38 protein-coding genes and 1 tRNA gene (1 of these 39 only partly in view) are annotated in these 41,619 nt (G+C 68.3%); 24 read left to right on the forward strand and 15 right to left on the reverse strand.

The window, feature by feature from the left end:
• On the forward strand, positions 1–1,975 hold the 3' portion of the coding sequence (locus ABZ909_RS37135) for an AAA family ATPase (RefSeq protein WP_357009664.1). It extends 737 nt beyond the left edge of the window; the window shows 1,975 of its 2,712 coding nt (coding positions 738–2,712); its start codon lies beyond the left edge, outside the window; its stop codon occupies positions 1,973–1,975.
• Between the two features lie 25 nt (positions 1,976–2,000).
• Here ABZ909_RS37135 and ABZ909_RS37140 read toward each other — a convergent pair whose 3' ends face one another.
• The 3 genes from ABZ909_RS37140 to ABZ909_RS37150 all read right to left on the reverse strand — a co-directional run bounded on the left by ABZ909_RS37140 (position 2,001) and on the right by ABZ909_RS37150 (position 5,612).
• Entirely contained in the window at positions 2,001–4,739 is a 2,739-nt protein-coding gene (locus ABZ909_RS37140; RefSeq protein WP_357009666.1) for a LuxR family transcriptional regulator, read from the reverse strand.
• Between the two features lie 232 nt (positions 4,740–4,971).
• On the reverse strand, positions 4,972–5,364 hold the full coding sequence (locus tag ABZ909_RS37145; RefSeq protein WP_357009668.1) for a PIN domain-containing protein: 393 nt from the start codon (positions 5,362–5,364) through the stop codon (positions 4,972–4,974).
• Positions 5,361–5,612 (reverse strand): AbrB/MazE/SpoVT family DNA-binding domain-containing protein, encoded by a 252-nt coding sequence (locus tag ABZ909_RS37150; RefSeq protein WP_357009671.1) that lies wholly within the window; start codon positions 5,610–5,612, stop codon positions 5,361–5,363. Before ABZ909_RS37150 ends, ABZ909_RS37145 begins: the two co-directional genes overlap by 4 nt.
• 481 nt (positions 5,613–6,093) lie before the next feature.
• Here ABZ909_RS37150 and ABZ909_RS37155 point away from each other — a divergent pair, with 481 nt between their 5' ends.
• The 3 genes from ABZ909_RS37155 to ABZ909_RS37165 are packed head-to-tail and all read left to right on the forward strand — an operon-like array spanning position 6,094 to position 9,757.
• Positions 6,094–7,101 (forward strand): SGNH/GDSL hydrolase family protein, encoded by a 1,008-nt coding sequence (locus ABZ909_RS37155; RefSeq protein WP_357009674.1) that lies wholly within the window; start codon positions 6,094–6,096, stop codon positions 7,099–7,101.
• Between the two features lie 57 nt (positions 7,102–7,158).
• Positions 7,159–8,715, forward strand: a complete 1,557-nt coding sequence (locus ABZ909_RS37160) for a glycosyltransferase family 39 protein (RefSeq protein ID WP_357009677.1) — start codon at positions 7,159–7,161, stop codon at positions 8,713–8,715.
• A gap of 31 nt (positions 8,716–8,746) precedes the next feature.
• Entirely contained in the window at positions 8,747–9,757 is a 1,011-nt protein-coding gene (locus tag ABZ909_RS37165; RefSeq protein ID WP_357009679.1) for an SGNH/GDSL hydrolase family protein, read from the forward strand.
• A gap of 13 nt (positions 9,758–9,770) precedes the next feature.
• Here the strand turns inward: ABZ909_RS37165 and ABZ909_RS37170 are convergent, their stop codons facing one another.
• From ABZ909_RS37170 to ABZ909_RS37180, 3 genes are read right to left on the reverse strand one after another with little or no spacing between them, the layout of a single operon-like run.
• Positions 9,771–10,739: an SDR family NAD(P)-dependent oxidoreductase gene (locus ABZ909_RS37170; RefSeq protein WP_357009681.1), complete on the reverse strand. Its 969-nt coding sequence runs from the start codon at positions 10,737–10,739 to the stop codon at positions 9,771–9,773.
• A 34-nt stretch (positions 10,740–10,773) separates the two neighbouring features.
• Positions 10,774–12,189 (reverse strand): glycoside hydrolase family 27 protein, encoded by a 1,416-nt coding sequence (locus ABZ909_RS37175; protein ID WP_357009684.1) that lies wholly within the window; start codon positions 12,187–12,189, stop codon positions 10,774–10,776.
• 29 nt (positions 12,190–12,218) lie between these two features.
• A complete protein-coding gene (locus ABZ909_RS37180; protein ID WP_357009686.1) occupies positions 12,219–12,797 on the reverse strand; it encodes an LppP/LprE family lipoprotein in 579 nt (192 codons plus the stop codon).
• Positions 12,798–12,861: 64 nt separating this feature from the next.
• Between ABZ909_RS37180 and ABZ909_RS37185 the strand changes: the two genes are divergently transcribed.
• Entirely contained in the window at positions 12,862–13,077 is a 216-nt protein-coding gene (locus ABZ909_RS37185) for a hypothetical protein (RefSeq protein ID WP_357009689.1), read from the forward strand.
• 26 nt (positions 13,078–13,103) lie between these two features.
• On the opposite strand, the gene ABZ909_RS37190 is transcribed toward ABZ909_RS37185, so the two are convergent.
• Positions 13,104–14,135 carry a LacI family DNA-binding transcriptional regulator gene (locus ABZ909_RS37190; protein ID WP_357009692.1) on the reverse strand — a complete coding sequence of 344 codons (1,032 nt, stop codon included), beginning with the start codon at positions 14,133–14,135 and terminating at the stop codon, positions 13,104–13,106.
• Between the two features lie 73 nt (positions 14,136–14,208).
• Between ABZ909_RS37190 and ABZ909_RS37195 the strand changes: the two genes are divergently transcribed.
• The 10 genes from ABZ909_RS37195 (at position 14,209) to ABZ909_RS37240 (ending at position 27,533) form a co-directional block, all read left to right on the forward strand.
• Positions 14,209–15,654: an MFS transporter gene (locus ABZ909_RS37195; protein ID WP_357009694.1), complete on the forward strand. Its 1,446-nt coding sequence runs from the start codon at positions 14,209–14,211 to the stop codon at positions 15,652–15,654.
• Positions 15,655–15,658: 4 nt separating this feature from the next.
• Positions 15,659–17,338: a hypothetical protein gene (locus tag ABZ909_RS37200; protein ID WP_357009697.1), complete on the forward strand. Its 1,680-nt coding sequence runs from the start codon at positions 15,659–15,661 to the stop codon at positions 17,336–17,338.
• A gap of 71 nt (positions 17,339–17,409) precedes the next feature.
• Positions 17,410–17,892 (forward strand): Lrp/AsnC family transcriptional regulator, encoded by a 483-nt coding sequence (locus ABZ909_RS37205; protein ID WP_357009700.1) that lies wholly within the window; start codon positions 17,410–17,412, stop codon positions 17,890–17,892.
• Between the two features lie 222 nt (positions 17,893–18,114).
• Positions 18,115–21,633 (forward strand): indolepyruvate ferredoxin oxidoreductase family protein, encoded by a 3,519-nt coding sequence (locus ABZ909_RS37210; RefSeq protein WP_357009703.1) that lies wholly within the window; start codon positions 18,115–18,117, stop codon positions 21,631–21,633.
• 174 nt (positions 21,634–21,807) lie between these two features.
• Positions 21,808–22,878 carry a Glu/Leu/Phe/Val dehydrogenase dimerization domain-containing protein gene (locus ABZ909_RS37215; protein ID WP_357009755.1) on the forward strand — a complete coding sequence of 357 codons (1,071 nt, stop codon included), beginning with the start codon at positions 21,808–21,810 and terminating at the stop codon, positions 22,876–22,878.
• A gap of 34 nt (positions 22,879–22,912) precedes the next feature.
• Entirely contained in the window at positions 22,913–24,433 is a 1,521-nt protein-coding gene (locus ABZ909_RS37220) for an amino acid permease (protein WP_357009706.1), read from the forward strand.
• Between the two features lie 109 nt (positions 24,434–24,542).
• On the forward strand, positions 24,543–25,025 hold the full coding sequence (locus tag ABZ909_RS37225; protein ID WP_357009709.1) for an adenosine-specific kinase: 483 nt from the start codon (positions 24,543–24,545) through the stop codon (positions 25,023–25,025).
• An 80-nt stretch (positions 25,026–25,105) separates the two neighbouring features.
• Complete coding sequence (locus ABZ909_RS37230) at positions 25,106–25,606, forward strand: hypothetical protein (RefSeq protein WP_357009712.1); 501 nt, start codon at positions 25,106–25,108, stop codon at positions 25,604–25,606.
• Between the two features lie 88 nt (positions 25,607–25,694).
• Positions 25,695–26,546, forward strand: coding sequence for a thioesterase family protein (locus ABZ909_RS37235; RefSeq protein WP_357009758.1), 852 nt, complete (start codon positions 25,695–25,697; stop codon positions 26,544–26,546).
• A 33-nt stretch (positions 26,547–26,579) separates the two neighbouring features.
• The gene (locus ABZ909_RS37240; protein ID WP_357009714.1) at positions 26,580–27,533 is read left to right on the forward strand and encodes a LysR substrate-binding domain-containing protein; all 954 of its coding nucleotides are present in this window, start codon (positions 26,580–26,582) and stop codon (positions 27,531–27,533) included.
• Here the strand turns inward: ABZ909_RS37240 and ABZ909_RS37245 are convergent.
• A complete protein-coding gene (locus ABZ909_RS37245) occupies positions 27,482–28,387 on the reverse strand; it encodes a serine hydrolase (protein ID WP_357009717.1) in 906 nt (301 codons plus the stop codon). The genes ABZ909_RS37240 and ABZ909_RS37245 overlap by 52 nt on opposite strands.
• 154 nt (positions 28,388–28,541) lie before the next feature.
• Here ABZ909_RS37245 and ABZ909_RS37250 point away from each other — a divergent pair, with 154 nt between their 5' ends.
• Positions 28,542–30,320 (forward strand): penicillin-binding transpeptidase domain-containing protein, encoded by a 1,779-nt coding sequence (locus ABZ909_RS37250; protein ID WP_357009720.1) that lies wholly within the window; start codon positions 28,542–28,544, stop codon positions 30,318–30,320.
• A 79-nt stretch (positions 30,321–30,399) separates the two neighbouring features.
• Entirely contained in the window at positions 30,400–31,308 is a 909-nt protein-coding gene (gene bla / locus ABZ909_RS37255) for a class A beta-lactamase (protein ID WP_357009722.1), read from the forward strand.
• Positions 31,309–31,335: 27 nt separating this feature from the next.
• Here bla (ABZ909_RS37255) and ABZ909_RS37260 read toward each other — a convergent pair whose 3' ends face one another.
• Positions 31,336–31,527 carry a hypothetical protein gene (locus ABZ909_RS37260; protein ID WP_357009725.1) on the reverse strand — a complete coding sequence of 64 codons (192 nt, stop codon included), beginning with the start codon at positions 31,525–31,527 and terminating at the stop codon, positions 31,336–31,338.
• Between the two features lie 33 nt (positions 31,528–31,560).
• On the opposite strand from ABZ909_RS37260, the gene bla (ABZ909_RS37265) reads away from it, so the two are divergent.
• Positions 31,561–32,466: a class A beta-lactamase gene (bla, locus tag ABZ909_RS37265; RefSeq protein ID WP_357009727.1), complete on the forward strand. Its 906-nt coding sequence runs from the start codon at positions 31,561–31,563 to the stop codon at positions 32,464–32,466.
• Between the two features lie 27 nt (positions 32,467–32,493).
• On the opposite strand, the gene ABZ909_RS37270 is transcribed toward bla (ABZ909_RS37265), so the two are convergent.
• The 3 genes from ABZ909_RS37270 to ABZ909_RS37280 form a co-directional block, all read right to left on the reverse strand.
• Positions 32,494–33,324: a hypothetical protein gene (locus ABZ909_RS37270; protein WP_357009729.1), complete on the reverse strand. Its 831-nt coding sequence runs from the start codon at positions 33,322–33,324 to the stop codon at positions 32,494–32,496.
• A gap of 74 nt (positions 33,325–33,398) precedes the next feature.
• Positions 33,399–34,265, reverse strand: coding sequence for an RNA polymerase sigma factor SigI (gene sigI, locus ABZ909_RS37275; RefSeq protein ID WP_357009732.1), 867 nt, complete (start codon positions 34,263–34,265; stop codon positions 33,399–33,401).
• Positions 34,266–34,398: 133 nt separating this feature from the next.
• A complete protein-coding gene (locus tag ABZ909_RS37280; RefSeq protein WP_357009734.1) occupies positions 34,399–34,821 on the reverse strand; it encodes a helix-turn-helix domain-containing protein in 423 nt (140 codons plus the stop codon).
• Positions 34,822–34,907: 86 nt separating this feature from the next.
• Here ABZ909_RS37280 and ABZ909_RS37285 point away from each other — a divergent pair, with 86 nt between their 5' ends.
• Positions 34,908–35,741, forward strand: coding sequence for a class I SAM-dependent methyltransferase (locus ABZ909_RS37285; protein ID WP_357009736.1), 834 nt, complete (start codon positions 34,908–34,910; stop codon positions 35,739–35,741).
• 60 nt (positions 35,742–35,801) lie between these two features.
• On the opposite strand, the gene ABZ909_RS37290 is transcribed toward ABZ909_RS37285, so the two are convergent.
• Positions 35,802–36,509 (reverse strand): hypothetical protein, encoded by a 708-nt coding sequence (locus ABZ909_RS37290; RefSeq protein WP_357009738.1) that lies wholly within the window; start codon positions 36,507–36,509, stop codon positions 35,802–35,804.
• A gap of 106 nt (positions 36,510–36,615) precedes the next feature.
• On the opposite strand from ABZ909_RS37290, the gene ABZ909_RS37295 reads away from it, so the two are divergent.
• Together ABZ909_RS37295 and ABZ909_RS37300 are read left to right on the forward strand one after the other, a co-directional pair.
• Positions 36,616–37,263: a cyclase family protein gene (locus tag ABZ909_RS37295; RefSeq protein ID WP_357009740.1), complete on the forward strand. Its 648-nt coding sequence runs from the start codon at positions 36,616–36,618 to the stop codon at positions 37,261–37,263.
• Positions 37,264–37,424: 161 nt separating this feature from the next.
• Positions 37,425–37,793, forward strand: a complete 369-nt coding sequence (locus ABZ909_RS37300) for a hypothetical protein (protein WP_357009742.1) — start codon at positions 37,425–37,427, stop codon at positions 37,791–37,793.
• Positions 37,794–37,889: 96 nt separating this feature from the next.
• Here ABZ909_RS37300 and ABZ909_RS37305 read toward each other — a convergent pair whose 3' ends face one another.
• Complete coding sequence (locus ABZ909_RS37305; protein ID WP_357009759.1) at positions 37,890–39,038, reverse strand: Ig-like domain-containing protein; 1,149 nt, start codon at positions 39,036–39,038, stop codon at positions 37,890–37,892.
• A gap of 361 nt (positions 39,039–39,399) precedes the next feature.
• Between ABZ909_RS37305 and ABZ909_RS37310 the strand changes: the two genes are divergently transcribed.
• Positions 39,400–39,472 (forward strand) — tRNA-Lys (locus ABZ909_RS37310).
• A gap of 82 nt (positions 39,473–39,554) precedes the next feature.
• Here ABZ909_RS37310 and ABZ909_RS37315 read toward each other — a convergent pair.
• Positions 39,555–40,754, reverse strand: a complete 1,200-nt coding sequence (locus tag ABZ909_RS37315) for a helix-turn-helix transcriptional regulator (RefSeq protein WP_357009761.1) — start codon at positions 40,752–40,754, stop codon at positions 39,555–39,557.
• A gap of 195 nt (positions 40,755–40,949) precedes the next feature.
• Here ABZ909_RS37315 and ABZ909_RS37320 point away from each other — a divergent pair, with 195 nt between their 5' ends.
• On the forward strand, positions 40,950–41,198 hold the full coding sequence (locus ABZ909_RS37320) for a hypothetical protein (RefSeq protein WP_357009744.1): 249 nt from the start codon (positions 40,950–40,952) through the stop codon (positions 41,196–41,198).
• Between the two features lies 1 nt (position 41,199).
• Entirely contained in the window at positions 41,200–41,406 is a 207-nt protein-coding gene (locus ABZ909_RS37325; RefSeq protein WP_357009747.1) for a hypothetical protein, read from the forward strand.
• Positions 41,407–41,619: the final 213 nt, after the last annotated feature.

Genomic DNA, 41,619 nt, shown 5'->3' on the forward strand with positions numbered 1-41,619 from the left:
CTTCCTGAGACGGATCGCCGAGCTGCCCGCCGACTCTCAGGAACTGCTCTTGCTCGCGGCCGCCGACTCGACGGGCGATCCGGTGCTGATCTGGCGGGCCGCGGCAGTCCTCGGACTGGGCCCAGGAGCCGCGGACGCCGCTGAGGAAGCTGCGTTGCTCACTGTGGGAGTCCGGATCGCATTTCGCCATCCGTTGATACGTTCTGCCGTCTACCACGCCGCCACGCCGGATGCCAGGCGCCGGATCCACCGGGCCCTTGCCGAGGCGACGTCAGGGGATGCCGATCCGGACCGCCGTGCGTGGCATCTCGCCCACGCCACCGAGAACCCCGACGAGACGGTGGCCGCAGAGTTGGCGGCCTCGGCGGACCGAGCCCAGGCCCGCGGCGGATTGGCCGCCGCTGCGGCGTTCCGTGAACGCGCGGCGGCATTGACGGCAGACCCGGCACTCCGTGCCGACCGCGAATTCGCCGCAGCCAGGGACAAATACCATTCGGGCGCTCTGGACGGGGCTCGAATCCTGCTCGACAAGGCGGAGTCCGGCCCGTACGACGAGCTGCGATCAGCCCATATCGGGCAATTGCGGGGGTATCTGGCCTTCGCGACCGGCGACTCCGCCCGTGCCCCTGTGCTGTTATTGGAAACGGCACAACGGTTCGAACGGCTCGACCCGGTTCTATCCCGCGAGACCTACCTGGACGCCATCACCTACGCATTGCTGGCAGGCCGCTATGCCGACAAGGCGACGGTGCCGCACGTGGCCACCGCGGCGGCCACCGCACCTCGGCCGGACGGGACGCCGCGGCCGCAGGACCTTCTGCTCGACGCGTATGCCGTGCTGTTCACCGAAGGCCATGCCAAGGGGACCCCGCTGGTCCGGCATGCGCTGGATGCCTTTCGCCGCGACGACCTTTCGGGCGAAGAAGCGACGCGCTGGCTCATCATCGCAGCGCACGGGACGTACGAGGTCTGGGATGACGCGGCGTGGGAAGCGATCACCGAGCTGAACGTCCGTCATACCCGGGAGATAGGCGCGCTGACCATGTTGCCGGTCGTGATGACCCAGCGGATCGCCGCGCATCTGCACGCCGGCGAGTTTCAGGCGGCGGCCGATCTGCTCGCGGAATCCAAGATCGTCGCCGAAGCAACCGGGATAGCCCGCCCCGCCTATGACGCGGCGGCGGTGGCCGCCTGGCGCGGCCGGACCGACGCTCGCGATCTGATCCGGGCCGCCCGAGCTACCGCGGCCGAGAGAGGCGAGGGCCTCGGATTCACCCTGGTCAATTACACGAACGCCGTCCTGCTCAACGGTTTCGGCCGTTTCACCGAGGCGAGGGATGCTGCCGCACTCGCCGCCGCAAACCCCGGGGAGACCGCGTTCGCGTCCTGGGCCTCGAGCGAGCTGGTCGAGGCGGCGGTCCGTTGCGGTGACCGAGCCGTCGCCGAGCAGGCCCTGGATCGACTCGTCAGAACCACCGCTCCCAGCGCGACCGACTGGGGATTGGGTATCGAGGCCCGCTCGCGTGCCTTGCTCAACGTAGGTTCCGCGGCCGAGGAGCTTTACCGTGAGGCGATAGATCGGCTCCGCCGCAGCCGTGGCGTGGTCGCGCTGGCACGCGCGCATCTGCTCTACGGCGAATGGCTGAGCGGACAGGACCGGTTGGTGGACGCCTCCGAACAGTTGAGCACGGCGCACTCGATATTCGTTCGGATCGGTGCCGAAGCTTTCGCTGAACGTGCGCACCTCGGACTCGCCGCGTGCGGCGTTTCGGTGCCGAAAACGTCCGCGCCGTCGACTGGTGAGTTGACCGAGCAGGAACGCCGGATTGCCGAGCGTGCACGGGATGGGCGTTCGAACGCGGAGATCGGGGCAGAGCTGTTCCTCAGTGCCAGGACGATCGAGTGGCACCTACGCAAGGTGTTCGCCAAGCTCGGCATCGGCTCGCGCCGAGAGCTGCGTGCAGTCCTTTCATAGTCCATTTCCGAGGATCCCCTCGAGGTCATCGATCGGAGAGGGCGCCGTCGAGCTCGCGACGAGAGGACACGCCCAGTTTGGTGAACACCTTGCGCAGATGCCATTCGACGGTCCGAGGACTGAGGAACAGCTCGGCGCCGATCTCGACGTTCGGGCGTCCGGCGGCCGCGAGCCGGGCGATCTGCGCCTCCTGCGGAGTCAGCACCGGCGTTCCGACGGTCCGCTTGCGGACCGTCGCACCGGTGGCGAACAGCTCGCGCCGGGCTCGTTCCGCGAAGGCCTCCATGTCCATGGTCACGAACCCGTCGTAGGCGGCGCGCAACTCGTCGCGGGCTTGGGCCCGGCGGTTCCGGCGGCGCAGCCATTCTCCCAGGAGCAGCCGGGTCCGGGCCTCGAGCACACCGAGCCCGCCCCGACCGAAGTGGCCGATGGCCTCGCGGTAGCGATCCTCGGTCTGTTCGGCCGAGCGGGCCGATCCGGTTGCGTCGGTGAGCGCTTCGGCTAGGGCGTGCGCGCCGTGGGCCCAGGAGGTGCCTGTCCGAGCCCAGTCCGCCAGTCGGTCGCGTGCCTCGGCCGCGATGGTCTGCTCTCCGGTGCGAGCCGCTGCCTCGACGAGTTCACAGTCTGCCCAGTGGTTCAGGGCGAAGTCCTGATACTCCAGGGCATAACGAGCGGCTTCCAGTGCGCCCGAATAGTTTCCGAGCCCGTTGTGGAGCACCGCCCGCGCACACCCTCCGACGCCCAGCAGTCGGCCCAGGCCGCGCTGTTCACCGTCACGTTCCAGGATCTCGATCGCGCCCAACGCCTGTCGTTCTCTTCCCCGGTAGGCGGCGATCATGGCCGGGGCGAGCACGGTCGGGGACAGGCGCATGGAGTCCTCGGCGGCGGCCATCTCGGCGAGCAGGTCCCGCGTCTCGGCGAATCGCCCGGAGTGGATCAGGGCGACCATGTGGAAGTTCAATGCGGTCGGGATGAGCGACAACGTGCCGGTGGCCCGGGCGGTAGCGGCCGCGCGCTCCGTGATGCTCAGGCAGGTCTGAAGATCGCCCAACTCCACCGCGGCGGCAAACGCCAGCCACAGCACCCCCGGGTCGCCATCGGCGACGTGGTCACCAAGTGCCTTCTGCAGGAAGGGAATCGCCGCGCCGGGACCATCGGCGTAGAAGGTGGCGAACGCGCTCGAGAAGGCTCCCGCCAGGTCGTCGCCGGGCGGCAGGCCGAGGGCCGTCTCAATGGTCCGTGGTAACCCGTCGGGTTCGAGTCGTCCGGCCCACAGGGCCGCGCCGAGGGCCGACAGGCAGGTCGCGCGTGCGGCGGCGGGGTCGAGATCTCGGAGCTGGTTCGTGACGGCGAGCAGCGGCTGGACCGCACCGAGCCCTGGCTTGGCCTGGTACGACGCCATTGCTCGCAGCCGGGTGGCCTCCACTTGCTGCCGACGGTCCAGCGGCCCCAGCTCGGCGGCGGCGAGCAAGTCGGGTACCCGGGTCGGCGCGCCCGCCGCGAGATAGGTCCCGGCCGCCGCCAACATCCGCCGCCCCCGTTCCTCCCAGTCGGGAGTGAGCGTGGCGGCCCGTTCGAGGAAGGAGGCCGCCGCCGCTCTGCCACCGCGCGCCAGGGCTCGATCGGCCGAACGTTCCAGGGCGGCGGCGATCTGCTCGTCCGGCCCGACCGCGGCGTGGGCTCGATGCCAGGCTCGCCGGTCAGGGTCGCGCTCGGCGTCGGTGGCCTCGGCGAGTGCCTGGTGCGCCGCACGCAGCGCGGCGGCATCGGCACCGCGCCAGAGCGCCGAGCGCACCAGCGGATGCCGGAACCGCACCGCGGTTCCCAGGGTGATCAGGTTCGCGGCCTCGGCCGGTGCGGCGGCATCGAGCCCGATACCGAGCACGCGCAGGGCACGCCCGAGCAGCGGGCCGTCGCCGACGGGCTCGACTGCCGCGACCAGCAACAGGGTGCGGGTGTCGTCCGGCAGGGTGTCGATGCGTCGTCGGAAGCTGTCTTCGAGCCGGGTCTCCATCGGTGCGCCGCCCGGTCCGCCGAAGCCGAACGCCAACTCGGTCGGCGACAGATTGCGGGGGAGCTCCAGTAGAGCGAGCGGATTCCCGCCGGTCTCCGCGACGATCCGGTCCTGCACGCGGGCGTCGACCGGCCTCGGCAACGCACTGTCGAGGAGCGCCCGGGCGTCCTGGTCGGCGAGCCCGTACACGGGAAGGTCCGGCAGACCGGAAAGTTCTTCGGCACACTTCCCCTCGATGGTGCGCTCGGCGAAGATCATGGCCACCGACTCGGCGTCCAGCCGCCGCCCGACGAACGCCAGGATCCGCTGGGACATCAGGTCCAGCCATTGCGCGTCGTCGATCAGGCACAACAGCGGAGTCTCGGCCGCCGTCTCGGCGAACAGACCCAGAACCGCCATCCCGACCAGCAGCATCTCGGGGGGATGTCCCGCGCTCAGGCCGAACGCGACACGCAGCGCGTCCTGCTGCACCGGCGGCAGCCGGTCGATGCGTGAGAGCAGAGGAGCACAGAGTCGTTGCAGCCCTGAATACGCGAAATCGGACTCCGCTTCGACGCCGACCGTGCGCACGGTCTGCATGTGCGTCGCCTGTTCGGCCAGATGATCGAGCAGCGCCGATTTGCCGACCCCGGCCTCACCGCGCAGCACCAGTACCCCACTGCGCCCGTCGCGTACCTCGCGGAGCAGGCGGTCCAACGCCTCCAGCTCCCGATGCCGCCCGATCAGTTGGCGTTTCGCGTCCTGCAGCATGCCACCTCCGGTCAGAAGTTCTCCCGGAGGAGCCCCGCCTATCCTACGAACTGACCGAACCACCCTCGCGACTCAGCGCCAGGTGACGGAGGTGCGATGTACAACGATGGCGCTGGCGGTCGGCGATGTTGTTGATGCTCTCCGTGCCGCCCTGTAGCCGCGGGATCGGGGCCTCGTCGCATTCCCAACCGAATCCACCGGCACGGCAATCGAGTCCAACGCCACCGGGCGGTCAGGGCTCGATGCGGACTATCGTCTCGACCTTGCCGATGCCCTTGTCGAAGGAAGCGACGCTCGATCCGGGGGCAGCTTCTGCCAGAGCCACCAGATAAGCGTCGGCGAACGAAAGCCGATAGTGCTCGTAGACATCGATCGTCCTGATGAGCAGGGCCGGATTGTCGGTCACGATGTTCCGCGAACTGACCAGCACGCGCGCCAAGGCGGCAACCTGAGGTCTGGCTACCTGGTAGACGCTCTGCAGGACATAGACCGTCTCGGCCAGGATAATATCCGGCAGATGCAGTGAATCCGATTGCGCGAGAAAGGCGCTCGCGCGCTTCCCCATTTCGGGCGGATCCTGGGTGAGATGGCGGATGAGGATATTGGTGTCCAGAAAGACCGTCACGCCTCACCTTCTCGCCATTGCGATGCCCACGCGGCCTCGCGAATCTCCTCCCAGGACCGTCCGCGAACCTGAGGCGGCACCGGCACACTGCCAGCCAACTCGAGCAGGTCCGGAGTCCGTGCCAGCACCACAACCTGTCCCTCAATACGAAACAACACGTTGTCACCAACGTGCAGTTCGAGCGCGTCCCGAATCGCCTTGGGCACCGTTAGCTGGCCCTTCGACGTCAACCGAGCAACCGCGTCCATGAGTTCTCCTTACTTCATCCCTCTGGTAAGGATAACGTGGGCGCGGAAGGACGACACCGCGCTTCCTAGGAATTCCTGCGCTCCGGGCCGACCCTCGACGATCTCGGCCTGACACGCGATCGCGCCACCCCACGAGATATCGACTGGACGGTTTGGCCTTGGCCTTCCTCCTCGACACCAAATGTCGTGTCCGAACTGCGCAAAAAGAATGCGGACGAGAACGTGCTCGACCCCGCACGGTCGGCGCATTGTGTGTGGTTGATCGTGAGCCGCCACAGACGCGCGGGCCGCGGGTACGCGGGGTCACGGTCGAAACTGCCGTTACGCCTCGCCTGGGCCACTGTCGCGTGTACGGTTCCAACCCTGCAGACCAGGTGGTCCGTACCGATCAACTGCTTGCCGATGAAGTGAAATATAGATATTTTACTTTTCCTGGTCGAAGCCCGAATCGGCCTGGCTGTGGCTTGATGAGGATTCGCATTTGACCAGTTCATGGACAACAGGGAGGGCCGTTTTCCGGCCTCGACTGGCGGCCGCCGTCGTCGGCGTTCTCGCCGCGACGGTGTCGGCGGGTACGGCCGACGCCGAACCCGCACCGGCGCCGGGCCGCGCCCTCGTCGTGCTCGGTGACTCGTACACCGCGAACCCACCGTGCGATGCGGTGCTGGTGAAATGCTCGGACTCGAACAGCACCGGTTTGCGGGCCTGCCTCCACGGCCCTACCTCGTGGCCCGTCCAGCTGAGTGGACTGATGGGGGTAGCGGCCGAGGACTTCGAGAACAATTCGTGCTCGAGCGCGACGATCGATACCGGTCCGGTGACGTCGACCGGGCAGCAGGTCGCGGGCCGGGACGGATACACCCTGGCGCAGGAGGCGATCGAAGCCGCTCGGGACGGGTCGTTCGGGCCGCGTACCCAGGTGGTGGCGATCCAGCTGGGCTTCAACGACGCATGGCCGAAGGACGACGCGATCACCGCCGACGCGACCAGGGTCTTCACCTGTGTGTTCAACGTCCTCGAGGGCTGCGACGAGAACGCGGTGGCCGAGGGCCGGTGGCCGGCGCTCGATGCGATCACCGGAACGGCCTTCGCCGACCGCATTCGCAAAGTCGTCGACTACGTGAAGTACTACGCGCCGAACGCGAGGATCGAACTGGTCGGCTATCCCGAGGTGGCGCCGGAGGGCGCCTCGGAGTGGTGCTTCGACTTCCTCGGCCTCGTCCACTGGGTGCAGCCGCGGGCTCGCGCCATGGTCGAGTTCTGGAACCGGCTACAGGATGCGCAACGCGACGCGGCCGGGATTCTCCAGATCGACTTCGTCGATGTGAAGCAGGCGACCTCGGGTCACGGATTGTGCTCTGCCGATCCGTGGTTCAACGGCTTTCTGGATCCGCAGATAAACCTGGCCGGCTTGCCGTTCCATCCCTCACCCCGCGGGGACGCCGCCGTGGCCGCCACCGTCTACAGCCACGTGGCGCAAACCCACTGACACGGCCGCACCCCGCCCGGCCGGTCGTACCGCCGTGGCGCATCCATCGGAGAAGCAATGACGCTCACGTACACCCCAGAATCCGAATCGACCTCGGCGCCACCCGAATTCGCGTGGCGCGGTGTCCTGCTGGTCTCGGGGTTGATCACGCTCGTCTGGTCGGTCTCCGCGGCACGGTTCCAGCTCGCCGGTGACGAGCTGTACTACCTCGCGTGTGGTAGGCGACTGGCGGTCGATTACGTCGACAACGGACCGGTGATACCGCTGATCGCGCGGGCAGCCGACGTGATCGCCCCCGGATCGGTTCTCGCGCTGCGGATCCCGGGGTTGCTGCTGCTGATCGCGGTGTCCGTCCTCGCGGCGGCGGTGGCCCGCGAATGCGGTGCGCGGCCGCGCTACCAGATGCTCGCCGCGGCGGGGTACGCCGTCTCACCGTTCGTCGTCGCCTACACCGTGCTGGACAGCGTCGCATTGGACGTGGCGTTCCAGGCGTTGATCATCTGGCTGCTGGTTCGCTGGGTGCGCATCCGGCAGGACCGCTTGCTCATCGCCGCGGGTGTGGCGGCGGCGATCGACGTGCAGGACAAATGGCTGGTGCTGATGCTGGGGGCCTGTGTCGCCCTCGGCGTTCTCGCCGTCGGACCCCGCGAGGTCTTGCGCCGCCCCGCACTGTGGGCCGGGCTGTTGATCTTCGCGGCCGCCATGACGCCCGCCCTGCTGTGGCAGGCCTCCCACCATTGGCCACAGCTGGCGACCAACAGCGCCATCGCCCAGGAAACGGCGGGGAGCGACGGCGGACAGCTGGGGACGGTCGTGGCGATCATGGTGGTCACCGGATTCCTCGGCGGCGGGCTGGGCGTGCTGGGCCTGTACGGCCTGGCTCGGGAACCGAAGCTGCGGCCGTACCGGTTCGTGCTGATCGCCGCCCTGCTGATGGTGGTTCTGGTCGTCGTCGGGCACGGGCGGTCCTATTACGTCGCCGGGATCGTTCCCGCGATCTTCGGCGCGGGCGCGTCGACCCTGTCCGGATTCCTGGACATCGCGGGTACCCGCGCCCTGCTGCTGCGGCGGTTGTTCACCGGCCTCACCGTCCTCTCGGCGGTGCTGACCGCGTGCTTGGCGGTGCTCCCCTACCCCAAGAGCTGGATCGACGTGCCGGACACCGGCTACTGGGGCTTTCTGCAGCACTACGGCAACGACAACTGGGAGGACCTGGCCGACGCGGTGCACAAGGTGGCGATCGGCCTGCCGGCCGAGGAACAGGCCGGTGCCGTCGTCGTCACCGAGGCCTACAACGAGGCCGGGGCGCTCGACCACTACGGACGGTCCGAATGGATCCCACCGGTGTACAGCCCCAATCGTGGCTTCGCCGAATGGGGTCCGCCGCCGGACTCGGCCACGACCATCATGTACGTCGGCTACAACGACGGACCGGAGCTGCGGGCCTTCCTGGCCAATTTCGCCCACACCACACCGGCTTTGCAGATGGACAACCCGTTCGGCATCGCCGGACAGAATCACCACGTGACCGTGTTCGTCTGCCGCGAGCCCCTGGTTCCCATGTCGGTCGCTTGGCCGAAGTTGACCTATATGGTTGTCCCACCGGCCTCTTGAGCGAGAGTGCCGACGTCATCGAGGATTTGCATTGATCAGTTTCAGGACCAGCAGCGGGGCCGTGCTTCCACTCAGGCTGGCCGCCGCCGTCGCCGTTCTCGCCGCGGCCGGCTCGATAGGCACCGCCGCCGCCGACGAACCGGCTCCGGTCGAGGGCAAAACGCTTGTGGTCATGGGTGATTCGTTCGCCGCAAACCCGCCGTGTGATGGGGTCCTGGTGAAATGCGACGGCAACAACGACGTCGCGGCACACGAATGCCTGCACCGCGACACGTCCTGGCCCGTCCAGCTGAGCGCGCTCATGGGCGTCGCCGGAACCTCGGACTTCGAGAACGCCACGTGCACCAACGCGTCGATCGACAGCGGCCCCGTGACCTCGAGCGGGCAGCAGGTTCCGGGCCGCGACGGCTACACCCTGGCGCAGCTGGCGATCAAGGCCGCCAAGAGCGGGGCGTTCGGGCCACGCACCCAGGTGGTGGCGATCCAGCTGGGAGCCAACGACGAGTGGCCGCATGATTCGGCGACCACCGCCGATGCCCCCGCCCAATTGACCTGCGCGTTCAACGTCTCTCAGGGTTGCGACGCCGTCGCGGTGTCCCAGGGCCGATGGCCCGACCTCGACACGGTCAACGGACCGGCCTACGCCGACCGCATCCGCAAAGTCGTCGACTATGTGAAGTACTACGCCCCCAACGCCAAGATCGAGCTGGTCGGCTATCCCGAACTGGCCCCGGCGAACTCGACCGCCTGGTGTCTCGACGTCCTGGGCGTCTTCCGCTACGTCCAGCCCCGAGCCACTGCCATCAACGAATTCTGGAACCGCCTCGACGACGCCGAACGCGACGCCGCCCAAGCCCTTTCCATCGACTTCGTCGACGCCCGGACCCCCACCGCCGGCCACGGCCTCTGCTCCCCCGACCCCTGGCTCCTCTCCGTCCTGGACCCCAAGGTGAACCTGGTCGGTTTGCCCTTCCACCCCACTCCCCGCGGAGACACCGCGGTGGCCGCCGAGGTCCACAGCCGCATCACGCAGACCCATTGATCCGAAGTCACCGTTATCCCGCGTAGGCGGTTTTGCCGCCGTCGATCACCATCTGAGCGGCGGTCATGTACGGGAAGTCGTCGGAGGCCAGGGCCAGGGCGAAGGCGGCTATCTCGTCGGGGGTGGCCATCCGACGCAGGCCGGGGACGTGCTGTTTGCCGTAGACCTCGGCCATGGTCTTCCATACCTCGTCGGGGAGGTTCATCGCGCCTGCCGCGCGCCGGACCAGTTCGGTGTCGGTGGTGCCGGGGATGAGGGTGTTGATGCGAATGTTCTTGTCCGCGTAGTCGTGGGCCGCCGCTTGGACCATGCCGACCAGCCCGCGTTTGGCGGCGGTGTAGGCGGCCCGGCCCTCGGTGGTGGCGATGGCGTTGGACGAGGAGGTGACGACCACGACCCCGCCGCCACGGGCGATCAGGTGCGGGATCTCGTATTTCAAGGCCAGGAAGTTGCCGCGCAGGTCGGTGCCGACGACGTCGTCCCATTCGGCGGAGCTGTATTCGTGCAAGGCTTTCTGCAGCGTGATGCCCGCATTGTTGAAGCAGACGTCGAGCCCGCCGTACTTGTCGGCGACCGCGTCCACGAACTGGCGCACATCGGATTCCACCCGGACATCGGCCCGGATGTAGGTGGCTTCCCCGCCCGCCGCCCGAATCCGCTGCTCGACCTGGCGGCCGAGTTGTTCTCTGCGGCCACAGAATCCGACGTGCCCGCCCTCGGCGGCGAACATCAGGGCGGCCGAGCGGCCGATGCCGGAGGTGGCGCCGGTGATCAGCACTACCTTCCGGTCGAAACGCCGTGCGCCGGAAGGCTTTACCACGGGAGTCGGCGCTCCGCCCTGGACGAGGGCGATGCCGCCTGCCGCTCCCGCCGCCGCGGTGAGGGTCGCGGCGACTCCGGTGGTGGTGAGGAGCCGTCGCCTGCTGACTCCCGAGGCGGGGCCGGGTTCGGCGGCGGATTCGGGTTCAGTACTGGCATCCATAATGGATAGCGTAACTATCCGATAGTTCTACTGTCTACTCTCCGGACGGAATTGCCGCGCAGCCGGAACCGACCTCGAACATGGCCACCCCGTGCGCCGGAATATCGGCGGCGCTCAGCGCACCGGTGGTCGTGGTGTCGGTGTGCGTCCACAGATTGCGCACCGAGTAACACTCCGCCTGCCGCAATCCGGTTGCGGCCAGCCCTGTTTCGATGGTCACCGCCCGATCGCCGGGATTGAACACGGCCACCGCCACCGCGCCGCCGGCGAGCGGCTTGACCAGAATTCGCCCGTCCCCCGGCAGCGGCGTCGCCTGCGCCACCCGCGAATCCTGGTCCACGGCAATGACATCGGCATTGGTCAGCAGGGCGCGGGTCTGCTCGGACATCGCGCGCACATCGTTTCCGGCGATCAGCGGCGCCGCGAGCATGGCCCACAGCGAGAAGTGCGCGCGCTGCTCCTCGGGATCGAGGCTGAACTGCGGATCGCGCAGGCGGTCGATCACCTCGGGCGACAGATCGAACGACGTCTCGAGTTCCAGAATCTGGCGGGTGGTCAGCGTCCCGGCCAGCACATCGGCCGGATAGCCCGCCAGGTGGGCGCTGATGAATTCGGTCAGCGGCAGTCCGACCACCATCATGTCGGGGTCATTCCAGTAGCCGGGGCGGGTTCGGCGGGCCAGCGGTTCGGCGGCCCCCAGCTCGTCGGTGACGCCGATCAGGCCCCGCCCGGATCGGGTGGCCAGGTGTTGATCGGGCGACCCGTTGTGCCACAGCGGAATCAGATCCGCGGTATTGCGGGTCATATCCGAGATGGTCGACCAGTCGTAGTCCCCGCCGGCGTGCAGATTGCCGAAACTGTTCGGGTTGATGCTGTAGACGATCCGGCGCCCGCTGGCACGCAGGGCATCCCGCATGGCGGTGAAGGCGGGCACCTGCTCGGCGAGGTCGGCGTCGGCGCGGCACCAGTCGTATTTGAGGAAGTCGACGCCCCAGCCCGCGAAGGTCCGCGCATCCGCGGTCTCGTGCCCGCGCCCGGCATTGCCGGGCGTCTGCCCACAGGTTTCGTTGTAAGGGCTCGAGTACAGGCCCAGATACATGCCGCGCGCGTGCGCGTAGTCGGCGAGCGCGGCCATGCCGTGCGGAAACCGCCGCGGATCGGCCCGCAGGTTCCCGGCGGCGTCGCGTTTCGGCGCCGCCCATCCGGCATCCAGATTCACGTAGCGGTATCCGGCGTCGCGCATGCCGGAACCGACCATGGTGTCGATGACCTCGTGGATGTTCTGCTCGGTCAGCGGAATTCCGGAATTCCACGAATTCCAGCCCATGGGCGGGGTGAACCGGCCGCCGACCGCTGCGATCGGGGCCGGACGCGGCGGCGCGGCCGTGCTGTCGGCGGTCAGCAGCGCGGTGGCGACGACCAGCGCGAACGACAGGATTCCAACTCGCACGCCGGACGTCTCCTCGGGTTACGGACGGTTCAATTGTGCGGCGGGAGCTGGCCGTCGGCCTTCACAGTGGTGCCGGTGAGGTTAAAGGTGACCACGCTGGGTCCGCCCTGGGGGCAGCACATGGGATCGTTGCCGTTGAGCCAGTGGTAGGTGAGCGACAACGAGGTACGAGTCTTGCCGGTCACCATCGTGTACATGTACGGGTCGGGGGTGGCGGTCCCCAGGTAGGTGCCGTTGGTGAAGAACAGAACGTGGGTGTACGGGTGGTTGGTGTCGGAATTCACCGTCATCCAGGACAGCACCCCGGCACAACCCGCGGAGATCTGATCATCGGCCGCCTGACCCGCCTTCCACCCGCCGACCGGCGGCGGCGACAGCCGTGCGATGGCGGCCCGGGCCAGGTCGGAATTGATGTCGAGGCAGAGCCCGTGGCCGCTGCCCGCCGGAGCGGCGGACTGCTGGGCGGCGGAAGCCGAGGTGGGGGTTGTGGAGGTGGGGGCCGTCGAGGTGGTGGTCCCGCAGCCGGTGGCCACCGCCGCGAGGGCGGCGCCCATCGCGAGAATGGCCAGTGACCTGGTCTTCATGGCTTCCCGCCGCGCACGCTTCACCCTTAGATCATCGGGGTGCCGGAAAGTGGCGTTAGCGGCAGGGTCCCGATACGGGATCGTCGGCATGCCGTCGGCGGGTACCGCGTTCTGCCACAAGGGATTCGCCGGGCTGCGCTCAGTCCTACTCCTGATGCGCCGCCACGAACGGCGCGTCGACACCCGCCTTGCCGAACCGGAAGGCGCCGCCGAGCGCTTCGGTGCGGCCGGGCATGGGCTCGTCGAAGAACCGCCGGTCTCGGCGATGAATGCCTCCTGCCCGTCGGGTATGTCGTCCTCGTAGTAGATGGCCGGACCCGGCGGCGCGATCTAGGTGGTTCGGGGTGGCGGGGCGGTTGAGGATCGGACCTCGAGGTGGACCGGGACGACGATATTGGGCTGGTCGATCGGGCGGGAGTGGAGGGCGTCGATCAGGAGGGTGGCGGCGCGGCAGCCGATGGCGCGGCGGTCCACGGCCAGGGTGGTGAGGGCCGGGGACAGGGAGGGGGAGGTGGGGAGGTCGTCGTGGCCGATGACCGAAACATCCTCGGGCACACGCAGTCCGCAGTCGGCGGCGGACAGGTAGGCGGTGTGGGCGATGTAGTCGCTGTTGGTGATGAACGCGGTGGGCCGGTCGTCCGGGTGCGCCCGCAGGGCCGCGGTGACCGCGGCGCGGGCGGCGTCGGCGGAGAGTTCGGTGGTCACCGGGAGTGCGGTGAATCCGAGTTCGGCGCCGAGCCGCCGGAAGCGTTCCAGCCGTTCGGGATCCGGGGACTTCTCCGGTGGCGCGACCACCATGGCCAGCCGCCGGTGTCCCAGCCCGAGCAGATGCCGCACCGCGAGATCGACCGAGGTCTCCTGGTCCGAGCGCACGCTCATGGTGAGCCCGGGACGCTCGCGGTCGGCGGTGTCGAGCAGCACCACGGGCCGCCGGGTGACCGAATGCCATTCCCGCGCATGCGGACTCGTGCCGATGGGTGCGATGGCCAGCCCGTCCACGGCCCGATGCTGGAAGGCGTCGAGGAGCTGGCGCTCCCGGCCGGCGTCGTAGCGCGAGGAGCCGACCATGACGTCGTAGCCCGCGGCGGAACAGGTTTCGTCGAAGCCGTCGATCACATCGAGGAAGTGCGGGTTGCGCAGGTTGCGGATGAGCAGTCCCAGTACCCGGGTGCGCCGGGTGCGCAGGGCGACCGCGGAGGCATTGGGCCGGTAGCCGAGTTCGGTGGCGCGTTGGAGAATGCGCTCTCGCAGCTGGTCGCTGACGCCGGGCCGCCCGGCGAGTGCCAGGCTGACCGCCGAAATGGAGACTCCGAGCGATATCGCCACATCGCGCTGCGTGATCGGTTCGCTCCCGGCTACCACGGAGAGAAACACTAGCGAACGGAGGCTGAACTCGGATGACCGCGCTCTGAACTCTCGACAACGTCCGAGGCGGATGCTCGCCTCAACACCTCTACCTTTGCTAAAACGATTGAGCAATTCGATCCCCCCAGGAAGGATCATCGTGTCCGGCGATGCCTTTTCAGTCCTCGACTCCACCGAGCTGACCACCTTCCACCGCAAGGTGACCGTGCTCTCGGCCGCCGGAATGTTCCTCGACGGCTTCGACATCACGGTGATCGCGGTCGCGCTGCCGACCGTCACCAAGCAGTGGCACCTGTCCAGCTTCATGGCCGGTGCGCTCTCCGCGGCCGCCGTCGTCGGAATGTTCGTAGGCGCGTTGGTCTTCGGCCGCCTCACCGATCGGCTGGGCCGCAAGAAGATGTACCTGGTGAACCTCATCGGGTTCGTCTTCTTCGCCCTGGTCGCCGCGCTGGCCCAGGACGCCTGGCAACTGCTGGCCTGCCGCTTCCTGCTGGGCCTGGCCCTGGGCGCGGACTACACCATCTCCACCGCGCTGCTCGCGGAATACGCGCCCGCCCAACGCCGCGGCAGCCTCATGTGCCGCCTCGGCGCCACCTGGTTCGTGGGCGCGGCGACCACCTACGCCTTCGCGCTGGCCCTGCTCCCGCTGGGCGACGCCATGTGGCGCGTCATGCTGGTCCTGGGTGCGGTGTTCGCGCTGATCGTGCTGTGGATGCGGCGCAGCATCCCGGAATCCCCACGCTGGCTGGCCGCCCAGGGCCGCGGCGAGGAGGCGAACGCCGTGCTCACCGGACTCGGCGACGCCACCGTACGCCTGTCCGGACCCGCTGCACCGCAGCATGATTCACCGTGGCGCACGCTGCTGACCATGCCGCTGCTGCGCTACACGTTCTTCTGCTGCGGGTTCTGGTTCATGTACACGCTGTCGTACTACGGCATCACGCTGTACACGCCGACCATCCTCAGGCAGGTCACCACCGGTACGACCGGCACCTATACGGGATCGCTGATCATCGCCCTGGTCGGCGTCGCCGGCGCGTTCACCGGCGTCGCCCTGGTCGACCGGGTGGGCCGCCGTCCGCTGCTGATCGTCGGCTTCATCGGTATGTTCCTCGCGCTGACGGTGCTGGCGCTGTGGCCGAACCCGGGACTGACCGGCCTGGTGGTGCTGCTCGGCGCGGCGGTGCTGTTCGCCAATTCCGGCCCGGGCATCGTGAACCTGGTCTATCCGAGCGAGGTCTTCCCGACCGCCGTGCGCGCCACCGCCAACGGCCTGGGCACCGCGGTGTCGCGGATCGGCGCGATCATCGGCACCCTGTGGCTGCCCACGCTGATCAAGTCGTGGGGCCTGCACCACGTGCTGTGGCTGTTCGTGGGCGCGAGTGTCATCGGCCTCGCCATCGCGGCCACCCTGGCCCCGGAGACCAAGGGGCGCACGCTGGAAGAGCTCTCGGCGGAGATCTCCGGCTCCGGCCGGACGCAATCCGGTTCGGCCGCACCGGAATCCGTGGGCTGAGCCAGTGACCTTTCCCGATCACACGATCCGGCCGGGCGCGGCACTCGACACGGACGGCCGGTATCGGGGGCTGGAACGCGGTCCGGCCGAACCGCGGTCGGCCCGCACCGAACTCGCCCCCGGCGCCACCCTCGACCCTGGCGCGACCATCGCGCGATTCGTTCAGCTGACCGACTTCCAGATCGCCGACCCGGTCTCCCCCGGCCGTCTCACCTTCCTGCACGGACTGGCGGGCCGGCCCGGGTGGGAGTTCATGTTCCCGGCCTACCGCCCGCAGGAACCGGTGGCGTTGCAGGCCTTCGAGGCCACTGTTCGCACGTTGCGCGAACTCGGCACGGACACCATCGATTTCGTCGTCACCACCGGCGACAATATCGACAGCGCGCAGTCCAACGAGCTGTCGGCCCTGTTCGCCCTGCTGGACGGCGACACCGTGCTCGACCCGAACTTCGGTGCGACCGAGACCAAAACGCTCCCCGCGCACGCCGTCTCGGCCGAGTTCTACAACCCGGAACCGGAATCCCGCGACGTCTACAAGCGCGAGCACGGATTCCCCGACATTCCGGGCCTGCTGGCGGCCGCAGCCCGCCCCTTCCGCACCCGCGGCCTGGGTGTGCCCTGGCTGGCCTGCTTCGGCAATCACGACTGCCTGGTCCAGGGCCGCGCGCCCGTCACCCCGGAGTACCAGGCGCTGGTCACCGGCGACAGCGCGCCCACGGCGCTGGGCATCGAGCCGCCCGCCGATCCGATGCGGCGGTATCTGCCCGATCCGACCGTCTTGTCGCAGGGTCCGGCCGTACCCATCGCCGCCCGGGCCGACCGCCGGGTCATCAGCCCGGCCGAATACGTGCGCGCCCACCTGGACAGCCCCACCGAGCCGCGCGGCCACGGCTTCACCGAGCAGAACCTGACCGAGGGCACCACCTACTACAGCTACGACGCGGTCCCCGGCGTGCGGATGATCGTGCTGGACTCCACCCACCCCGCCGGGCACGTCACCGGCAGTATCGGTGCACGCCAATGGGATTGGCTGGTCGGTCGGCTGATCGCGGCGCACTCGTCCTATCGCGGCGAGGACGGCGCGATCGTCCGGACCGGGAACCGGGACCGCGTCGTGATCATCGCCTCTCACCACGGGCTGGGCATGCTGACCAATACGACACCCGACCCGGACGGCGAAACCCGCTACCTCGCAGCCGATCTGGAGGCCCTGCTGCACCGCTTCGGCAATGTGGTGCTGTGGATCGCCGGGCACGAGCACCGCAACGAGGTGACCCCGCGCCACCGTCCCGGTCCGCCGGAGGACGCCGCGGGCGGATTCTGGCACGTACTCACCTCCGGCCTGTGCGAATGGCCCTGCCAGACCCGCCTGCTGGAACTGTCCATCCCCCAACAGGATTCGAATCATCTGATCATCCGCTCCACCATGATCGACCACTCCGCCCCCGAGCGCCCCGGCCCGCGCTTGGAGCTGCTCGATCTCGCGTCCCTGCATCGCGAACTGTCGTTCAACGAGCCCACCCGGGTCGGCGGACCGCACTCCGCGGGCACCCCGGCCGATCGCACCGTGGACCTGATCGTCCCCGTATCCCCCGCGTTGCTCACCTCCCTGCGCGGCGTAGCCGACGCCACCACCTCGACGTGCGATCACGACGGCAATGCCGTGGTCCCGGGCCTGAACTGAGCCATGGACGGCGAGCCGGAGCAACGTTTCCGGCCTGCCGGCCCCCGCCTGCCGCTGTGCGACAATGCGGCATGAGCATCAAGATCGACGGCCTCGATTCCGCGCTGCTCGCGGAGTTGGCGGCCGATCCGCGGGTGCCGATTCTGGAGTTGGCGCAGCGGCTGGGGATCGCACGCAACACCGTGCAGGCGCGGATGAAGCGGCTCGAGGCGTCCGGTGCGGTGCGGGGGTATCCACCGGATGTGGATCTGCAGGCCATCGGGTTCGCGGTGCACGCGTTCCTGGGCATCGAGGTGAACCAGAACAGGATGAACGACATCGTCGAGGCATTGCGGGAGTTCCCGAACGTGCTCGAGGTGCACGCGACGACCGGGCGCGGGGATCTGCTGGTGCGGATCGCGGCCCGGTCCCAGCCGGATCTGCTGTCCATCATTCAGCGCGTGCATGCGATTCCCGGCGTGAAGCACACCGAAACCATGCTGGCCCTCGCGACTCCGGTGGAGTACCGGTCGCTGCCGCTCGTCGAGCATCTGACGAGCCAGCCCGCCGACTGACGAACCGGCCCAGGCGCAGCATGAGATGGGCCGGGGCCGAGGACGCTCGAGCAAACTGCTGCGTGCGTCACAGTGTTCCAGATCACTTTTGAGCAGTCTGATCAAATTTTCGCGCGTCTGTTGACACAGATCACACATCACGGCAGATTTCGCTGCACCGATCGCTTTGGTCCCTTGGTTTGCAGCTCACGATCTGGGCTGTGGAGAGTGTGGTGACTGTTCATGACCGACGTTGCCTGCGCGCCTGTACGACAGGCCGAACCGGCTACGCCCTACGACCTCGCCGACCGATACCGGTCCGGCGCGGGTCCGGTCCTTCTCACCGGAGTGCAGGCCATCGCCCGCCTGCTGGTGGAACAGCATGTCCGCGATATGCGCGCCGGCCGCCGGGTCGCGACCTTCGTGTCCGGGTATCAGGGCAGCCCGCTGGGCGGGGTCGACAAGATGCTGCTGGGCATGCCGAATGTGCTGTCCGAACACGACATCGCCTTCGTGCCGGGCTTCAACGAGGAGCTCGCGGCCACCTCGGTGTGGGGTAGCCAGGCGGATCTGCCCGCCGGGACGGCGACGCACGACGGCGTCGTCGGTGTCTGGTACGGCAAGGGGCCCGGCGTCGACCGGGCCACCGACGCCATCCGGCACGCCAATATGTACGGGGTGAATCCGCGCGGCGGCGTGCTGCTGCTGGTGGGTGACGATCCGGCCTCCAAGTCCTCGACCGTGCCCGCGGTGAGCGAGCGGTCGCTGGCGGCCATGGGTGTGCCGGTGCTGTTCCCGCGCAATGCCCGCGAGATCATCACGATGGGCATGCAGGGGGTGGCGCTGTCGCGGGCCTCGGGTTGCATCGTGGCCATGAAGATCGTGGCGGATGTCGCCGACGGTGCGTGGACGGTGGATTCCTCGGTCGCCGAGCTGCCCATCGCAGTACCCGAAGTGCAGTGGGAGGGAAAGACTTTCGCCTACCGGCAGCGGCCGATGGCGGCGCCCGCGGACAGCGTGCTGGCCGAGGCCGACCTGTACGGGCCGCGCTGGGCCACCGTGCGCGCCTTCGGGGCGGTCAATGATCTCGATGTCATCGAGGTGGATCCGGCACACGCGCGGATCGGCATCGCGGCCACCGGCACCACCTTCGACGCGGTGCGTCAGGCGCTGGTCGATCTGGGTGTGGACGAGGCGGCCATGCACCGCACGGGCATTCGCCTGCTGCGCATCGGCATGCCGTATCCGGTTGGGGCGCAGCGGGTCACCGAGTTCGCCCGGGGTCTGGAGCAGGTGATCGTGGTCGAGGACAAGACCGCGTTCATCGAGACCCAGATTCGCGAAATCCTGTACGGCACCGTCGATGCCCCGCAGATCATCGGCAAGCTGGACGGAAACGGCCTGCCGCTCATGCCGTTCGACGGCGAGCTCACCGCGGGCCGGCTGCTGGCCCCGCTGCGGCGGGCGCTGCGCGAGCGGGTCGAGCTGAAGAAGGCTCCGCCGCCCGCGCTCTCACTGGAGGTGCTGTCCGCCAAGCGCACCCCGTACTTCTGCAGCGGCTGCCCGCACAACCGCTCCACCGCACTGCCCGAGGGCTCGATCGGCGGTGGCGGCATCGGCTGCCACACCCTGGTCACCTTGTCCGGACGCAGCGACAGCGCGGTCACCGGCCTGACCCAGATGGGCGGTGAGGGCAGCCAGTGGATCGGGCAGGCGCCGTTCACCGATGTGCCGCACCTGTTCCAGAACATCGGCGACGGGACGTTCTTCCACTCCGGGCAGCTGGCCATCCAGGCGTGCGTGGCGGCGGGGGTGAACATCACCTACAAGCTGCTCTACAACGAGGTCGTCGCCATGACCGGCGCGCAGGACGTCGAGGGCGGGCTGACGGTCGCGAAGCTCACCCACAAGCTGACCGTCGAGGGCGTGAAGCAGATCGTCATCTGCGCCGACGATCCCAAGCGGCACAGCAGGAAGGCGCTGGCCAAGGGCACGCTGCTGTGGCATCGCGACCGTCTCGACGAGGCGCAGAAGATGCTGCGCGAGATCGAGGGCGTCACCGTCCTGATCTACGACCAGCACTGCGCCGCCGACGCCCGCCGCCAGCGCAAGCGCGGCACGCTGCCGGTGCGCAATACCCGCGTGGTGATCAACGAGGCGGTGTGCGAGGGCTGCGGTGACTGCGGCACCAAGTCGAACTGCCTTTCGGTGCAGCCGGTGGAGACCGAGTTCGGGCGCAAGACGCGCATCGACCAGACCTCCTGCAATACCGACTACAGCTGCCTGGACGGCGACTGCCCGTCGTTCGTGACGGTGGAGTTGAACCCGGATACCAAGGGGCGCAAGGGTTCCGAGCGAGCCGCAGCGAAGCGGCGAAAGGCGGCCGAGCCGCCCATGGTCAAGGCGGCCGAGCCGCCCATGGTCACCGATCCGGGACTCGGCGCTCCGCTGGGCACGCAGAACGTGCTCATCGCGGGCATCGGCGGCACCGGCATCGTGACGGTCAACCAGGTGCTGGCCACCGCCGCGCTGCGGGCCGGGTACGCGGTCGAGAGCCTGGATCAGATCGGGCTCAGCCAGAAGGCCGGGCCGGTGCTGTCCCACCTGCGGTTCTCCACAACGGAATTGGAGCCGTCCAACCGGCTCACCCCCGGCAGCGCGGACTGCATCATGGCCATCGATCTGCTGACCGCCGCCGATCCCAAGAACCTGCAGTACGGCAATCCGACCGCGACGGTCGTGGTCGCCTCGACCAGCCAGACCCCGACCGGTGACATGGTCTACGACAAGTCGGTGACCTACCCGGAGACCGCGCCGCTGCTGGATCGGCTTGCGGCGGTGTCGGATTCGCAGTTCGACTTCGATGCGCTGGCGGCCGCGCAGCAGCTGTTCGGGAACACCGCCGCCGCCAACTTCCTGATGGTCGGCGCGGCGTTCCAGACCGGCGGCCTGCGGCTGCCCGCCGCGGCGATCGAAGAGGCGATCACCATCAACGGGGTCGCGGTATCGGCGAATATCGCGGCATTCCGCTGGGGCCGCGTGGCCATCGCGGATCCGGTCGCGTTCGCCGCGGCCACCGATACTGCTGCGGCACAGCGCACTCCGCGGATCGCCCCCGCCGAGCTGCTGGCGGGCGCCAGCATCGAGGGCGAGGTCCGGAGACTGGTCGAACTGCGGGCCGCCGAACTGGTCGACTACCAGAACGCCAAGGTCGCCCGCCGCTACATCGATACCGTCCAGGCTGTCTGGAACGCCGAGCGCGCGGTCACCGAGCGCACCGAGTTCAGCGAGGCCGTGGCGCGCGGGCTGTACAAGTTCACCGCCTACAAGGACGAGTACGAGGTGGCCCGCCTGCTGGTCGACCCGGCCTTCCTCGACGAGGTGCGGGCCCAGGTCCCCGGCGGCAAGAACCTCACCTACAAGCTGCATCCCCCGGTGCTCCGCGCCCTCGGCCGCAAGAAGAAGATCGGCCTCACGCCCAAATCCCATGTGGCCCTGAAGCTGCTCGCCAAGGGCAAGTCCCTGCGCGGCACCAAGCTCGACCCCTTCGGCTACGCCCACGTCCGAAAGGTGGAGCGGGAGTTGCTGTCCCACTACACCGACATGGTCCACCGCCTCGCGAGCGAGCTCACCACCGACGGCTACGCCACCGCCACCGAAGCGGCGGCCCTGCCCGACCTGGTCCGCGGTTACGAGGACGTGAAGCTCGGCAATGTCGAGCTCTACCGCGCCCGCCTCCGCGAGCTCGGCCTCGACGGCTGACCGGACCGCTCACCTCCCCAATTCCAAACCCGACGCAGTACGGCGGCATCGTTCCCGCCGCCGTACCGCGGTGACCTGTGCCCGAAATCCGGGCACGACACCCGGCCGCCCACCACGCGGCCACCACCCAGCCGCCACAAGCGGCGTCCACGAAAGGAATCGATTGTGACCGCAATGCACACCGACGCAGGGGTTTTCGGCCGCTCGCACGAGCTGAGCGCTCGACGCCACGAGCAGGTGGTGTTCTGTGAGGACGACAAGAGCGGACTCAAGGCGATCATCGCGATTCACTCGACCACGCTGGGCCCGGCGCTCGGCGGCACCCGGATGTACCCCTACGCCTCGGAGTCGGCGGCGCTGGACGATGTGCTGCGACTGTCGTGGGGCATGACCTACAAGGCCGCGGCCGCCGGTCTGAACCTGGGCGGCGGCAAGGCCGTCATCATCGGCGATCCGGCCCTCGACAAGAGCGAGGAGCTGTTCGCGGCCTACGCGCGGTTCGTCGAATCCCTCGGCGGGCGCTACATCACCGCGGGCGATGTGGGCACCAACACCGATGACCTGGACGCCATCGGCCGCTACACCAGCCATGTCACCGGCCGCAGCACCGCGGCGGGCGGTTCCGGCGACAGCGCCCGGCTCACCGCGCTGGGCGTGTTCAACGCCATGCGGGCCGGTGCCGAATCAGTGTGGGGCGCACCCACACTGGCGGGCCGCACGGTCGGCGTCGAGGGTGTCGGCAAGGTCGGCCGCGAACTCATCCAGCTGCTGCTCGCCGACGGCGCGGAGGTCTGCGCGACCGACGTGAACGAGGCGGCGCTGGAACGCATTTCGAAGGACAATCCGTCGGTTCGACTGTTGAGCAACGTATCCACCGCTCCGGTCGACGTCTACGCCCCCTGCGCCCTCGGCGGCACGCTCACCGCGTCCAGCGCCGAGGCCATCGAGGCGAAACTCGTCTGCGGTGCCGCCAACAATCAGTTGGCCACGCCCGCAGTGGAATACGCCCTGAACGAGCGAGGCATCACCTGGGTCCCGGATTTCGTGGCCAATGGCGGTGGGCTCATTCAGGTGGCCGGTGAGCTGCGTCAGGCAGCGCCGGCCGAGGTCGAAGATGCGGTGAGGGGCATCTTCGACCGCTGCCGCGACATCATCGCGGAATCCAAGGCCGAGGGAATCGGCACCGGAGCGGCGGCCAACAGGTTCGCGGAGCGTCGTCTGGACGCCATCCCGCGGGCCCTCTGATCGCCGCACCGTAGTTTCAGAGAGGAGACGACAAGTGGCGTTCGCGAGCGGAGTGTTCCGCACCAAATCGGTCGAGCAGTCGATCCGGGATACCGATGAGCCGGATTCCAAGCTACGCAAGGATCTGACGGCGAGGGATCTCACCATCTTCGGTGTCGCGGTGGTCATCGGGGCGGGCATTTTCACGCTCACCGCCCGGACCGCGGGCACGGTGGCGGGACCCTCGGTCTCGCTGGCCTTCGTGTTCGCGGCCATCGCCTGCGGGCTGACGGCGTTGTGCTACGCCGAATTCGCCTCGACCGTGCCGGTGGCGGGCAGTGCGTACACGTTCGCGTACGCCACTTTCGGCGAGATCATCGCCTGGATCATCGGGTGGGATCTCATTCTCGAGTTCGCCCTTGCCGTTTCGGTGGTCGCCAAGGGGTGGTCGCAGTATCTCGGCGAGGTGCTCGGCGGCCTGGTGAATCCGGTCGCGCACGTCGGATCCATCTCGTTCGACTGGGGCGCGGTGGTCATCATCGCCGTCGTCGGCGTGCTGCTGGCCACCGGCACCAAACTGTCCTCGCGGGTCTCGGCCGTCGCGGTGGCCATCAAGCTGGCCGTGATCGCGCTCGTGCTGGTGGTCGGCGCCACCTACTTCAAGGCGTCCAACCTCAGCCCCTACATCCCGCCGGCGCAGCCCTCCGCGCAGGCCGGTGGCGTGCACCAGTCGCTGTTCTCCTTCCTGACCGGTTCCGGCGGAACGAATTTCGGCTGGTACGGCCTGCTGGCCGCGGCCTCGCTGGTGTTCTTCGCCTTCGTCGGCTTCGACGTGGTCGCCACCACCGCCGAGGAGACCCGCAACCCGCAGCGTGATGTCCCGCGCGGCATCTTCGGCTCGCTGGCCATCGTGACGGTGCTCTACGTCGCCGTCTCGCTGATCCTCACCGGCATGGTCCCCTACACCGAGCTCGCGAGCGGAAATGCCACCCTGGCAACCGCTTTCGCCCTGCACGGTGCGACCTGGGTGAAGAACATCATCTCCATCGGCGCGCTCGCGGGCCTCTCCACGGTCGTCATGGTCATGTTCCTCGGCCAGACCCGCGTCCTGTTCGCCATGGCCCGCGACGGCCTGCTCCCCCGCAGCCTCGCCCACACCGGCAAGCACGGCACCCCCGTCCGCCTGACCGTCATCGTCGGCGTCGTCTGCGCCCTCCTGGCCGGTTTCGTCGACTTCGGCACCCTCGAGGAAATGGTCAATATCGGCACCCTGGTGGCCTTCGTCCTGGTCTCCCTCGGCGTCCCGATCCTCCGCCGCACCCGACCCGACCTGAAGCGCGGCTTCCGAGTCCCCCTGGTCCCCGTCATCCCCATCCTCGCCGCCCTGGCCTGCTTCTGGCTGATGCTGAACCTCTCCATCGAAACCTGGCTCCGCTTCGTCATCTGGATGGCCCTGGGCATCGTCATCTACTTCACCTACAGCCGCCGCCACTCCATCCTGGGCAAGCAGCGAGCCCCCGGAGCGCAATCCATCCCGGCCGCCGAATCCATCCCCGCACCCGACCCCGTGTCCTGACCCAGCCCCAACAAGATCAGGGAGCTGTCACCGTGGGAATTCCCCGAATTCCCACTCCGACAGCTCCCTGATCTTGTTCCACGGCCGCGTAACGAGGGACGATAGCCCAATGGAACTGACAGCGGTGCCCATCGAGAATCCCGATGAGCTCAATGTCATCATCGGGCAGTCCCACTTCATCAAGACCGTCGAGGACATGCACGAAGCCCTCGTCGGCACCGGCCCGCAACTCCGCTTCGGGCTGGCCTTCTGCGAAGCCTCCGGCCCCCGCCTGATCCGCTGGTCCGGAAACGACAACGACCTCGTCGACCTCGCCACCAAGAACGCAACAGCCCTCGCCGCCGGGCACTCCTTCATCGTCTTCCTTCGCGACGGCTACCCCGTCAACGTCCTCAACGCGATCCGCCACATCCCCGAGCTCTGCACCATCTTCTGCGCCACCGCCAACCCCGTCGAGGTCCTCATCGCCGAAACCTCGCTCGGACGCGGCATCATCGGCGTCGTCGACGGTGCACCGCCCCTCGGGATCGAAACCGAGACCGACCGAGCCGACCGGCACCGACTGCTCCGCGCCATCGGCTACAAGCTCTGAGCCTGATTCGGAGCCCCGCGGGGTTGCGCTGTGTCCGAACGTTGTTCACGGGTTCCTTCTGCCCGATAGCCTGCGGTGGCATGAGCGTGCTGGTCGTGATTCGTGGCAACTCGGCCTCGGGGAAGTCGACCGCCGCCCTCGCGGTGCAGCAGCGGTTCGCGCGGGGCGTATGCCTCGTCGTGCCGCAGGACGTGGTGCGCCGGCAGATGCTGCGGGAACCGGATGCGGCCGGGGCCGCCAATATCGAACTGCTGGAACACATTGCGACATTCGGCCTGGCCCGGGGACTGGTGGTGATCGTCGAGGGAATCCTGAACGCCGGGCGGTACGGGTCGATGCTCGAGCGCCTCACCGCCGCCGCGGACCACGCTCTGCACTACTGCTTCGACCTCACCTTCGAGGAGACCGTCACCCGGCACATTGGCAGCTCCCGGGCGGCGGACTTCTCTCCGGAGCAGATGGCCGAGTGGTACCACGGCTGGCAGCCGCTGTCCTTCGCCGATGAGATCCGCATCGACGCGAGCTGGAGTCCCGAGGCGATCGCCGACCGGATTCATCGCGACATCCTGACCCTCCGGTGAGCGCGCTGAATCGGCGGTCCAATCGGGTGTTTGTCGTACAGCGTCTAGTGCGTCGGACGTGGGCTGATACGTTGGCTGGGTGACCCAGATGCATGACGTGACAGCGGTGGAGCAGGTGGCCTCGGACGAGGCCGGGACCAAGGCGTATTACCTCGCGCAGGGGGTGGGGGGCGAGGGGTTCGAGCGGTATGGGGCTACCGGGTCGACGGTGAGTGTGTGGGCGGCTTCCATGCAGCATGGGGCGCCGCCCTCGGCGTTGCTGGCTCGGGCGGTGGAGCGGTGTGCGCCTCGGGAGGGGACGCGGGTGGCCCGGTTGACGATGGAGATTTTGGGGCCGGTGCCGGTGGGGGAGGTCGAGGTGCGGGCGTGGGTGGAGCGGCCGGGGAAGCGGGTCGAACTGGTGGGGGCGGAATTGGTTGCGACGCAGGCGGATGGGAGTCGGCGGGCGGTGGCGAAGGCTTCGGCGTGGCGGATTGCCACGTCGGACAGTTCGTCGGTGGTGCATACGGCCGACGCGCCGCTGCCGGCGGTGCCGGAGGCGTCCGAGATCGGGTGGGGTGTGCCGGACGGGTGGGATGTCGGGTATGTGAAGTCGGTGGACATCCGGGCGGTGGAGAGTGACGACATCACTCGGCGGGTGTGGGTGCGGCCCCTGGTGGAGGTGGTCGAAGGGGAGGAGATTTCACCGCTGGTGCGGGTGTTCTCGGTGGCGGATGTGGCCAATGGGATTGGGGCGCAGCTGGATCCGTATCAGTGGACGTTCCTGAACACCGACCTGACGATCGACCTGTTCCGGCTGCCGGAGGGCGAGTGGATCGGACTCGAGGTGCAGACCTCGATCGGGCCGGACGGGGTCGGGATGTGCTCGACCGTGCTGCACGACGAGCGCGGGCCGATCGGGCGGTGCCTGCAGATTCTCGAGGTTCGCGCCCGGGCCTGACCCGGCGATAAGGAAACCGATATCGTCGATCGGATGGATCCGCTGCGTCAGTTGCGCTACTTCATCGCCGTGGCCGAGGAGTTGCACTTCGGCCGGGCGGCCGAGCGGCTACGGATCGCCCAGCCGGCGCTGAGCCAGCGAATCCGCAAGCTGGAAAGCGATATCGGGGCCCGGCTGCTGGAACGCGACAGCCGGCGGGTGGAGCTCACCGAGGCGGGGCAGATCCTGCTGGTGGAGGCGCGTGACCTGATCGCGCGCTGGGAGCGGGCGAAATCGCTGGTCGGCAAGGCTCATCGGGGTGAGATCGACGCGATGCGGGTGGGCGTGCCGCCCGAGCTGGCGGGCCGCGTGCTGGCCGCCATCCTCACCGCGTTCGAGAGTCGCCAGGTGCGGGTGGACCTCCAGGAGCTGACCACCGCCGAACAGGTGCGGCTGCTGGCGGATCGGCAACTGGACGCGGGGCTACTGCAGTACCCGGTGGATGTGGTCGGCCTGGAATCGGGCCCGGCGGTGGAGACCCCGCTGGGCGTGGTGCTGCCGCGTGATTCCCCGCTGGCCGCGCGGGCCACACTCACCCTGGCCGATCTGGCTGGGCACGGACTGGTCATCTTCCCGCGCGCCGCCGCGCCCGGCCTCTACGACGCCACCCTGCGCACCTGCTGGGAGCACGGCTTCCGCCCCACCTCGGTGCAGCACGCCCGCAATCCCGAATTCGTGCTCGGCATGGTGTTGTCCGGGCGCGGCGTCGCCTTCGACCAGGGCCTGGTGGCGCAGAAGGAGCCGCGCGTGGTGTGGCGGCCGCTGCCCGAGGGCACGCTGAGCTGGCGGCTCGCCCTGACCTGGCCGGCTGCCGCCCCGCACCCGCTGGTCCGGGAACTCGCCGACCTCATCGTCACCGTGGTGCAGGGTGACGGCGCGTCCCGTCCGGCCCCGATTCAGGATGCTCCACAGCGCCGGCCGTGGGATGTGGTCGCGGGCAGGCCGTGATCGATGCGCTCGACGGCCAGCCGCGCCGCCGCGCCGATGGCCCGATCCACCGCGGGCTGCCGCCCGGCCAGGCTGTGTGACGCGGTGAAAACCGCGACCGCGTATCGGCTTCCATCCGGATACCCGACCACCCCGATCTCATTGCGGATCCCGGGCAGCGTCCCGGTCTTGGACCAGATGTCCGTGCCCGGCGGGAACGCCGACGGCAGCCGCTGCCCGTACACCTGCTGCCGCATGAGATCCCGCACGAACCGGCATGCCTCGGGCGAACCCGCGCGATCCTCGCCGATGAGCCACAGCAGCCGGGTCATATCGCGCGCGGTCCCGGCCGTGGTGCGCAGCGGATCCACCGCCCGCGACCCGAACACCTCCGCCGCACTGGATTCCGGATAGCGCCGGGCGAATTCGTGCAGGTCACGCGCACCGATGTCCTCGGCCATGCTGTAGAGGATGTCGCGCAGCGAGCCCATGATCCGGGTGCCGGTGAGCCCGAGCTCCCGCGCCAGCGACCGCACATTGTCCACGCCGACCCGATCGAACAGCAGGTCGGCGGCGGTATTGTCGCTCACGGTGAGCGCGAAATAGGCGGCGTCGCGCAGGCTGAATTCGACATCGTCGTGGCAGCCCGCGGTGCCGACCCCGCCCAGCCGGTCCGCCGCTGTGGCCCGCACCCGGTCGGCCGGATCGAGCTGCCCCGCCGCCACCTGCCGCGCGAACTCCAGCACCAGCGGCACCTTCACCACCGAGGACAGCACCACCGGTTCGTCGGCGGCCCAGCCGAATTCGCCATCACAGTCGAAACAGCGGGCATGCACCCGGCCCTCGACACCGGCCGTCCGGAAGATCTCGTCCACTCCCCCAGCATCCCCGGTGCCCCGATCGGCCCGTCAACCGCCCGTGACGCCGCCCCGCGACACCGTGCACGCTGCAACGATACCGATCGCTATATCGGTTCTCATCCGTGTTGGTCTTGGACAGCCACCGGTGATCCGTGCTGGGGTGGCTGTCATGGCAGAGTTCAGCAGGAAGGCCCTCACCGGTGTCTGCGCCGCGGCCATGCTGGTCACGGCGACGGCATGCTCCGGATCGGATGCCACGTCCGGACTGTCCAAGACGGTCGACGGTTTCACGGACGCCCTCAACCGCGACGACGTACCGGCCGCCGCCAACGCCACCAGCGACCCGGCCAAAGCCTCCGCCGCACTCGGCCCGCTCTACGACAGCCTGGGCAAGCAGGTGCATTTCGAGGCGAGCAACATCGAGAAGACCGACAACGGCGGCACGTTCACGCTGGCCGCCACCTGGAAGCTGGGCAAGGACGGTAAGAACGAGTGGACGTACACCACCTCGGGTCGGGCCACACAGTCCGGCGGCGACTGGAAGATCCAGTGGGATCCCGCCACCGTCGCGCCCGGCCTCGATGTCGGCCCGCTGTCCTACAGCCTCGTCTACCCCGACCCCGCCAAGGTCCTCGACAGCGCCGGCGGTGATCTGCTCACCCAGCAGGTGGTGACCCTGGTCAACGTCGTGCCCGGCGCCGACACGGCGGCCGTCGCCGCGGCTCTGAAACCGGTCGCACCGGATGTCACGGCCGCGAGCCTGCAATCGGACATGGCCGCGGCCCAGGGCAAACCGATCACGGCGGTCGCCCTGCGTGAATCCGATTACGCCACGGTCCAGGCCGCCCTCACGAACCTCGCGAATGTGACCACCGCCCAGCAGACCCGGCTGCTGACCGTCGACAAGGCCCTGTCCTCCCCGACCTTCTCGGGCCTCTCCGACCTGTGGCAGCAGCAGGCCGACGCCGACGCCGGCTGGGCCGTCCGCGCCCAGGGCAGCGACGGCACCCAGCGGGTGGGCGGCCCGGATCCCAAGCCGGTCACCGATATTCACACCACCCTCGATATCGGTTTGCAGCGGGCCGCCACGGCCGCCCTGGCCCCGATCACCACGTCGGCCGCCATCGTCGCCGTGCAGCCGTCGACCGGAAACGTGCTGGCCATGGCGCAGAACGCGGCCGGTGACGCGCAGGGCCCGATCGGGCTGACCGGGCTGTACCCGCCGGGCTCGACCTTCAAGACGGTGACCGTCTCGGCCGCCCTGCAGGCCGGCCAGGTCACTCCCGACTCCATGGTCGCGTGCCCCGGCAAGGAGAACATCGAGGGCCGGGAGATCCCCAATGACAACAACTTCGACCTCGGCCAGGTGCCGCTGCACACCGCCTTCGCCAAGTCCTGCAACACCACCATGGGCCGGCTGGCGGTCCAGCTCGCACCGGACGGGCTGACCAATGCCGCCGCCCAGCTCGGGCTCGGCATCGACTATGTGACGCCCGGACTGACCACCGTCACCGGCAAGGTGCCCACCGCCGACACGCCCGCGCTGCGGGTGGAGGAGGGCATCGGGCAGGGCACGGTGACCGCCTCCCCATTCGGCATGGCGCTGTTGGCCGGCGCGCTGGCGCAGGGCACGGTCCAGCCGCCGACGGTGGTCCAGGGCCGGCCCGGCAAGCCCGACAGGCAGCCGCCCACGCTGCCGCCGGGCATTGCCGATCAGGTGAAATCCATGATGCGGGAGACGATTACGGGCGGCACCGCCACGGAACTGCGCGATATTCCCGGCCTGCTGGGCAAGACCGGCACCGCCGAGTACATCGATGACAAGCACGCGCACGGCTGGTTCGTCGGCATCGACGGGGATCTGGCGTTCGCCGTGTTCATCAGTGACGCGGGTAGTTCCGAGCCCGCCGTGCAGGCCGCGGGCCGCATGCTGCGCGCACCGCACTGACCCGTTCCCCACGAGACCAATTCCACACGGCGCGAGCCGAATACACCTTCAGCACTCGAAACGGATTGAGAGGCTTGTTTTGCCGACCCTGAAATATGGCGCCCTGATTTCCCTCCTCTTGCTGACGCCGCTGGCCGCAGGCTGCACGTCCGCGACAAAAAGCGAAGCCGCACAGAACAACTCCACCTCGATCAACAACACCGACGCCGACCTCGCGACTCTGGAGCGCGACCACGGCGCTCGCGCGGGCGTGTTCGTCGTCGACACCGGCACCGGGAAATCCTTCGGCCATCGCCAGGACGAGCGCTTCGGCTTCGACTCGACCTTCAAGGGCCTGGCCTGCGGCGCGCTGCTGCACGCGCATCCACTGGCCAGCGGATTCCTGGACCAGGTCATCCATTTCACCGCCGACGACGTGATCGCCGCCAGCGCGATCAGCAAAACCCGGGTCGACTCCGGCATGACCGTGAGCGAGCTCTGCCACGCGGCCATCACGATCAGCGACAGCACGGCGGGCAACCAGGTACTGAAACTGATCGGCGGCCCGGAGGGTCTCAATACCTTCCTGCGGTCGATCGGCGATCAGGTCACCCACATGGATCGCTGGGAACCGGATGTGAACTCCAATATCCCAGGCGACCAACGCGATACCACCACCCCCGCCGCCCTGGCCGCCGACTACCGCGCCCTGGTGCTCGGCGACGCACTCGCCGCACCCGAGCGCGCCCAGCTCACCGACTGGCTGCTCGCCGCCACCACCGGCACGGATCGCATCCGGGCCGGAGTCCCCGCCGACTGGAAGACCGCCGACAAGACCGGCACCGGCGCCGGCTACGGCGCGGCCAACGACGTCGCCATCACCTGGCCCGCAGGCAGTTCCGCACCACTGGTCATCGCCGTGCTGACCGACAAGCCGGAGCAGACCGCAGCCCCTGACATCCCCCTCGTCGCCGCCGTCACCAAGGCGTCCGTCGGGGCCGTCCGCTAGCCCGCGAGCCCGGCCGATCGGCGCGAGTCAGCGCTGCCGCGTCGAGCTGCCGCTGCCCAGGAAGTACGAACCGTTCTGTGGGTCAGTGCTGTTCATGATGGAGATCAGGTGCGTGCCATCGCTGGCCATCGACCAGAACGACATGGTGACTGTGCCGCCGGGGGTTTGGCAGGTCTGATCGGCTTTCACACGGCGCGAGCCGAATACCCCCTTCAGCACTCGAAAACGATTGAGAGGCTTGTTTTGTCGACCATGAAATACGGTGCACTGGTTTCCCTCCTGCTCCTCGCCCCGCTGGCCAGCGGCTGCGGCAGCGACTCGAAAACCGAAGCGGCGGTGAATGGACCGACCACCACCGCCGGCGCGGTCACCGACACCGCGGCGCTGCGCGCGCTCGAACAGCAGCACGGGGCCCGGGCGGGCGTGGTCGCCATCGATACCGGCACCGGTAAGACCGTCGGCTATCGGCAGGACGAACGGTTCGCCTTCGACTCCACCTTCAAACCGCTCGCGTGCGGCGCACTGCTGCACGCGCATCCGCTCAGCAGCGGATTCTTCGACCAGGTCATCCATTTCACCCCCGACAAGCTGGTGGCGAACTCGCCGATCACCAGCACCCACGTCGATACCGGCATGACCGTGGCCGAACTCTGCCAGGCCGCCATCACCCACAGTGACAACACCGCGGGCAATCAGATCCTCGAACTGCTCGGCGGGCCGCCGGCCGTCACCGCCTTCCTGCGCTCGATCGGCGACCAGACCACCCGCATGGATCGCTGGGAAACCGAGCTCAACACCAATATCCCCGGCGACGAACGCGACACCAGCACCCCGGCCGCCCTGACCGACGACTACCGCAAACTGGTACTCGGCGACGCACTGGCCGAACCCGAACGGACGCAGCTGACCGCGTGGCTGCTCGCCAACACCACCGGCGATGCCCGCATTCGCGCCGCGCTCCCGGCAGACTGGAAGACCGCCGACAAGACCGGGAGCGGCGACTACGGCACCGCCAACGACATCGCGGTCACCTGGCCTGCGGGCGGCGCCGCGCCACTGGTGATCCTGGTGCTGACCACCAAGCCGGATCAGGCTGCCGCATCGGACAATCCGCTGGTCGCCGCCCTCGCCAAGGAAGCCGTCGCCGCCGTCCGCTAGCCCGCGGGCCGGACGGAGTCGGGCGGGTCAGGACTGTCGCGTCGAGCTGCCGCTGCCGACGAAGTACTCGCCGTTCTCAGGGTCGGTGCTGTTCATGACGGAGATCAGGTGGGTGCCGTCGCTGGCCATCGACCAGAACGACATGATGACGGTGCCGCCGGGCGTTTGGCAGGTCTGACCCGCGGGTGCGAGTTCGGCGGTATTGCCGTGGCCGTCCAGGGTCCAGGAGCAGCCGTCTCCGGTATGGGCGGTCAGCTGTCCGGCACTCGAATCGATCTGCACCACACCGGTTTTCGGCTGGTATCCCGGGGAGGTCAGGTTGTTCAGGTAGGCGAGATTCGTGGGGTCGTACGCCCAGGAGCCGGTGAACAACCGTACCGCGTCACCCGGATCGGCGGCGTCGGCTCTGGTTCGCTTGCCGTTGGCGAGTTCGAAATCGAAAGTGCCGTACGGGAGATAGCTGTTGGCGCGGATCACCTCCTGCTCACGCCCGTCGCGCACGGTGACGTGCCAGTAGTAGATGTTGTAGCCCGAGCCGATCACCGAGTTGAAGCAGTACTGGTCGGTGCTGGTCAGATCCAGGGCGTCGCCGTTCACCCGGAAGTGCCACGTACAGCCCTGATCGGTGTGGCCGGTGATGTCCCCGTCCGCACCCCTGGCGAACTCCACCGTGCCGACTTGCGGATACGTCAGCGGCTCGAGGCCGAACTGCCCAACCGAGGCGATATCGGTGGCATCCGCGCGGTCGGGCTGCTCGTAGTTCCAGACGCCGAGGTATCGGTCCACATCGGCCGCCCGATCGGCGTGCGCGCCCGGCACGCTCCAGGTCAGCATCATTCCGAACAGCGCTGCTACCACGAGTTTTCCGTGCCGTGCACGAATCCTGTTGTGAGTCATGAATTCAAGACGGGACGCCGGCCCGGAAAGTTACCTCACACATCCACGGTCGCCTCGATGCTCACGATCCGATCGCCCGAAATGGTCAGCACCAGCACGCCGAACAGCTCCCGGTCCCGATAGGCCAGCAGGGCGGGCCGCCCGAACGCCGAATGCGTGACCAGCGTGACCCCGGGCCCCCAGAACGCGATCATATTGGCGGCCACCATCTCCGGCCCGCGGCTCGGCCGCGCCACGATCGGCGAGTCCGGCCGGAACGACGCGGTGCCCCAGACCTCCGGATCCAGCACCGCCAGCAGTTCGTCCAGATCCCCACCGGCACAGGCGGCGATGAACCGCTCGGTCACCGCCCGGTGTTCTGCCGGGGCCACCGGCCCGTCGGGCCGCCGCGCCTCGGACATCTTGATCCGCGCCCGGCGCGCCAGTTGCCGGCAGGTGCCGACCGGACGCCCGACGGTGTCCGCGACCAGTTCGAACGGCACCGCGAACACATCGTGCAGGATCAGCACCACCCGCTCGGCGGGCGCGAGGCGTTGCAGCATGCGGTACAGCGCCAGCTGCACCTCCTCGTCGAGGGTGATGCGGTCGACCGGGTCGAGGGGCATGGCGTGCGCGACCGGTGTCTCGGCCTCCAGCTGCCCCGGATCCCCGGCCTGCTCGCGACGCGCTCGCGCACTGCGCAATTCGTCGAGACACAGGCGGCTGGTGACCACGGTGAGCCAGGCGCGCTCGTCGCTCACCTCGCCGGGTCGCATGCGGGCCAGCCGGGTGAACGCCTCCTGCGCGGCGTCCTCGGCCGCCCCGATATCGCCCAGCAGCCGGAAGGCCAGGTCCACCACGTAGGCGCGATGCCGCCGCCAGGCTCCGGCGAAGGCGTCGTCCGGCCGATCCTCGGTGCTCATACCCATATGACGAGCCGCGCCCGCCGAAAGTTACCGGCCTCCGGAAACGCCGAGCGGCGGGGACCCGAAGTGGGCCACCGCCGCTCGTTCGGCGCGCTGACCCCGAAGGGACGGCATTGCGGCGCGGCGGTTGTCACGGGGTCAGTGCGTCGATGGTGGCGATCCGGCCCGCCATGACCTCGCCCAGCAGGCGTCGGAAGGTCGGGCACTCCGCGTGACTCGGAGCCGGGCAGGCGGCCGCGTGCCGCAGGCCGTCACGTACTGCGGTCAATTGTGCGATGGTGCGGTCCAATTCGTCGGCCTTGCCGATGAGCGCGGCACGGTCCACGCGCAGGTCGCCCTGGGGACCGAAGGCGACGACAATGTCATCGAGGGAGAAACCGGCGGTGCGGCCGAGCGCGATCAGTGCCAGTTGTTCCAGTACGGATTCGTCGAATTGGCGGCGGAGCCCGTGCCGGCCGGTCGAGGCGATCAGGCCCCGCTCCTCGTAGTAGCGCAATGTCGAGGCCGGGACGCCCGATCGGCGGACGACCTCAGCGATATCCAGACTGCTCACGGGATCACCTCGGGCCTTGACTTCAAGCCGACTTGAATTGGGACAGTGTAGCTCTCCGGCCCGTCCACCGACGAAGGACAGCGACCATGACGACACCGCTCGACAATGACCAATCCGCCCGCTGGAACGGCTCTTCCGGCAATGCCTGGGTCGACACCCAGGACCTCATCGCCCAGGTGATGCGACCACTCCAGGACATCCTGGTGGCGCTGGCGCGCGACACCGGCGCCCGGGACGTCCTCGATGTCGGCTGCGGCACCGGCGGCACCACCCTCGCCCTCGCGCGGGAAACCGGCGCGCACTGCACCGGCGTCGACATCGCCGAACCGATGATCGCCGCCGCCCGCGCCAACGCCGAGCGAGCGGGCCAGCCCGTCGACTTCATTCGCGCCGATGCCCAGACCCAGCCCTTCGAATCCGCCGCCTACGACCTCATCACCTCCCGGTTCGGAGTGATGTTCTTCGCCGACCCGGTCGCCGCCTTCACCAACCTGCGCCGAGCCACCCGGCCCGGCGGCCGGCTCGGCTGCATCGTCTGGCGCGATCCGGAGGAGAATCCGTTCTTCACCGCGGCCGAACGCGCCGCGGCGCCGCTGCTGTCGAATCTCGAACCCCGAATCCCTGGTTCACCAGGCCAATTCGCCCTCGCCGACCACGATCACGTGGCCGGGATGCTGGCGGCGAGCGGCTGGGCCGAGATCGATATCCGCCCGCTCGATGTCGACTGCGTCATGCCCGAACCGGCGCTCGTCGGCTATCTCTCGCGGCTGGGACCGGTCGGCCTGGCCCTGCTCGAGGTGGACGAACCCACCCGGCAGCGGGTCATCGAGACCGTGCGGGCCGCCTTCGAACCCTTCGTGCACGGCGACGAGGCCCGCTTCACCGCCGCCTGCTGGCTGCTCGACGCCCGGGCTCGCTGATGGATCGCGAGAGCTCCCAGCCGCGGCCGGGATGCCCGAGCCTCCGGAACATGGCGGATCTCATCGCACTTCGCTGAGCAGCCACTGGTCGCGGGGCGTGCGGCGGCGCTCGCGGCGACTGCCGACCCGGGCACGCATGGCGTACTGCGCGGGCATGCTCTCCGCGGTCAGCTGATGCCAGCCGCTGCCGCCGTTGATGTCGAACACGCCGATGTATCCGCCGGGCAGCAACTGGAACGGCGCGGTGATGTGATTGCCGTAGTCGAACTGGGTGCTGCCCGCCGTACGAAAGTTCTCGAACCAGGCGGGAAACACGAAGTCCGACACCTGGATTCCATCGATCGCGTACCCGTACTGGTCCGCCTCACAGGCGTCGGCGACCTCGTAGGCGTAGATGCGTCCGGCGGTGGCGCTGGAGAACACGTAGGCGGCCAGGTTGATATCGGGGTCGCCGAGCATCTCCAGCAGCTCGTGACTGGCCGTGACCGACCACTGCAGGCCGGCATTGATATCGCTGCGCGCGAACACCTTTCCCATCGGCAGACCCTCATTCGTGAGATCGTGATAGCCGAGCGCCCCGGCCTGATCGGAGTCGTCGGACACCACCAGCCACCACGCTCCGGCCGGCGGCTGCGCGTCGGTCGCCACGAAACTCAGATCGGCGTCGCTCCCCCACACCGGGGCCCAGTCCCGGTGCACCTGCGTCTGCAACGCCGGGACCACGGCAGAAACCTGCGCGTCGGTCAGTACGGTACTGCGGTTCAACACGGCAATATGTATGGCAGGCATAGCGATTCTCGAATTCCTCATCGGCGACTGTATTCGATCTTGCTGACGTCATCATCGCGCGAAATCCACAGGGAGGCAGGCGGAAGTGCGCATCATCGATCTTTCGGTACCGATTCGGTCCGGTATGCAGGTGTATCCCGGCGATCCGGAGGTCACCATCCGGCCCGCGCTCACCGTGGCCGCCGACGGGGTGAACGTGTTGCACCTGGATCTCGGGTCGCAGACGGGCACGCACGTGGACGCGCCGCGACATATCGACGACTCGCTGCCGACGCTGGACGAGCTGCCGCTGGACCTGTTCACCGGTCCGGGCGTGGTCATCGACGCGCGGGCGGCCGGCGCGGGCGGGGTGATCGGGCGCGAGTACTTCGCGGACCGGGTGACGGCGGGGCAGATCGTGCTCATCGCCACCGGCTGGTCGCGGCACTGGGGCACCCACGCGTACCTGAACCATCCGCATCTGACCGTGGAGGCGGCCGAGTATCTGGTCGCGGCGGGCGTGCGGACGGTCGGGATCGACGCGCTCAGTGTCGACCCGACACCCACCGAGGAGATCCCGGTGCACCGGATTCTGTGCGGGGCGCACGCCGTCATCGCCGAGAATCTGACCGGATTGGGTGAGGCGCTCGCGGCGCAGGAGGCCGGGCAGCGGGTCGAGGTGTCGATGTTTCCGCTCAACCTGCCCGGCGCGGATGGCGCTCCGGTCCGCGCCGTGGCATGCATCGGGGCCTGATCGAGCGCGTCTCGGAGTGTTACAGAAACACCAGTGTGTCGCATTTTGCGGCGCAGGTCACGCGATCTTCGTAGACTGCTCTGGACACCGGGGACGTCGGGGCCCCCGACCCATGCTCGATCCGAAGGACATTGCACGTGAATCGTTGTGCCGTAACCACTTTGCTAGCCGTTGCGGCTGTCATCGCCGCCGCGCCCGTCGCGTCCGCGGAAATCGTCCTCACCGACGCTTCGCAGACCACCACGACCACGCCCGGCACCACGACGACCACCCCGGGCGCCACCACGCCCGGCACCACCACCCCGGGCACGACGGCCGACCCGTCAGCCGCCGACAACCCGATCGAGTCCGATGTGAACTTCGGATCCTCCGCCATCAAGCTCGGCGGCGCGACCGGTTCGGCGACCACGGGTTCCTCGAAGGGCGGCTGCACTGTCGCCGGCAGTGCCGCGGCACTCGCCGGCTACGCGGGGCTGGGCTGCGGAAACCTCAATGGCGGCGGCGGCATCGGGCCGGGCACCATCGGCTGACACCCGCTCCCCCGAGATCGAGCGCGTCCCAAGGGGCATCGGCGAACACGCTGATGCCCCTTCGGCGCGTCCGCGATCAGCGGCGGGCGTCGGGGATCAGCGGTTGTCGTCGGCGTTGCCGGCCTTCCACTGCTCCCACGGAATGTTCCAGTCGCCCAGCCCGTCCAGGCCCGACAGCGTGCCACCGACGGTGTTCTTGACAATGGTGATGTCGCCGCGCTTGACGTTGTCGTACACCCACTTGGCGTCGGCCGGGCTCAGATTCAGGCAGCCGTGGCTGGTGTCGACCGAGCCCTGCGCGCCCACCGACCACGGGGCCGAGTGGAAGAAGATGCCGGAGTAGGAGATCCGCGTCGCCCAGTCGATGGGGGTGCGATAGCCGCCCGGCGAGTTCACCGGGACGCCGTAGGTGGAGGAATCCATGATGATCTTGTCGAACTTGTCGCCGACGATGTAGACGCCATTGTCGGTGGGCGTGGAGTCCTTGCCCATCGAGGTCGGCATGGTCTTGATCACCTCGCCGTTGCGTTCGACGGTCACCATCTTGGTGTCGTCGTCGGCGGTGAAGACGGTGGCGTCACCGATGGTGAAGCTGGAGTGGATGTCACTGTCGCCGACCAGGCCGTTGCCGAGATCCCGGCCGTAGGCGTTCACCGCGATGTCGACCTTGGTGCCCGGGGCCCAGAAGTTCTGCGGCCGCCAGCGCACCTCGCGATTGTTGACCCAGTAGAAGGCGCCCTCCACCGCGGGCGTGGTTGTGATCTTGATCGCCGCCTGGGCGGCCTTGCGATCCGGAATGTTCTCGTCGAACTGCACGGCCACCGGCTGGCCGATACCGACCACGTCGTCCTCCGCCGGCAGCAGGTACGGGTGGGTGCGGTTATTGGGCGTGATAGTGGTGAAACTCATGGTCGAATTGGTCGCGCCGCCAAGGCCGATCGCGTCGACGCTCAACTTGTAGGTGCGCCCGAACCCCAACTGCTCGGTCAGCCGCCACGAACGACCGTCCGCCGCCAGCTCACCCGACACCGGCTTGCCGTCCGGATTGGTGAGCGCCACGGTCGTGAGCCGACCGTCCTCCACCTTCAAGGCCAACTCCCCCGGCGACACCCCTTTGTCGCCGTCCTTCACCGGTGAGATCAGCTTCGGCTTCATGAGCTCGCCGATCGGATTGGAATCGATTGCCACCGTCGAGGATTGACTCTTATCCCCCGACGAGCACCCGACCAGCGCCAACGCCAGCATTGACACCACGCCCCCGACGACCAGCAGCCGCCCGTATCGTCGCCGACCCCGACCTGCACTCATCACAACCCCGCTTCACGTCTCGGCGCGCAGCACGCTTGTTCGACCACCACGCCCGCCCCATCCGACCGAGACCCCCGCCCTGCCAGTCACAACCGCCCCGGCATCCAACCAAGCGTCCCGCCCACAGGGCTTCCCCCGAAACATCCGCGATCACCCCCGCCGCGTTAACAACTCCCCAACCCCCCACAAACCCGCAGCTCAGACACGCGATTTCACTTTCCGCACTCCACCCTGTTAATGTTCTTCTCGCACCGCAGAGCGGCCCAAGCGAAAGCCCAGGCCCCCCGCGGAGTGACACGCGCCATTAGCTCAATTGGCAGAGCAGCTGACTCTTAATCAGCGGGTTCGGGGTTCGAGTCCCTGATGGCGCACAGAAAAGGCCCCTCCTGCCAGCGGAAACGCTGGACCGGAGGGGCCTTTCTCGTTTCGGCTGTTGCTTACGAACGGTGCTCGTTACAGGGTGACGCCGCACCACGCCGCGAACCCTCGGATGCTGTCCGTCCGGCGAGCATCCTCGCGCGCAAGGACTCGGATGGTCTCGTGCACCATCGGGTGATAACGGACCATCGACGGTGCCAGCAAGCGACCGGCCATCAATGAATCCATTACCAGCGCCCTATTCCCCTGGAGCTGATATGCACGGGCGAGATCGATTTGATGATGGCCGGATCGCGATCGCGGTGTATCCGACGGTATGTGAAGATTCTTGGCCCGACGAATGGCCTCGGCGCTATCCATAGCCTCGACCGCAAGCGCGACACTCCAAATGCCAACATTGGTCGGCCCGAATACGAGAATCTGGTCGCGGTCGTGACCGATTCGATCGGCCGTCGCCGTCGCCTCCGCAAGGTGGATATCAGCCATTTCTCGCTGACCGGCCCGGGCTGCGGCGAGACCCGACTGGAGATGCAGTCCGCCCCAAGCGATTAGGGTCGGCTCGTCGCCGACACCGAGCTGGTTTTCGATCTGCGCGCGGCAACGCTCGAGATACGCCTGCGCAGTCTTCCAATCGCCTCCATTGGTCAGCAGCGTCGCCCGGTGGAACTGGGCGGCAGCAATCCACAGCGGGTCGCCGGATTCCCCGGCCGCCCAGGTCATTCGGTCGATAGCCAGTGCTGCGAGATCCTGATACCCGAGTTTGTGCGCCAGCGAGCGCGCGTTGTAGTACAGCTCGGCGAGCAGGGCGCACACTTGCTCGCGCACGTGGCCTGTGCTGCGGTGGACCAGTGCGCGCGCTTCGATCAGGAGCGGCGGAAGGGCAGCAGCGAGCTTCGGTGACGCGGCATCACGTCGAAGCCTCCGCGAGGCAAGCACATCCTCGGACAGCTTGGCCATCGGCCGTGCCTCAATCTCCGGAGCGGGCATATCCCACGCAGCCACCTCGGTCCGCAATAGCGCGATCGATGCATGCATTTCGCGGTCCTCGGCGGTCGTCGGCGCGAAGGGCTGCCCGAGAAGCTCCGCCACGCTCACTCGTAGGGCTTTCGAGCAAGCCGAGGCGAACGCTGGAGTAGCCGGCCGTCGCCCCTGTTCGACAGCCCGAATCAGCGCCACAGAGATCTGCGTCTCCATGGCCAGACGCGGCTGCGACCAACCCTTCAGCTTCCGGGCCTGAGCAACGCGCTCCGCGACGCCGGCCGAATCGTCAATCATCACGGCCTCAATTCCACTAGCCATCTGATCCCGAGGGTGCCACAAATTGTAGGAGTTCACCCCCCTTGTTTGTCGCACCCTCAGAGTGTGGCCGCGAGCCACGGGTGGCCCGGCGGTCAACTGAAGCGGGTCCAAACTCTCAGCCGCCGGGCCGCCGCCTCCACTATGGCCAACACATTCGGGAGGGGACCTTCGGTGACCGAAACAGAAGCCAGGGTTCTGGCCACCCTGGTGCCGGGTAGCCAGCTCACCATCGACCAGATCGCCCGCAACGCAGAGATTTCCGTTCGCAGCGCTGAGACCGGCGCCCGGTCGCTCGCAAAGAAAGGCTTCGCCGTGGGCAACACTGGCCTGCATAGAAACGCCTGGACCCTGACCTCCGCAGGGGCACGCTACGTCGCCAGCCGCCGCGGGCGCACTGTCCTCGACGTTCCGAGGTCGTGACGTGAACCGCGATCCGGGGCGTGAAGGCGGACCGCTGGGGTTCTTGCACACCGAAAGCGGCATCGTACCGATCGGCGACGACTGCCTGCCCATCATCGACGACGACACACCCGAACTCGAGACGCCGCCCGATTCGCCTGCACTGGAGCGATTTTCGGTGATCGCCGTTGAGGCAGCGTCAGTGTCCGACACCGAACTCGGGCAGTAGGGACCCGCTTGCCCGGGACGACCAGAGCGTTAGAAACCGCGTCTCTAGGGGATTTGGGCCGAAACCCCGCACCTCAACCCGATGACCAGGCCATTCACACCGTCAGGACCTCCAGAACCCCCGAATTCTGCGGAACGCGGGCGAATCTCTCGGGGTGGTGGGGGGGGGGGGGGGGGCCCCCCCCCCCCCCCCCCAAAAATCAAAGCAAGACAC

The sequence above is a fragment of the Nocardia sp. NPDC046763 genome (genome assembly GCF_040645495.1).
GTDB lineage: Bacteria > Actinomycetota > Actinomycetes > Mycobacteriales > Mycobacteriaceae > Nocardia.

Coding starts and splice junctions, on each gene's coding strand:
- ABZ909_RS37140 (WP_357009666.1), bottom strand. CDS start 4,739: ATGCTGCAGGACGCGAAACGCCAACTGATCGGGCGGCATCGGGAGCTG.
- ABZ909_RS37185 (WP_357009689.1), top strand. CDS start 12,862: ATGCCGTCGGCGGGTACCGCGTTCTGCCACAAGGGATTCGCCGGGCTG.
- bla (WP_357009727.1), top strand. CDS start 31,561: ATGAAATACGGTGCACTGGTTTCCCTCCTGCTCCTCGCCCCGCTGGCC.
- ABZ909_RS37240 (WP_357009714.1), top strand. CDS start 26,580: ATGGATCCGCTGCGTCAGTTGCGCTACTTCATCGCCGTGGCCGAGGAG.
- ABZ909_RS37215 (WP_357009755.1), top strand. CDS start 21,808: ATGCACACCGACGCAGGGGTTTTCGGCCGCTCGCACGAGCTGAGCGCT.
- ABZ909_RS37205 (WP_357009700.1), top strand. CDS start 17,410: ATGAGCATCAAGATCGACGGCCTCGATTCCGCGCTGCTCGCGGAGTTG.
- ABZ909_RS37195 (WP_357009694.1), top strand. CDS start 14,209: ATGCTCGCCTCAACACCTCTACCTTTGCTAAAACGATTGAGCAATTCG.
- ABZ909_RS37150 (WP_357009671.1), bottom strand. CDS start 5,612: ATGGACGCGGTTGCTCGGTTGACGTCGAAGGGCCAGCTAACGGTGCCC.
- ABZ909_RS37210 (WP_357009703.1), top strand. CDS start 18,115: ATGACCGACGTTGCCTGCGCGCCTGTACGACAGGCCGAACCGGCTACG.
- ABZ909_RS37305 (WP_357009759.1), bottom strand. CDS start 39,038: ATGCTGGCGTTGGCGCTGGTCGGGTGCTCGTCGGGGGATAAGAGTCAA.
- ABZ909_RS37250 (WP_357009720.1), top strand. CDS start 28,542: ATGGCAGAGTTCAGCAGGAAGGCCCTCACCGGTGTCTGCGCCGCGGCC.
- ABZ909_RS37235 (WP_357009758.1), top strand. CDS start 25,695: ATGCATGACGTGACAGCGGTGGAGCAGGTGGCCTCGGACGAGGCCGGG.
- sigI (WP_357009732.1), bottom strand. CDS start 34,265: ATGAGCACCGAGGATCGGCCGGACGACGCCTTCGCCGGAGCCTGGCGG.
- ABZ909_RS37170 (WP_357009681.1), bottom strand. CDS start 10,739: ATGGATGCCAGTACTGAACCCGAATCCGCCGCCGAACCCGGCCCCGCC.
- ABZ909_RS37230 (WP_357009712.1), top strand. CDS start 25,106: ATGAGCGTGCTGGTCGTGATTCGTGGCAACTCGGCCTCGGGGAAGTCG.
- ABZ909_RS37315 (WP_357009761.1), bottom strand. CDS start 40,754: ATGATTGACGATTCGGCCGGCGTCGCGGAGCGCGTTGCTCAGGCCCGG.
- ABZ909_RS37225 (WP_357009709.1), top strand. CDS start 24,543: ATGGAACTGACAGCGGTGCCCATCGAGAATCCCGATGAGCTCAATGTC.
- ABZ909_RS37285 (WP_357009736.1), top strand. CDS start 34,908: ATGACGACACCGCTCGACAATGACCAATCCGCCCGCTGGAACGGCTCT.
- ABZ909_RS37160 (WP_357009677.1), top strand. CDS start 7,159: ATGACGCTCACGTACACCCCAGAATCCGAATCGACCTCGGCGCCACCC.